Below are 55,388 nucleotides of genomic sequence, written 5' to 3'. Positions count from 1 at the left end.
ACGGCCAGCGCCCAGCCCGCGGCTGACAGCCTCACCCCGGCGGTCAGCGCCGCCGCCAGCGAGACCCCGGCCACGGGCGGCAACGCCACCAGCATGGCCACGGTCCCCTTCGCCAGGAGGTAGCCGACGCCCGACAGCGGGGTCAGCCGGAGCTGGCGCTGCCAGCCGGCGCCGCGCTCGACGGCGGTGCGGGCGCCGGTGTCCAGCGCCGCCTTGAACGCGCCGAACGCGGTCAGCCCGCCCATCAGGTACGCCGCCGGGATCTGCTGGGACCGGTAGACGTACGAGAGGAGGAGGAACAGGCCGACCGGCAGCCCGACCGAGAAGGCCAGGAACCGGGGGTCGCGCAGGACGCGCCTGGCCTCGAAACGCAGGTATCCCGCCTTCATCACACCGCTCCTCTCACGCGCGCCCGCTGCGGCCGCGCCGGTTCCTCGGTCAGCAGGACGAACGCCTCCTCCAGGCCCGGGGCGCGCACCTCGATGTCGCGGGCGGCGGGGAAGCGGGCCAGCAGCGCCCGCAGCGCCGCGTCGGAGTCGGAGCAGCTCAGCGTGGCGCGTTCGCCGTCCAGCTCGGCGGAGGCGACGCCCGGCAGATCGGACAGCAAGCCGGCCAGGTCCTGCCGCCCAGTGGCGGGGACGGTGGCGGGCCCGATAGCAGGGACTGTGGCGCGCAGGATGCGCCCGCCGACGCGTGCCATGACCGCGGTCACCGGCCCGTCGGCCACGATCGCGCCCGCGCGCATGAGCACGACGCGGTCCGCGTGCGCCTCGGCCTCTTCCAGGTAGTGGGTGGCGAACAGCACGGTGCGCCCGGTCCGCGCGTACTCCCGCATGGAGTGCCAGAACCCGCGCCGGGCGGACACGTCCATCGCGGAGGTGGGCTCGTCGAGCACGAGCAGGCCGGGGTCGGGGGCCAGCGCCATGGCGAGCCGCACCCGCTGCCGCTGCCCGCCGGACAGCGCCGCCGCGCGCCGCCCGGCCAGGTCCTCGACCCTGGCGAGCCGCAGCGCCCGCTCCACCGGCATGGGGGCGCGGTGCAGCGAGCAGATCATCGCCACCGTCTCGTGGACGGTGGCGTCGTCCGGCAGCGCCGCCTCCTGGAGCATCACGCCGACGGCGCCGCCGGCGACGGCCTCGCGCGGCGACCGGCCGAACAGGGAGACCTCGCCCGCGTCGGGGGTGGTGAGGCCGAGCATCATGTCGACGGTCGTGGACTTGCCGGCGCCGTTCGGGCCGAGAAGGGCGACCATCTCGCCGGGCGCCACGAGCAGGTCGACCCCGGCGACGGCCGGCCGTCCGGCGTAGGACTTGCGGAGGCCGGACGCGGCCACCGCGTGGGGAATGGATGTCATGCGGCCAGCCTGGCCGGTGACGCGCCGTACTCCCTGTGCCACCTGTCAGGGTTCGCCCGTGACAGGTGTCACCCCTCCCCCGCGCCATCGCGGGATTTCGCGGAATGCAGCGTGCGCAGGCCGGTCAGCATGATGGTCAGGCTGTAGCCGAAGTCCTCGTCCGGGGTGGCGCCGGCCGTGTGGCGCTCGCGCAGGGCCCGGGCCAGCACGGGGAAGGGGAAGCTCTCACTCGTCACCGCCCGCGCCTCGTCCGCGGGCTCCGGCCGCGACTGCTCCTCCAGGGCCCGCCCGACGACGAAGTGGACGAGCGCCCCCGCGGCCCGGGAGGCGTCCGCCAGCCCGAAGCCGGCCTCGTGCAGCACCTCGGTGATCCGCTCGACGAACGTCCCCAGCGCGACGGCGCGCGTGACCACCGCGCCGGCCGCCACGCGCGCGCCGTCGCGGTGGGCGAGCAGCGCCTGGCGCAGCGCTCCCAGGGACTCCTCCAGCCACCGCCACCAGGGCTCGCCGGGGCCCGGACGGCCGAGCCCGGCTGCGGCGGGAGCGAGCATGACGTCCACGATCTGGTCGAGCAGCGCCCGCTTGTCGGCGAAGTGCCAATACAGCGCCGGGGCACGCACGTCGAGCACCGACGCGACCCGCCGCACGGTCAGCTTCTCCAGCCCGTCCTCGTCCAGCAGCCGCAGCGCGGCCCGGGCCGCGGTGTCCTTGTCGATCGGCACGCGCGCCGGCCTCCCTCCCGTCGTCCGGCTTGACACTTTAACAAGTTAAAGGCACGGTGACTCTTTAACAAGTTAAGGAGGTGGCGTCGTGGACGCCCAGGTGATCGTGGTGGGAGCCGGGCCGGTCGGCCTGAGCCTGGCGGCCGAGCTGCGCCTGGCCGGCGTCGAGCCGCTGGTGCTGGAGCGGCTGGCCGAGCCGTCGGGGCAGCGCAAGTCGCGGGGGATCGGGCCGCTGGCCGCGGAGGCCCTGCGGCGGCGCGGGCTGGGCGAGCGGCTGAGCGCGCACCAGCCCGAGCGCGGCGCCCAGAAGGAGCGCGAGCACGGCAGCGAGAAGGACCACTTTGCATGGATCCACAAGATCGACCCGTCGCTCCAGGAGGAGCCCGGCCGGCGCGGCATCCTGATCTGGCAGCCGGACCTGGAGGCCGTCCTCGGTGATCACGCCGCGGGGCTCGGCGTGCCCGTGCGCCGGGGGCACACCGTGACCGGGCTCGACCAGGACGAGGACGGCGTGACCGTCACCGTCGCCACCCCTGACGGCGGGCGGCGGCTCAGGGCGGCCTACGTGGTGGGATGCGACGGCGGGCGCAGCACCGTGCGCAAGCTGGCCGGGTTCGCCTTCCCCGGCACGCCGCCGCTCATGACGGCCCGCCAGGCGCACGCCGAGGTCGCCGACCCCGGCGCGCTGCCGCCCCCGGGCCGCCTGCCGGGCGGCATGCTCCTCCACGGCCCGGGCGGCATCGGCACGTTCGACTTCGGCGACACCCACGAGCGTCACGAGGGGCCGGTGACGGTGGAGGAGCTGCGGGCCAGTGTCCGGCGCGTGGCCGGCGCGGAGGTGACCATCACCCGGATGGACGGCGCCCTGCGCTTCACCGACCAGGCCCGCCAGGCGGAGACGTACCGGCTGGGCCGGGTCCTGCTGGCCGGCGACGCCGCCCACGTCCACAGCCCGAACGGCGGCCAGGGGCTGAACCTCGGCCTCATGGACGCGGTCAACCTCGGCTGGAAGCTGGCCGCCCAGGTGCGCGGGACCGCTCCGGAGGGGCTGCTCGACAGTTACACCTCCGAGCGGCATCCCGCCGGGGCCGCCGTGCTGCACAACACGCGCGCGCAATCGGCGCTGATGCTGCCCGGGCCGCACACGGACGCGTTGCGCGACATCGTCGCGGACCTGATGGACATCCCGGACGTCAACCGCTACTTCGGCCTGCTGCTGTCGGGACTGGCGACGCGGTACGCCTTCCCGTACGCGACGCCGGACGCCCACCCGCTGACCGGCACGCACGTCCCGGACCTCCTGCTCACTTTGGAGACGGACGTCGGACGGGAGGTGTCCCTCAGCGGGCTGACCACCGGCGGGAGGCCACTGCTGGCCGCTCCAGCGGGCGACCCGGCGGTCGGCGTGGCGGCCCGCTGGCGGGACCGGGTGGAGGTGGCCGAGGTCGCCTCCGTCGGTCATCCCTCGCTGGCGGCCGCGCTGGTCCGTCCCGACGGAGCCGTGGCCTGGGCCCGCGTCCCCGGCAGGCCGTCCGACATCGCCCTCCTGGAGGCGGCCCTGCGCACCTGGTTCGGCGGCCCGTCGTGAGACGGCCCGCTGTGAGATCGTCGTCGACATCACCGCCGGTACGGCGTCATACCGGCGGATCGTCCAGCCGCCTGCTGACGCCCGCTCTCAGTGGGAAAGGGCGGTGAGGCGGTTGCTGAAGCGGGCGAGCATCCCGCTCTGGGAGGTCTCGGAGAACATCCGGCCGATGAACGGCGGGATCCGCCAGTTGGCGGGGCTGCGCCTGGCCAGCCTGGACACCAGATTGACGTGCGGGTAGCGGGCCCGCTCGTAGGCGCGCAGCCGTTGCGCCGGGTCGCCGCCCTTGGCGAGCTCGCGCCCGAGCACCCACACGTCCTCAAGGGTCTGGTTGGCGCCCTGCCCGAGGGTGGGCGGCATGAGGTGGGCGGCGTCGCCGACCAGGGTGACGCGGCCCTTGCCCCACTCCCGGCGTACCTTCTGCCAGTGGTGGCCGAAGAAGTCGAGGTCGTCCTCGTTCGCCTGGGCGAGCAACTCGGGGACGGGGGACGCCCAGCGGCCGAAGCGGCGCCTCAGCTCGTCCAGAGGCGCGGCGGGGCGCGGTTCGCCGGAGGACCGGCGCACGTCGAACCACCACTGGAGCTTGCCGTCCCCGGCGGGGATCATTCCGCACGCCCCCTCCTTTCCGGTGATCATGAGGTGGAGGTGCGTACGGGTGAGGTCGATGTCGATCCGGCTCAAGGCCTGCCAGGTGCCGAAGGTGGCCGTCCGGATGGGGACGTCGCCCCACAGCTCGCGCCGGACGACCGAGTGGTGACCGTCGGCTCCGATGAGCAGGTCCCCTGTGATCGTCGAGCCGTCGTCGAAGGTCGCCATGACCCCATCGCCGTCCTGGGTCACTTCTCGGCAGCCCCTGCTGTAGTTGATCAGGTCGCCGGGTAGGCCCTCGGACAGCCGCTCCAGCAGCAGACGGCGGGAGACCGACTTGTTCGGGAAACCGTAGAGCGTGGCCGCATGGGCCATGTCGGAGCGGAGCCGCAAGCGGCCGTCGGCTGTCAACGCGTCGATCCGGTCGAACCGGCCACCGACGCCGTCGAGGCTGACACCGAGGTCGTGCAGCACGGCCGCGCCGTTGCTGAAGATGCTCAGCCCCGCGCCGCCCGTCCGCGGGGCCGGCGCCTGCTCGAAGATCCGCACCCGGTGCCCGGCGGCCAGCAGGCTCCGCGCGACGGCCAGGCCGCCCACCCCGGCGCCGATGACAAGAACGTCCATTTCATCTCCATATCGAAGTAACTTCGATTCGAAGATACATCGATATGAAATACATTGGGTCGAGTGACCGACAAGCACCCAGAGGACGTCTACCGCGAGTTCCTGATCGCGGTCATGCTGCACATCGAGGCGATCGCCGACCGGCTCGGCGTGCACCATGTGGACGTGGCCGCCCTCATCCTGCTGGAGATGCGCGGCCCGCTCCCCGTGGGGGCCATCTCCGAGGAGCTGGGGCTGCCGTCCGCCTCCGCGACCCGGCTCATCGACCGCCTGGAGAAGGCCGGCTATGCGCGGCGGGTACGCGGCGAGCGCGACCGGCGCATGGTCACCGTGGAGCTGATACAAGATGGCATGGCCGACTACCACGCCACCCGCATCACTTCCGAGCGGCACCTGGCGGAGATCCGCGAGCACTACACGCCGGAGCAGGTGCCGTTGATGCTGGGCATCCTCACCGGCGTCGCCCGGGCCTACCGCTCGGCGACCAGGGAACTGCGCGAGCAGTCCGGCTGAAGCGCGCGGATCTTCCGCATGCCTCCACCGGGTGGCTGCTGCCCGCTCGGGGTGGGGGTGGCCGCGACATAGCCGGTAGGGAATGCGGCGGCCGTCGGCGCCGGGCCCACGGCCGCGTCTCCTCACTCCCGTGGGGACCTGCCTTCCTCACATAGGGGGTCAAGACGGCAGTTGGCCGGTGCGGCCACAGTTTCGACGACGCCTCGGGCGAGCAGGCGGCGGGCACGCAGTGCGGCCACGCGCGGATCGTGGATGATGCTGCGCCCGACGATGTCGGTTGACGGAGTTAAGTCACATGGCTTAGATAAAGGGGTCGGCCCGAGCGAGGAGAACCCGTGAGTGACGTCGTCCCGGACTACCCCTTCCGCAACCCCTCCGCGCTGGAGCCGCCGCCCGAGTGGGCGAGCCTGCGCGACGGCTGCCCGGTGGCGCCGATCCGGCTGGCCAGCGGCGACCAGGCGCTGCTGCTGACCCGCTACGACGACGTGCGCCAGGTGCTGTCCGACCCGCGCTTCACCCGGCAGCTCGACGCCGACGACGCCGCCCGCGTGACGGCCAACGAGTCCGGCGGCGTGTTCGGCCGCTCCGACACGGCCTCCTCGGCCGGCGGCGAGGCGCACATGCAGTGGCGGCGCCTCGTGGGCAGGGCGTTCACGGCCAAGCGCGTGCTGGCGATGCGGCCGCGCATGGAGGAGATGGCGGAGCACCTCGTCGACGCCATGGTGGCGCAGGGGTCGCCGGCCGACCTGGTCGCGGCGCTGGGGTTCCCGCTGCCGGTGTGGGTGATCTGCGACCTGCTGGGCGTGCCCGACTCCGACCGCGACCGGTTCTCGTACTGGTCGGACACCATGCTCAGCATGACCCGGTACGGGCAGGAGGAGATCGACGCGGCGCAGGCGGAGTTCGACGCGTACCTGTCGGCGCACGTCGCCGCCAAGCGGGCCGAGCCGGGCGGCGACCTGCTCAGCGAGCTCATCGGGATCGTGGACGCGGCCGACGGGCGGCTGACCGAGCCGCTGCTCGTGGGCACCGCCCGCGGCCTGCTGGTGGCCGGCCACGAGACCACCGCGAACATGATCGGCAAGATGGCCGCGATGCTCCTGTCCGACCGGTCCCGCTGGGAGGCGCTGCTGGCCGAGCCGTCGCTCGTCCACCCGGCGGTGGAGGAGGTACTGCGCTTCGACGCCAACCCCGGCTTCGGGATGCCGCGCTACCTGACCGAGGAGGTGGAGGTGGCCGACCGCAAGCTGCCCGCGGGCACGACGGTGATCTGCAGCATGGCCTCGGCCAACCGCGACGAGCGGGCCTTCGAGCGCGCTGGCGAGATGGACCTGCGCCGCTCCCCCAACACGCATCTCGCCTTCGGCGTCGGCCCCCACTCGTGCCTCGGGCAGGCGCTGGCCCGCACCGAGCTGCAGACCGTTCTCGACGTGCTGCTGCGGCGGCTGCCGGGCCTGGAGCTCGCGGTCCCGGCGGCCGAGCTGGCGCCCCGCGAGGGGCTGCTGGTCGGCGGGTTGCGGGCGGTCCCGGTCCGGTGGTGAGCACGGCGAGCACCGGCGGCCCCGCCCGTACGCGCGGCAGGCCCGAGCGCGGGGCGGGCACCCGCGAGCGGATCCTGGCGGCGGCCGAGCGGCTGTTCGCCGAGCACGGCATCGCGGCGGTCTCCAACCGGCAGATCGGCGAGGCCGCCGGCCAGTCCAACAACTACGCCGTCGGCTACCACTTCGGCACCAAGACCGACCTGGTGCGGGCCGTCCTGCGTCGCCACAACGGCGGCATGGAGGAGCGGCGGGCGCGCATGCTGGAGTCCGTCGGCGACGACTCCGGCGTGCGGGAGTGGGCGTCCTGCCTGGTACGGCCGGCCACCGACCACCTGGCCTCGCTGCCGGCCCCCACCTGGTACGCCCGCTTCCTGGCGCAGGCCGACACGGAGCCGACGATGCGGGCGGTGGTCATCGAGGAGGCGGTCGCCACGCCGTCGGTGGGGCGGATCGTGGAGCACCTGTTCCGGCTGGTGCCGGGGGTGCCGGAAGCCGTCCACCGGCAGCGGACCGACATGTGCCGGGTGCTGGTCGTCCACATGCTGGCCGAGCGGGAGCGCGCCCTGCACGAGGATCCGGCGGCCGACCCGGTGACCGTGTGGCGGGACACGGCGACCGCCCTGGTGGACGCGCTGACCGGCCTGCTGGCCGCCCCGGTCACGCCCTCCGCCGCCTAGCTCCGCCGGGGTCCACGCCGCGGCCGTCAGATCGGCGTCAGGACCAGCTTGCCGCGGACGTGCCCCGTCTGGCTGTCGCGGTGGGCGGCGGCCGCGCCGGCCAGGGGGTAGGTGCGGGCGATGGTGACCGTGATCGTGCCGGCCGCCACGAGTGCTGCGACTTCGTCCAGGATCCCGCGCATGTCGCCGGGCTCGCCGTAGACGAACCGCGCGCCCAGCGACTCCGCCGACGCGTCGGCGAGACTGACCACGCGGTGGGGATTTCCGGTCAGCTCCACCAGTGCCGGGAGGGAGCCGCGCCCCGCCGCGTCCACGGCGGCGTCCACACCGTGTGCGGCGACGGCCCGGACTCGTTCGACCAGGCCGTCGCCGTAGGCCACGGGGATGGCGCCGAGGGAGCGCAGGTAGTCGTGGTTGCGCGGGCCGGCGGTGCCGATCACCGTGAGTCCGCGATGCCGGGCGACCTGGACGGCGACGGTTCCCACCCCACCGGCGGCGCCGTCGATCACGATCGTCTCGCCCCGCGCCAGGCCGAGCAGGGCGAAGGCGTGGTAGGCCGTGGTGGCGGCCACGGGGAGGGCGGCGGCCGCCTCCCAGGACACCGCTTCGGGTTTGGCGGCGATGGCATCGAGGTTCGCCAGCGCCAGCTCGGCGTAACTTCCGGAGACCGCCTTGCCGAACACGTCGTCTCCGACGGCGACATCGGTCACGCCCGGCCCTACGCATTCGACGACGCCGGCCACATCGACACCGGGAACGGCGGGAAGATCCACCGGCATCACGGCGGCCATGGCCCCGCTGCGGATCTTCCAGTCGATCGGGTTGACGCCGGCGGCGCGGACAGCGATCCGGACCTGCCCCGGGCCGGGCTCAGGCACCGCACGCTCGGCCACCCGCAAGACCTCGGCGTCACCGTACTCAGCGAACATGACAGCCCGGCAGATCCGTTCCATGGCTCCCTCTCTCGACGCGGCGTCCGATCGATGACGTCCCGTCAACAGGCCCCGACCGCGCACTCCCCCCACGTCGGGGCTCACCCCGCCACCGGCTCGGCAAGGACGCGGGACGGGACATGAACCGGTCCGCTGGTCCGGTACGATACGGTCCACTGGTCCAGTTATGCAAGGAGGTGCCGCTGTGACCGAACGCGCCGATGCCGCCCGCAACCGCGCCGCCGTGCTGGCCGCGGCGGAAACGCTGTTCCAGCGCGAGGACCTCGACCATGTCAGCCTCGCCCGCATCGCCCAGGCCGCCGGTGTCGGCAAGGCCACGGTCATGCGCCGCTTCGGCGACCTGCTGGGACTGGTCGATGCGCTCATCGCGCCACGCGTCACCGCCCTGCAGAGCCGCGTGCGATCCGGAGAACCCCCGCTCGGACCCGGAGGAGACGCTGCCGCGAGCCTCCACGCCTACCTCGACGCGCTGTTCGACTTCGTCCTCGACAACTACACGCTCATCCGCGCGCTGGAGCACTACGGGCCGCACGCCTACTACGCCAATCCCGCCAGCCAGTTCTGGATCGACGAGCTCGCCGACCGGATCCACGCCGCGCGGCCCACCGTCGACGCCGGATACCTCGCCCACGCCGTGTTCACCGCGCTCCGCGCGGACGTCATCGACTACCTGCGCCGACATCGACACATGGACACCGAGCGCATCCGTGCGGGCGTGCACACCCTTGCCGACCCACTCGACCTCGGGCCCGGCTCCCGCCGATGAGAAGGGGCACGAGCACACGCGGACGCCGGCGGCTTCGCCCGCAACCGGCACCGGCTCCGTGCCTGGCTCCGCGCCTGGCTCTACGCCTGGACGAGCCGTTCGCGCAGGGCCTCCAGGTCGGGGACGAACCAGACGTGCCTGCCGCGGTTGCTCTCCACCACGAAGTCGCGCAGCGCGGTGCTGGCCTCGACGTGCCGGGTGATGTCGCCGACGACGGCCACGCCCAGCCGGTAGTTCGCGAACTTCTGCAGGATCTCCCCGGCGACGCGGGTGCGCAGCCGGAAGAAGCCCTCCCCGAGCCGCTCGGCCGGGATCGCCACCCAGGCGGCCTGGCAGGAGAACGCCTCCCCGAGGAGGTCCACCGCCTCGCGCTCGCCGCGCAGGGGCTCGCCGTCGGCGGCGCACACGAGAACGGGCGTGCCGGCGACATGCTGGAGGGTGTCAGGCAACGGGATCAGGGCTCCTCGTCCACGAGCAGATCGATGATTTTGAGGAGTTCGGCGGTCCCGCCGAGGTCGCCCAGGACGATGACCTTGAGGCTGGCCCGTTCCTCGTCGTAGACGGTCTCGACGCGCAGCGTGCCGCCGTCGCGGGGACGGCTTCCGGCCGCCGCCATGACGGTGTTGGCCAGCCGGATGACCGCCTCGCGGCCGATGCCGTCGATCCGCACGATGGCGGACGTCTCGGCGTGGGGTCCGCCGCGTGCGGGCGTCGTGGCCGGGCGCCCGGTGAACGCCTCCAGGTCCTCCGCGGCGATCCGGTACTGCCGGCCGATCCGGGTGGCCCTGAGCCGTCCGTCGCGGACGTAGCCGCGCACGGTCTTGACGTGCAGGCCGAGCACCTCGGCCACCTGCTCCACCGAGTAGTACCGCTCAGCCATCGCTCTGATCCCCCAAACTCCCTTACACTCCCCAACGTAGCACCTTTGAGGGAGCTTTACAGCCAACGGCCGTCTGCGCATGGCCACCGTCGAGGCACTCCCCCGCGTCGGGCACCATGGACGGTTGACATCCTCCCTCGCCTGAAGGCGGGGGATTCCAACGGCCGCTACCCCACGAGGAGGAGGTCGCGTTGAGGTTCGCGGTGCACCGGCCCGGCAACCCGTGGCCCTTCCCGCGCAGACACGGCATGCCCTGCCGCCAGCTTGATGTTCCTGGCCGCGTTCACATCAGCGTTGCAGGCGTAGCCGCAGGACCGGCAACGGAAGTCGGCTTGGCTCTCGCGCGACTTCGCATCCACGATCCCGCACGCCGAGCACCGCTGGCTCGTGAACGCGGGGTTGACCTTGGCGACCCGCTCAGGTGCCTTGTCTTCCAGTCGTTGGACGAGTTGGCCCCATGCGGCGGCCATGATCAACCGATTGAGGCCCGCTTTCTGGCGGACGTTCCGGCCGCGCGCTTCGATGGTGCCTTTGGCCGACGTGGTCATGTTGCGGATCTTCAGGTCTTCGACAGCGATCACGTCGAACCGGCGTGCCAGATCGGTGGAGGTCTTCTCCACCCAGTCCTTGCGTCGGTCGGTCTCCCGCGCCTTCAGCTTGGCGATGGCCCGCTTGACCTTGCCGCGCCGGTTCGACCCCCGCTTGGCCCGCGCCAGCTTGCGCAGGAGCCGCAGCAGGCGCACCTTCTCGGGATCGCGCAGGCCGGGAGCGTTCAGCATCTCCCCGGTGGACAGGGCGGCCGACACGGCCACACCCCTGTCCACGCCCACAGCCTCGCCCGTGCCGGGTACGGGGATCGGGTCCGGGATCACGGCGAACGCCACATGCCAGCGTCCCGCCCGGTCGCGGGTGATGCGGTACGACTTAACGCCGTCGGGGACAGCACGCGACCAGCGAAACCGGACCCAGCCGACCTTGGGAACCTTCACCGCGCCGACATTGCCGGACAGGCGGCGTACGTCGCCCGCCTTGACCGCGACGATCCGGAACCCCTCGCCCTGGCCGCGCTTACGCCACGTCGGGCGGCGGTGCGTCCCGCCGAAGAAGTTCGCCAGCGCTTGGGCGAAGTCCTTGAGTGCCTGCTGCTGCACGATTATCGACCCCGCCCGCAGCCACTCGGATTCCACTCGAGCCTCGGTCAGCTGGCGGCACTGCTCGGCGAACCTGGGCGCGCTCTTGCGTCCCGGCCGCCAGTGCGCGTGCTGCTCACACGCCAGATTCCACACGTACCGGGCGTGCCCGCAATGCTCGGCCAGCGCCTGCTCCTGGGCAGGCGTCGGCGTCAGGCGGTAGCGGGACATGCCGATCAACCTACCGACCCTCACCGACAAAACCCGGAGATCAGAGTGTCCGACCGTTCCGACTTTCCTGCCCGCTCTGAAGGACGGGGCCTCCAGTCTGTAGGGTATTCGGTGACTGTGAGCGCAGAGGACCGCGAGACGACGCCGCTCGCCGCCCTGGCCGAACTCGTCGCCGGGGGCGGCCTGGTGGTGCTGAGCGGGGCGGGGCTTTCGACCGAGTCGGGCATCCCCGACTACCGTGGGCCGACCGGACGGGCTCAGCGGGCCGACCCCATGACGTACCAGCGGTTCGTGGGCAGCGCCGAGGCGCGGCGCCGCTACTGGGCGCGCAGCCACGTCGGCTGGCGGCGGATCGGTGAGGCCGCCCCCAACTCCGGCCACCGGGCCGTGGCCGACCTCGAACGGCGCGGCCTGGTCGACGCCGTCATCACCCAGAACGTCGACGGCCTGCACCAGGCGGCCGGCGCACGGCGGGTCGTCGAGCTGCACGGCGGCCTCGACCGGGTGGTGTGCCTGTCGTGCCGGCAGCGCACGCCCCGCATGGAGCTCGACCGCCGCCTGCGCCGCGCCAACCCCGGCTGGGCGGCCGCCGCGACGGCGATCAAGCCCGACGGCGACGCCGACCTCACCGACGAGCAGGTCGCGGGTTTCCAGGTGGTGGACTGCACGGCCTGCGGCGGGCTCCTCAAGCCGGACGTGGTGTTCTTCGGCGAGAACGTGCCGAAGCCGCGGGTGGACGAGTGCTTCGCGCTGGTGGCGGGGGCGCGGGCGCTGCTGGTGCTGGGGTCGTCGCTGGCGGTGCGGTCGGGGCTGCGGTTCGTCGGCCGGGCCGCCGAGCTGGGCATCCCGATCGCCATCGTCAACCAGGGGCCGACGCGCGGCGACGCCGAGGCCGCGCTGCGGCTGGACGCGCCGCTCGGCGCCACGCTCACGGAGCTGACGAAGGACCTCCAGCGGGGTGAGCCTTCGGGGCGCGCGGTCGTCGGCATGGCCGCCTCAGGAGGCCATGAGGCTCCATCCGCTCCGACCGTCCCTGCCGCCCCGGCACAATAGGGGTCATGTCCCGTCGCGAACCCGCCGGCTGCCCGTGCGGCCTGCCGGCCCCCTACCGTGACTGCTGCGGCCGCTTCCACCGGGGGGAGGGCTCGGCGCCCACGGCCGAGCTGCTCATGCGGTCGCGGTTCGCCGCGTTCGCCGTGGGCGACGAGGCGTACCTGCTGCGCACCTGGCACCCGGCCACCCGGCCGGCACGCCTCGACCTGGACCGCGGGGTTCGGTGGGTGCGGCTGGAGATCCTGGAGGCCGTCCGGGGCACGGTCCTGCACACCGAGGGGGCCGTCCGCTTCCGCGCCCACTACGTGCAGCGCGGGCGCGAGGGCTCCATGGAGGAGCGCAGCCTGTTCGTCCGGCTCGACGGGCAGTGGGTGTACGAGGGACCGCGCGACGACGGTCCGCCGGCGCGGCGACTATAGTAAGTCAGGTGACCAACTCAGTTAAGGGCGCCCGGGGCGGCAAGCGGGAGCGCCTGGCGACCGCGGCGGCCAAGGTGCTGCACGAGCAGGGTGTCGAGAAGACGACGCTGGCCGACATCGCGCGCGAGGCGGACGTGCCCGTCGGCAACGTCTACTACTACTTCAAGACCAAGGACCAGCTCGTCGAGGCCGCCATCGACGCGCACGCCGGGGCGCTGCGCGGCCTGCTCGACCGGCTCGACGGGATGCCCGGCGCGGCGGAGCGGCTCAAGGCGCTCGTGCGCGGCTGGGTGGACCAGCGCGAGGTCGCCGCCCGCTACGGCTGCCCCACCGGGACGCTGGCCTCCGAGCTGGACAAGCGGGCCGACGGGCTGGACCAGGCGGTGGCCGCGCTGATGCGGGAGCTGCTGGACTGGATGGAGCGCCAGTTCGCCGCGCTGGGCCGCGCCGACGCGCGCGAGCTGGCCGTCGCCCTGCTCTCCTCCTACCAGGGGATCTCGCTGCTCACCAACACCCTGCGCGACCCGGCGCTGATGAAGGCCGAGGGCGACCGGCTGGAGCGCTGGATCGACGGTCTCGCCTGACGGCGCCGCACCCCGCCGGAGGCCCCCTGGGCGCGTCAGGCGTCTCGTACGCGCAGCAGCACGCCGCCGCCCGCGAGCGCCGCGACGGCCCACGCGGCGAGCACGCCGAGGCCCGCCCACGGGCTGAGCGGCAGACTCGCCAGGTTCGTGGTGGCCTGTATGGACATGCCCGCGTTGGACGGCGACAGCCGCCACAGCGCCAGCTGCCAGTCCGGGTCGGCGACCATGAGCGGCAGGATCGCCGACACGTACAACAGCCCGAGCACCACCCCGATGGCCGCCGCCGAGTCCCGCACGGCGAGCGCGATCCCCAGGCTCAGCAGCGCGACCAGCGCCAGGTACAGGACCGACCCGGCGGCGGCCCGCAGCGTCGGCCCGTCGGCGAGCGACAGCGGCGGGTGGCCGTTGGCGGCGGTGAAGCCGCGCCCGGGCAGGATGAGCCGCCCGGCCAGCAGCGAGGCCAGCACGGCGAGGGCTCCGGCCGGCACAGTCACCCCGATCAGCACGGCCGCCTTGGCGGCCAGCACGGCGCCCCGGCGCGGCATCGCGGTGAGGGTGGTGCGGATCATGCCGGTGCCGTACTCGCCCCCGACGACGAGGACGGCCAGCACGGCGACGACCGCCTGCCCCACCTGCACCCCGGCGAGCGCCAGCTTGACCGTGTCGTGGCCGCAGCCCGCGGCGCCGCAGGTCACGCTCGCGCTCACCCCGGCGGCCGCCGCCGCCGTCAGCGCGACCAGCGCCGGCAGCAGCCGGCCGACGCCCGTCTCGGTGCGCAGCTTCGTCCACTCGGCCCGCAGTTCGCGCCTCATCCACCCTCCTCGGCCCGCCGGCCCGCGGCTCATGCGTCCCTCCTGTTCAGGCGGTGGGCGGCCAGGGCGAGCGCGAGCACGGCGTAACCGCACAGCACCGCCAGGCCGGCCCACGGCGCGAGCGGGTAGTAGCCCGCCGACGGCACGTAGTTGGCCAGGACCTGCGGGTACGCCGGGATGCTCTGCTGGATCGCGAACCCGGCCGCCGGAGTCAGCCGCAGCAGCCACCGCGCGGCCTCGTCCGGCAGGATCGACGCGGTCGCCAGCAGATGCGGCACCACCACGACCACGACGGCCGCCGTGATCGCCGCCGTGCCGCGCCGGAACAGCGCGCCCAGCGCGAGCGCCAGGACCGCGGCGGCGGCCATCAGCAGCGCCACACCCGCCACCACCCGGACCTGCGTCAGCCAGGACACCGGCAGGACGATGTTGCCGTTGTCGCGCAGGATGCCCGTGCCCAGCGGCACCGTGACGGCGGTGGCCGCCAGACCGGCGGCGAAGGTCACCCCGGCGATCACGACGGCCTTGGCCGCCAGCGCCCGTCCACGCCGCGGGACCGCCAGCAGCGTGGTCCGGATGAGCCCGCGCCGGTACTCCGACGTGACGGACATGACCGCCACGACGATCACCACGATGAGGGCGGTCACCACACCGGTCAGGGTGTTCTCGACGCTCTGCCCGTCGGTGGCCGGCGCGATGTCACCGACGCCGACCACGGTGTACGTGCCGCCGGACTGCCGGAAGCCGCCCGGATGGTGGATCGCCCCGCCGGGCTCCCTGACGGCGCCGATGTCGTCGCCGCGCCACGCCTCGCCCGCGACGCGGCCCGACAGGCCGACCCGGTCGAAGACGGCGGTGGTCTCGGAGAAGCGGACCTGCTCGATGCTGCCGCCGAAGTCGGCGGGCTGCACGGTCAGGTCGCCGGGCGAGGCGGCGAACATCCCGATCTCGGCCGTGGCCGGCAGCCCGGCGAGCCGTGCCGTCCCCACCTTGGTCCACCGCTCGCCGTCGGCGGACTCGTACCCGGTGATGTCCTCGCCCGAGCGGACCAGCCGCAGCCAGCGCGGCGACGACGCCGACACTCCGCCCGGCCGGCCGGCCGTGTCGTGGGTGAAGTCGTCCTGCATCCGCACGCCGTGACCGCCCGTCGCCATGACGGCCGCGTACGTCGAGCCCTGCCGGACGCCGTCCTTGATGATGAGCCCGGCCTTGGCCCACGGCACGACCCGGTTCTCGACCCGCCGGACGCCCTGGACGAGGTCCGGCAACCGTACCTGGCCCGTCATGGACGTGAGGCGGGCGGTGACGGAGCCGTCGCCGGTCAGCGTCCGATGGGCGAAGAAGAAGTGGTCGGTCACCGCCTCGCCGCCCGGTCCGACCGGCGGGGCGGGGCAGGCGTCGTCGGGACCGCCGCACGACGTGTGGCTGCCGGTCGCCGTCATCAGCCCGAGCAGCACGGTGACCAGGGCGGCGGCGGCCATGCCGGCCACCCAGCCGCGGACCGTGCGGAACTTCGTCCACTCGGCCAGCACCGCCCGCCCGAACCCGCCACCCCGAGCGGAGTCTCTGCCCGCCCTCATCGCGCCGCTCCCGCGACCTGCCGGAGAGCCTGTCGCGGCGCTCACCGCGTCGCTTCCGCGACCTGCCGGGGAGTGTGTGCCCGCGCTCATCGCGCCGCTCCGCCGGCCGACGCACGGAACTCGACCGCGTCGCGGGTCAGCTCCATGTACGCCTCCTCCAGCGTCGCCCGGTGCGCCGACACCTCCGAGAACGGCACCCCGCCGGCGTTGAGCAGTCCCACGACCCGCTCGGCCGGCATCCCCGAGACCGTCACCGTGTCCTGGCCGGACACGGCCACGACGGCGCCCGCCCCGGCCAGCACCGTCATCGCCGCGGTCCGGTCGGAGGTGCGCAGCGTGACCCGGCCGCGGGAGGCGGCGCCGACCAGATCGGCCACGGCGGCGTCCGCCACCACCCGGCCACGGCCCACCACCACCACGTGCCCGGCGGTGTCCTCCAGCTCGCTCATCAGATGGCTCGACACCAGCACGGCCCGGCCCTCGCCGGCCAGCGAGCGCAGCAGCCCCCTGATCCAGACCATGCCCTCGGGGTCCAGCCCGTTGAACGGCTCGTCCAGCATCAGCGTCGGCGGGTCGCCCAGCAGCGCCGCCGCGATGCCCAGCCGCTGGCGCATCCCGAGCGAGTACCCGCCGGCCCTGCGCCGCGCCGCCGGACCCAGCCCGACCAGGTCGATCACCTCGTCCACCCGCCGGGCGCCCAGCCCCTGCGAGTGGGCCAGCCACAGCAGGTGGTGGCGGCCGGTGCGGCTCGGCTGCAACGCGCCCGCGTCCAGCAGCGCGCCGACGTGCCGCAGCGGCTCACGCAGGCTCCGGTACGGCCGGCCGCCGACCAGCGCGCTGCCCTCGTCGGCGGCGTCCAGACCGAGCACCACCCGCATGGTGGTGGACTTGCCCGCGCCGTTGGGGCCGACGAACCCGGTGACCCGTCCCGGTGACACGGTGAACGTCATGCCGTCCAGGGCCAGGGTCGGGCCGTACCGCTTGCGCAGGCCGGCGACCTCGATGGTGGTTTCCATGGCACCGCAGGCTAGGCGGCGGCGCAGGGCGGGCGCGTCACGCGGGGGAGCCATCATCACCGGTGTGGCATCCCTCGATCGAGGGATGCCACGAACCTGGACGACCAGGACAATGACCAGGGTGGACGGAACGCATGACCAGCCGAAGCGACTCCCCCGGCCGGGAGCCGCGGCCCCGCCGGGCGCCGCCGCCTCGCCGGACGCCGCGGCCTCGCCGGACGCCGCGGCCTCGCCGGACGCCGCGGCCTCACCCGCCGTGAACGGACCGGACGCGGACCGACCGGACGGTGGCCGCGTGGTCGAGGACCGGTCCGGGGCACGGGGGTCGTGGGCAGGGTGGTCGTGGGTAGCGCGGTCGTGGGCAGGGCGGTCGTGGGGGGAGCGTCTCAGCGGGCCGTACGGGCCGGTCGTGGTGGGGGCGTTCCTGATGGCCGGGGCGCTGGTGGAGTCGACGGCACACGCGGTGAGCCCGGTGCTCGCGCTGACCACCGACCGGCCGCTGTTCCTCATCGTGTACGGGCTGCTGGCCCTGGCCACGACGCTGCCGGTGGTGGCGCTGCGGGGGCAGCCGGTGGCGGCCGGGCTGGCCGTCTCGGCGGCGGGCGTGCTGTCCCTGACGGCGTTCCAGACCATGACCGTCGCGGGCGCGGTCGCCCAGCTCCTCACCGGCTACCGCCTCGGCCGGGCGGCGCCGCGGCTCGTGGCGGTCGCGCCGGCGGTGCCGTTCCCGCTGCTGGCGCTGATGGGCCAGGCCCAGGGCGAGGCGCGGCTGCTCACGCTGGTGCTGGCCTCTCTGGCACCGGCCGCGGCGCTGGCCGGCATCGCGCGGCGGGCACGCGGCGAGGCGCGTGAGAGCGCGGCGGCCCGCCAGGTCGCCACCGAAGGGCTGCTGGAGCACGTGGCGCGGGGCGAGCGGGCCCGCATCGCCCGCGACCTGCACGACGTGGTGGCCCACCACATCTCGATGGTGGCCGTGCAGGCCGAGACGGCCCGGCTGGCCACGCCCGGCATGCCTCCCGCGGGCGCGGAGCGGCTGACGGCCATCGGCGACACCGCCCGCGCCGCGCTGACCGAGATGAGGCGGCTGCTCGGCGTGCTGCGGGAGGACGCGGGCGCCGCCCCGGGGGCTCGCAGTCCGCAGCCCGGCCTGGGGCTGGGCGAGCTGAACGAGCTGCTCGACGCGGCCCGCGACGCCTCCGGAACGGGGACGCGCCTGATCCTGCGGGGCCGTCCCGTCCGGCTGGATCCGGGTGTGGAGCTGACGGCGTACCGGATCGTCCAGGAGGCGCTCACCAACGCCCGCCGGCACGCGCCGGGGGCCGCCGTGGACGTCGAGCTGCACTACACGGGCGAGGTGCTGCGGGTCCGGGTCCGCGACAACGGGCCCGGACCGTCACACCATCCCCCGCAGCCGAATGTCCGGCACGGCGCGCCGGCCGGCCAGGGACCGAGCGGGCCCGGACCCGGCGGGCATGGGCCGCCTCGTCACGGGCCGGCCGGGCATGGACTCGTCGGGCATGGGCTCGCCGGGATGCGGGAGCGGGCGGCGGCCGTGGGCGGGCGGCTCACGACCGGGCCCGCGCCCGGCGGCGGCTTCCTCATCGAAGCCACTCTCCCCGGCGCGGCCCCGGACCCGGACCCGGACGAGCCTCGAGGAGACGTGGGCAGGCGGGCGGGGACAGGTGCCGGCGTGGTGGTCGGGAACGGGGGTGGGGGCGGATGACGGGAACCGGCCTCTCCCCCGCCGTGCGCGTCGTCGTCGCCGACGACCATCTCGTCGTCCGCACCGGGTTCGCCGAACTGCTCGCCACCCAGCCGGACTTCGAGGTGGTCGGGACGGCCGCCGACGGTGCGCAGGCCGTGCGGGTGTGCCGTGATTTGCGCCCCGACGTGGTTCTCATGGACGTCCGGATGCCCGGCATGGACGGCATCGAGGCCACCCGCCGCCTGGCCGCGGCCCCCGGTGAAGGGCCGAGGGTGCTGATCCTGACGACGTTCGACCTGGACGAGTACGTCTACGACGCGCTGCGCGCCGGGGCCAGCGGGTTCCTGCTGAAGGACGTCACCGCCGAGCGGCTGTTCGACGCGGTCCGGGTGATCGCCGCGGGCGAGGCGCTGCTGGCCCCGGCGGTGACCCGGCGGCTGATCGGCGAGTTCGCCCGGCTCCAGCAGGGGCCCGACGCCGGTTCGGCGGCGGCGCTGGCCACGCTCACGCCGCGCGAGACGCAGGTGCTGCGGCTCATCGCCGAGGGCCTGTCGAACCCGGAGATCGCCGCCCGGCTGACCGTCACGGAGGAGACGGTGAAGACGCACGTGAGCCGGGTCCTCGGCAAGCTCGGGCTGCGCGACCGGACGCAGGCGGTGGTCGCCGCGTACGAGACGGGCCTGGTGGTCCCGGGGGCGCGGTCACGTACCCAGGGAAGTGGTTGATCGGCGCCTCAGCCCGGGGAAGAGCACGGCGGCGACGGCCAGGTGCAGAAGGACCAGCGTCAGTGTCGCGGCCGCGCCCACGGCGCCGCCGAGCGGCCCGAGAAGGGAGACGATCAGCACGACCAGGGCCGTGATCGTCCAGAGGCGGCCGGGCCGGGCCGAGAACCGCTCCAGGGCGGCCAGCAGCGCCCAGCCCGCCAGACCGGCCAGCAGGCTCACCAGGGCGATGGTCACCGGGCCGACCGTCTGGGTGACGCCGCCCTGCCGCACCGTCAGCACGACGCCGGCCAGAGGTACCGCCAGGCACCACACGGCCAGGGCGGCGGCGGGTGCGCCGACCACGGTGACAAGGAGTCTCTTGGTGGAGGTGTTCACGCCGTTCAGCCTGGCCGGGGGTGCCGTGCCGCCGCATCGGGCCCGCGGTCGCGCCATGTCCTTCTCCGGAGGGGAGCGCCTCCTCCTTTGGTAGGTGCCGGCGGTGCCGTACCGGGGGCTAGCCTGACCCGATGACCGAGCGCCGGCTCCACAGAATTGTCACTGCGGCGATCGTGGTCGCCGGGATCGGCGGACTCGCGGCCTTGACGCTCCGGGGGCAGGCCGGCACGTCCTCGGCCATGCACGTTCTGGACATCGCGGTCGCGGCCGTGAGCGTGGCCGCGGCGGTCGCCCAGCTGTGGTGGCCGATGGCCGGCGCGCTGGTCGCCACCCTCCTCGCGGTCGCCTCGCCGGTGGCCACCCCGGCGGCGACCCTGGGGGCGTTGCAGGTGGCCCAATGCCGGCGCCTGCCCGTCGCGGGCGCGGTGGCGGCGGCCGGCGTCGCGATGCACCTGGCGCAGGGGCTGTGGCGGCCGAACACCGGCATCTCCCTCGGCTGGTGGCTGCTGCTGATCTCCGCCGCGTACGGCGCGATGCTCGGCTGGGGCGCCCTGGCCCGTTCCCGCCGCGCGTTGCTGATCTCGCTGCGCCAGCGAGCCCGCCGTGCCGAGGCCGAGCAGGGCAGGCGGGTGGCCGAGGCGCGGATGGCCGAGCGCCGCAAGCTCGCCGGGGAGATGCACGACGTGCTGGCCCATCGACTGTCTCTGGTGGCCACCCACGCCGGCGCGCTGGAGTACCGCCCGGACTCCTCGCCGGAGCAGCTCGCCCGTGCCGCCGGGGTGGTTCGGGCGGGAGTCCACCAGGCGCTGGAGGAGCTGCGCCAGGTGATCAACCTGCTGCGCGAGGACGGCGAGGGGGAGGACGGCGGCCCCGAGCCTCAGCCCACGCTGGCCGACCTGCCGCGCCTGGTCACCGAGGCACGCGAGGCCGGAGAACAGGTCCGGCTGCGCGACGAGGTCGCCGATGCCCTCGCCCTCCCGGCCGCCACCGGCCGGACCGCCTACCGCGTCGTGCAGGAAGCGCTGACCAACGCCCGCAAGCACGCCGCCGGACAGCCGGTCGAGGTGCTGCTGCGGGGCGGTCCCGGGGCGCGGTTGCTGATCGACGTTCACAACCCGATGCCCGAGGCCGGTGCGGCGCCGACCTCCCCGGGCAGCGGCACGGGTCTGGTCGGGCTGACCGAACGCGTACGGCTGGCCGGGGGGCGGCTGGACCACCAGGTCGTCGACGGGCGGTTCCGGCTGCGGGCCTCGTTACCATGGCCTGCGTGATCCGCGTTCTCCTGGTGGACGACGACGCCCTGGTCCGCGCCGGGCTGTCCATGATGCTGGACGGCGCCGCCGGCATCACCGTCGTCGGCGAGGCCGCCGACGGCCGGGAGGCCGTCGCGGCGACCGACGCCCACGCCCCCGACGTCGTCCTGATGGACCTGCGGATGCCGCACGTGAACGGCATCACCGCCACCCGCCGTTTACGCGAGCGCCCCCGCCCGCCGGAGGTGATCGTGCTGACCACCTTCGACACCGACGAGAACATCCTGCACGCGCTGCGCGCCGGCGCCAGCGGCTTCCTTCTCAAGGACACGCCGCCCGCGCAGATCGTGGAGGCGGTCACGCGGGTCGCCGGGGGCGATCCGATCCTGTCCCCGCGGATCACCCGCAGGCTGATGGACCGCACCATCACGCAGGCCGGAGCCTACGAGCAGGCCCACGCCGCGCTGGCCGCGCTCACTCCTCGCGAGTTGGAGGTGGCCCTCGCGATCGCACACGGCCGGACGAACGCGGAGATCGCCGCCGAGCTGTTCATGGGCATCACCACGGTGAAGGCCCACGTCTCCAGCATGCTCACCAAGCTCGGCCTGGACAACCGCACGCAGATCGCCCTGCTCGCGCACGACGCCGGCCTGGCCTGACGCGCTCACCCCGCGCCGGCCATGCTGACGCGCTGGGCGAAGGGACCGCCCCGACTCAGGTCGCCGCCGCGCCGAAGCCGCCGTCCGGCACCCTCAGCCGGAGGGGCACGCACTCAGCCGAGCGCGATCGACCGGAGCGCGTCCTCGAAGACGTCGACGGTGGCGGCGACGTCGGCCTCGGTGTGCGCGGTGGACAGGAACCACAGCCCCCGCGGCACCATGTTGACCCCGCGGTCGAGCAGCGCGGCGTGCAGGCGGCCCATCATGGCGCGGTCGGTCCTGGCGAAGTCGCGATAGTCGCGCACCGCGGGCCGGTCCGTGAAGTACGTCTGGAAGACCGGGCCCGGCCCGTCCACCAGCATCGGGACCCCCACCTTGGCGGCGGCCTCGCGCAGGCCCGTCATGAGCTGCCGGCCCCGGGCGTGCAGGGTGCCGTAGACCTCCTCGCGCTGCTCGTCCAGGATGCGCAGGGTTGCCTCGGCGGCGGCGATGCCGACGGGCTGCGAGTTGAACGTCCCCGCGTGCGCGACCTTGCCCGAGGAGATGGCGTCCATCACGAACGCCCGCCCGGCCAGCGCGGAGACCTGCATGCCGCCCGCCATCGCCTTGCCGAAGACCGACAGGTCGGGGCTGACGCCGAGGTACTCCTGGGCGCCCCCGGGGGCGAGCCGGAAGCCGGTGATGATCTCGTCGAAGATCAGCAGGCTGCCGTGACGGTCGCACAGCTCGCGCACCGCCTGGAGGTAGCCGGGGTCCGGCTCGATGGCGCCGGTGTTGCAGAGCACCGGCTCGGTGACGACGGCGGCGATCTGCCCCGCGTGCAGGTCCATGAGCCGGGTCAGCGACTCGAGGTCGTTCCAGGGACAGATCACCAGGTCGGCGGCGGGTGGCTGGCCCGCGGTCCCGGGCACGGCGCGGGGCCGGTCGTGCGGCCCGGCGTCGTCCAGGGGCGGGTGCACGCTGTAGAGGACCGGGTCGAGCCAGCCGTGGTAGTGGCCCTCGAACTTGAGGATCTTGGGGCGTCCCGTGAAGCCCCGCGCCAGCCGCCAGGCGGCGTGTACGGCCTCGGAGCCGACGGTGTTGAAGCGGACGCGCTCGGCCGAGGGCACCATCGCGCACAGCCGCTCGGCGACGCGGGCCTCGGCCGCGTGCTGGGCGGAGTACACGATGCCGCGGGCCACCTGCGCGGTGACGGCGTCGACCACCGCGGGCGGGCAGTGGCCGAGCAGCGCGGGGCCCTGGCCGAGCACGTAGTCGAGGTAGACGTTGCCGTCGACGTCCCAGAGCCTGGCTCCCGACGCCCTGTCCACGTAGAGCGGCACGCCCGCGGTGCGGCGGGCGTCGCTGGAGACGCCGCCGGCGATGTAGTGCTGGGCAGTGGTGTAGAGGTCGCGGCTGACGTCCAGAATCCGGGTCATGCCGACCATCAAACGGTGACAGATCGCCCGGCGACAAGAAAGACAGCAAGAAGCGGGTCGTAAGCGCAAATTTCGATGCTTGTGGAGGTCGTGGGCCCTTGATGGGCTTACGGACATGTTTCTTGGACGCATTCGGCGTACCCCCTCCAGCCCGGTCGAGCTGGTGGCCCGGCGCGCGCCCGGCGAGCTGGTGAGCCTGGCCGGCCTCGCGCCGGAGCTCGGCCCGGCGCCCGGCCCGGCGCCCGGCCGGGAGCTCGGCCGGGAGCTCGGAGCGGACCCGGTGGCCGCCCTGGACTTGTTCGGGCTCGACCGCCTGAGCGAGCTGGCGGCCGGCCGCGGCGGCCCTCTCCTGGACGAGAGCGCGGTGCTCTTCGAGCCGCCCGTGGCCACCTGCACGAAGATCTGCTGCCTGGCGCTGAACTACCAGGAGCACGCGGACGAGAGCGGCCTGGAGGTTCCGCCGGAGCCGGTGCTGTTCTTCAAGCCGCCGTCCGCGCTCGTGGGCCACAACCGCCCGGTGCTCCCCCCGGCCCGCACCCGCCATCTGGAGCACGAGGTGGAGCTGGCCGTGGTCATCGGCAAGGTGACCAGGGACCTGCCGGCCGAGCGGTGGCACGAGGCCGTCGCCGGATACACGGTGATCAACGACATGACGGCGCGCGACCTGCAACTGGCCAACATCGCCCGCAACGTGCCCTGGGACCAGTCCAAGGGCTTCGACACCTTCGCGCCCGTGGGCCCGTACCTGGCGACGGTGGACGAGGTGCCCGACCCGCAGGCGCTGGAGCTCACCCTGGAGGTGGACGGCCAGGTCAGGCAGCGGGCCAACACCAGGCAGATGGTCTTCGGCCTGCCCCGGCTCATCGCCGACCTGTCCGACGGGATGACCCTGATGCCGGGCGACCTCATCGCGACCGGCACCATCGCCGGGATCGCCCCGCTCAAGGACGGCGACACCATGCGCGCCACCGTGGAGGGAATCGGCACATTGGTAAATACGGTCAAATTCCGGTCAGCCTAAAATGGGGGCATGACATACGCTATGGCCGCCCTGGTGGACATCGACGACTTCATGGTCTCGGAGCAGGTCCGGGGGCGGCCATGGGCACAGCGCCAGCTCCGGCACGCCGACCAGGCGGTGCGCGCCGCCGCCCGGGGCCGTCCGGGGGCGACCTGCCACCCGCGGCCGCCCGAGGAGTGGCTCGTCATGCTGACCGGGGCCGATCCCGCCACGCTGATGTCCGACGCGGCCGCGCTGGCGGAGGACGTCCGCGCCGCGATCGTCCGGGAGACCGAGTGGACCGCCACCGTCAGCCTGGGCTTCCCCAGCGTGGGCTCGGTCGCGGCCGAGCGGGACGCCCTGCGGGTCAACGGCTACAAGCTCGTGCTCGGCGGCGACCGGGTGATCGAGCCGCCGTCCGCCGGCCGGGTGGCCGCCGCACCTCCCGTGCGGATAGAGCGGGAGCTGACCAGGCGTGTGCGCGCGGGCGACCACAACGGCGCGGCGGGGCTGCTGGCGAGCTGGGTCGACAGGTGCGCCCGCGACGCCGACCCCGAGACGCTGCGCAACTGGCTGATCGGCCAGTTGCTGTTCGTCGTGGACGTGGCCAACCGCGCCACGCTGGCCGACGGCTCGACCGACTGGGTCATGACGTGCGCCCGGCTGCCCATCGAGGACATCGTCACGGTCGGCGACATCCACGAGCGTTCCTACCTGCACATGTGGCTGCGTGACACGCTCGGGCGGCTGGTGCCCGAGCCGCCGCGCAGGGACGTGCTCGCGCTGGCGGAGGCGTACATGGACGAGCACTACACCGATCCGGAGCTGCGCCTGGCGACGGTGGCGGAGGCGGTCAGCGCGAGCCCGTTCTACATCTCGCACCTGTTCGCGGAGAAGCGCAGGACGACGTTCCTGCGCCACCTGACGGGGCTGCGCCTGCGGCACGCGCGCCGGCTGCTGTCCACCTCCGGCCTGCCGGTGGACGTGATCGCCACGCGCACCGGCTACCCGACCGCGAAAGCACTGCGTGGCGCGTTCCGGCGGCACGTCGGCTGCTCCCCCACGGAATACCGCAGGGCCGGGTTCCGGCCCGACCGTGACCAGGCCCGATCGTGACCGGGCCTGATCGTGACCAGGCCCGATCGTGACCAGGATGGTGCTGATGGACTTGGCGATAGACGGCGGACAGACGGGCCTGCGGCTCGGCCTGGCCGAGCGGGGCAGGATCAAGGAGATTCGCGAGCTGCCCGGCCTGTCGTACGCGGAGGGCCCCCCGGTCAAGGCCGTGCTGGAGCGCATCGGGACGGGATGGGGCGAACTCGGCACCGTCTGCCTCGGGCTGACCACGATCCTCGACGACGCCGACGCGCTGGCCGGCCACCTGCTCCGCATCGCCCGCCGCGTGCTGATCACCACCGATGTGGTCACCTCGCACGCGGGCGCGTTCGCGGGCGGCAAGGGCGTGGTGCTGGCCGCGGGCACCGGAGCCATCGCCCTGGGCGTGGGGGACGACATCCGGCAGGTGGACGGCTGGGGCTACCTCTACGGCGACGCGGGCAGCGGCTTCTGGATCGGCCGGCGTGGCCTCGACGCCGCCTGCCGGGGCTTCGACGGTCGCGCGGAGCCCGGCCCGCTCACCCAGCGCGCGCAGGACGTGTTCGGCGACCTGGCCGGACTGCCCGAGCGCCTCTACCTCGCCCCGGACGCGGTGGCGCGCATCGCGCGCTTCGCCGTCCACGTCCTGGAGCTCGCGGAAGACAGTACGGCCCGCGCCATCGCCGAGGAGGCGGCCCGCGAGCTGGCGGGGACGGTGGCGGCGGCGGCCCGCTGCTTCCCGGAGGGCACGGTGGTGCCCGTCGCGTGGACCGGCCGCCTGCTGCGTGACGCGGGGCTGCGCGCCGGTTTCGAGGCGGAGCTGCCCCGGCTGCTTCCCCGCGCCGCGCTCCGGCCTCCCGTGGGGGACAGCCTCGCGGGCGCCGCCCTGCTGGCCGCCTCAGCCGTACCCGGCCACTACCAGACGATGATCAGAACGGCGGAACGATGAGAGTGGGTCACGGCACCACCGATCTGCCCGTGCCGGACGGCACGCCGATGGGCGGTTACCTCGACCGGCCAGGGCCGTCAGCGGGCCTGGCCGATCCGCTGACCGTGAGCGCGGTGACCTGGTCGGACGGCGATCGGCGGTTCGCGCTGGCCACCGCCGACGTCATCTGCGTCAACGAGGACCTGGCCAGGCGGGCCAGGCGGGCGGCCGGATGTGAGGTGTGGCTGGCGGCGAGCCACACCCACTCCGGGCCCGAGACCGGCTGCGTGCCGGGCGGCGGGCCGACGCCCGAGCCGTGGCTCGACCGGATCACCGAGGCGGTCCGCACGGCCGTACGGCGGGCGATCGACGGGGAGAGGCCGTGCGAGGGCACGGTGCACCGCGGCGAGCTGCACGGCGTCGGCGCCGACCGGAGCAGGCCACGGGCGCCGGCCGTGGTGCCGCTCGATCTGGTCGCCGTGCGCGACGGCGGGCTCGCCGGGGTGCTGGTGGTGCTTCCCGTGCACCCCACCGTGCTGCCCGCGACGAGCCGCCTGGTCAGCGCCGACCTGGTCGGAGCCGTACGCAGGAGTCTGCGGGAGCGGCTCGGCGGGAACGTCTGGGTGACGGTCGCCACCGGCGCGGCCGGCGACATCAGCACCCGCCACACCAGGCGTGGCCAGGACACGGCGGAGCTGGAGCGCCTGGGCGCGCTCGTCGCGGACCGGTGCGCCGAGCTGCTGGCCGGTCCGGGGACCCCGCTCTGGGGAGCCGGACCGGCCGGCGGGCGGATCTCCTGGGCCACGCGGCGCCTGACGCTCGAACCCGCCGCCACGACGGCCGACGAGGGCGCGCTGACCGCCGGGTACGAGCGGGCTGTGGCGTCGGGCGATCCGGTCGCCACGCGCCTGGCCCGCAGCCGGCTCGAAGGGGTGCGCGCCCGCACCTCGCCACCCGCCCGCACGGGCGTGGACGTGAACGTCGCCCGCCTGGGCGGGCTCGCCCTCGCCGGGCTGCCCGGCGAGCCGTTCCTCGCCGTCGCCGAGCGCATCGCCGGGCGCGACGCTGGGCGCGACGCCGACAGTCCAGGTGAGCCCGCCGTGGTCCTGGGCTACGTCAACGGCTATCCCGGATACCTGCCGACCGCCGGCGCCTACCGGCGCGCCGAGTACGAGGTGCTGGCCAGCCACGTGGCCGCGGGCAGCGCCGAGCTCATCGCCGACACCGCACGACACCTGCTGGAGGACGTGTGATCGACCAGGGCGCGTACGCGCTGATCGCCCGATCGGCCGTGGACCGGCTGCTCACCGAGGAGCGCGACGCGATCGAACGGGCCGGCGCGCTCGTCCACGCCGCGTTGCGGGCGGGCGGGGTGCTCCAGGCGTTCGGCACCGGCCATTCGAGGTCCGTCGCCCTCGAACTCACCGGCCGGGCGGGCGGCCTGGTGCCGGCCAACCAGCTCGGCATCCGCGACCTCGCCTACTACGGCGACGCCTCACCGCGGGACATCCTCGACCCGAGGATCGAGCGCGAGCCCGGCCTGGCCGCGCGCGTCTGGGCGCTGGCCGACATCCGGCCCGAGGACATCTTCGTGATCATCTCGAACTCCGGCGGCAACGCGGCGATCGTCGAGATGGCCCGCCTCGCCGTACGGCACGGGCACCAGGTGATCGCCATCACCTCCCGCGCGCACACCGCCGAGGTGGCCGTCGAGGAGCGGCTGGCGGACCTGGCCCAGGTGGTCATCGACAACGGCGCGCCGTACGGCGACGCCGCGATGCCGCTGCCGGGCGGCGGCACGGCCTGCGGCGTCTCGACCCTCACCGGCGTGCTGGCCGCGCAGCTCCTGGTCGCCGACGTCGCCGGCCGCTTCGTCGCCGCCGGGGAGCCGCCGCCCGTCTTCCGGTCGGCCAACACCCCGGGCGGGGACGCGCACAACGACCGGCTGCTGGAGAGGTACGGCTCCCGCGTGCGCCTCGGCGACGCCTAACCCCGCACGAGCCGGTACGGCTGGCGGGGCCGGCCGGCCTGGGTGCCCTTGACCGGGGGCAGCGGCCAGGCCAGCCCCTCCTCCGCGAGGCTCTGCAGGACCCTGCGGGCGCTGCGCGGGGACAGCGACAGCACGTCGGCCACGATCTCGGCGTCGACCACCATCGTGTCGCCGTCGTCGAGGCTCTCCACCAGGCGGTCGAGCAGTTTGGCCGCCTTGGTGGCGACGACGGGCCCGCTCTCCTGCGGCCTGCGCCGGCGTACCGGCAGCGACAGCACGGTGCCGTCCGCCCCGACCAGGTACGCGGCGGCGGCCCCCGCCTGGCGCGCCTTCTCGACGGCCGCCAGCGCGTTGGCGTCGGCGTCGCGGGCCGTGCTGCCGAGCCCGATGCCCACCTCGACGGCCACCCCGGCGTCGGAGTGGATCCGGTCCATGAACGGCGCCACCCTGAACCCGTCGGTGGCCTGGCCGAGGGCGCCGACGGTCGCGGTGACCACGTAGCCGTTCTCGTCCCGGGGCACGACGGTGGCGCCCATCAGCCGCGCGTCGGCGAGCAGCGAGCGGTGCAGGGACAGCTTCAGCTCCTGCTGCCAGTAGTTGCCCGGCCCGGAGTAGGCGGGCTTGGCGGAGGCGGCCAGCTCGACGACCACGATGGCGATCTGCGCGTCCTCCAGCCTGCTGCCGGTGCCGAGCAGGGCGGCGGTGTTGAGCGCGAGGCGCAACGTGTGGGAGGTCGGCAGCAGGCGCAGCACGGGCACCCCGGCGGCGGTCAGCCGGTTGGAGACGCTCCTTATCGTGGTGAGCGCCGCAGTGGTCTCCCCCTGGCGGTAGAGCTGCTCGTGGAAGGCGCTGAAGCCGCGCGCCGACTCCGGCCGGTCGTACTCGGACAGGTGCACGCCGCCGGTGCTCACCCCGATCTCGGCGTACGCCTCGTCCACGTCCGCGGCGGGCAGCGAGTCGATGCTCACCCGGGCAGGGTCGATGCCGTGGGTGAGCACCCCGCGCAGCAGGCTGGCGTACAGGCTGGCGCCGCTCATCGGCACGAACGTGGCGGGGATGGGCAGCTCGCCCGCCTTCCTGGCCAGGTCGTGCTGGAGCGGCCCGGTGAACAGCACCACGTCGATGCTGTCGGCGATCTTGGAGAACTTCTCGAAGGTCTCCTGCTCCTCGGCGTGCGGGGCGCCGACCAGCCGCCAGTCGGTCGCGGCCGGGAGCTCGGCGCCGATCATCATGATCTGCTCGACGAGATCGTGCGGTCCCACGACCCCGATCGCCACCCGTGACCGCGTTTCGGAACGCAGCCGATCCATGATCTTGATCACCCCAGTCCGGATCTCCACTGCAGCAAGCGGGTCATCGTCGTACCGAGCACCGCGGCCTGGTCCCCCTCCGCAAGACCACTGAAGATTACCCTCCCCAGCGATATCCGAAGATCGATGAAGGGGAAGTCGGACCCGTAGACCACCCGGCCGGTCCCGACCTCCCGCACCATCCTGGCGATGTCGGGACCGGTGTTGTAGGACCCGCACACCTCCAGGATCACCCCTGGGCGCCGCTGCGCCACCTCGATGGCCCGCTCGAAACCGAGCGGGGTGGCGCCCGCGTGCCCCGCGATGATCACCGCGTCGGGGTGCTCCGCCGCGACGGCGTCCACCTGGTCCAGGTCGTTGTACGGGGAGCCGTCGTAGGTGTGGGTGAGCACCGGGCAGCCGGTGCGCTGCGCGAACTCCCACACGCCGGCGTAGCGTCTGCCGGTGAGCGGGTAGTCGTGCAGGTCGGGGTGGAGCTTGATGCCGCCGAAGCGCGGGTCGTCGCCCCACCTGGCCAGCTCGCCCGCGGGATCCTGCCAGGGGTTGACCGTCAGGTAGCCGGTGAAACGGCCGGGCGCGCGGTCCACCGCATCGGCGGTCGCGGCGTTCCCCGCCGCCGCGTCGAGCTGGATCGCCAGGTGGCTGGAGAGGACCGCGTGGGCCACTCCGCACCAGTCCATCACCCTGACCATCGCCTCGGGGGTCGGCTCGGGGATGAAGAACAGGCTGTAGGGGCCGGTGTGCGCGTGCGCGTCGACGATCCGGACGCCGCTCTGCGGGCGCCGCCGCCACAGCGCGGTGGTGATCGCGTTCACGCCGCCCCCACGGGCAGCAGCCCCAGCAGGGTCCCGGCGGCGATCGCCGCCACGGCCCCGTCGTCGAGCTCCGCCCACAGCAGGCGGGTGACCGCCTCGGCGGGGTCCCTGAGCGGCGCCCCGGTGCCGAAGACGAGGCGGCACTCGCCGTACCTCTCGACGAGCCATTCGAGGCCGCAGTGCGAGGACAGGTTGGCCAGCCCCAGGTACACGTTGCCGGTGCGCGACAGCACCCCCGCCACCTGCCTGAGCTGGCGGTAGCCGAGCGCGCCGACCACGATCCGCAGCTCCGGGTGCGCGGCGGCGACGGACTCCACGGCGGGCCACGCGGTCTGGGCCGCGTCCACGAGCAGCGGCAGCCCGGCCTCGGCGATCGCGCCGAGCATGGTCGCGCAGTCGGCGCCCGCGAGGTCGTAGCCGTGGTCGGCGGGGTAGGCGCGGACGGCGCACACCCCGCCCTCCAGCGCGGCGCTCACGAACTCGGCCGGGGTGCCGGTCTCCCCGCAGGTGGCGGGCAGCATCACCCAGCAGGGACGCAGCCGGGGCTGCCCGGCGACCAGGCCGAGCAGCTCCCTGTTGCCCGTCGCCGGGTCGTGCAGCCACGACAGGGTGTGGCTGACCACGGCCTCGGCGATGCCGAAGCGGTCCATCCTGTCCAGCGCCTCCGTGATCGAGCCCGTGCCCGTGTCCCTGCGGGGGTGGCGGCCGAGCATCGCGTCAGCGTCGATCAGCATGAACCGTCCAATCGTCGGGGACAGAGGGTGGCTCGTCCCGGTAGGGGAAGATGCCGACGGTGAACCTGCCGTCGGCGCGCCTCAGGCCGAGCGAGTGGATCTCGCCGTACTCGGCGGTCCTGGTGGCGGGGTCGGGGATCCTGGCCGGGCCCGTCCCGTACAGCACCTCGTCGGGCGGCTCCAGGGGGACCACGAGGATTCCCGGGCCACGGGTGCCCGCGAACCCGCCGTCCCGCTCCGTCCACGGCGACAGGCCGTGGATCTGCCAGACCGCACCGGCGCCGAACCCGTCGGCGTCGATCCGGTCGGTGACGACCCAGTACGGGGCGTCGCCCTTGACGAAGACGATCTCGCGATCGTGCCGCGCGCCGTAGCCGTGGTGGTGCCCGGCGAAGACGTCGGCCCGCGCGGAGACGGAGAACCGGTCGCAGGCGGCGCGGCGGTCCTCGGTGTAGTCCTCGCCCGGCACGAGCAACGTGTTGTGCGCCCTGGTCGCCTGGTACCAGTCGTAGTAGCCGGGGTCGTCGTAGGACGGCGGGCCGCCGCCTTCCCAGGCCAGCGGCACGCCCCAGCCCGTCAGCACGAAGTCGAGCGCCGCGTGGTGGCTGTGCGGTTCGAGCTCGTGGCCGACGTACGGGCCGTAGTTGACGACGGTGTGGAAGTCGCCGTGACGGAAGGTCGCGTAGCCGCTGGCCTCCAGGTTGTGGGAGCCCTCGACCGGCTCGACACCCTCGGGCCAGATCAGGCCGCTGTCCTGCAGGTGCGGCACCCAGCCGCCGGAGGTCGTCAGGACGCTCAGCCAGTGGTACATGGCCCGGCGGCGCGGGTGGGCGGCCAGCGAGGGCTCGACGGCCACGGCCCGTTCCAGGTTGTCCAGGCACATGAGGTGGTAGCTGGGCGAGCGCTCGTGGTGGCCGCCGTCGGCGCGCACGTCCCGGTCGAGGTGCTCCAGGATGCGGGCCATGGCGACCTCGGCCCACCACCCCGCCTCGGGGAGGTCGGCGAAGACCCTGGCGGTGTGCAGCAGCTCGCACGCGGCGACGAACTGCCAGTTGCCGTGGCGGAACGCGTCGTGCTCCTCCGCGGTCCACCTGGCGCCGCCGACGACCGTCTTCATCATCCGCAGCCAGCACCCGTCGCTCAGCGCCGGCTCGCCCGCGAAGACGGCCAGCGCCTCGGTGACGTACATGGCGCGGGCGCGGACGCCGAGGGAGTACCAGATCACGTCGAGCCCCGGCCAGTCGCCCTTGACCCGGTCGCGGTCGTCGTACCACTGGCGGAACAGCCGGTCCCACTCGGCGGCGTAGCGGGGGTCCCCGGTCTCGGCGTAGGCCGTGATCAGCGGGGACATCCAGCGCAGGTAGTGGAAGCCGTACAGCAGCGAGCGGCCGTGGCCCCTGTCCAGGAAGTCGACCTCGACGCCGAGCAGGGCGTCCGCCCCCTCCGCGCCGAGGGCCGCCGGGACCGGCCGCCGCCACCGCCAGGCCCTGGCCTCGGCGACGCCGCCCGTCCCGAGCGTGTCGAGGAGCGCCTCGTCGGTGATGTGCCGCATGCGCGTGGGATGCACGTGCGGCGCCTTCTCCACCGACATCACAGCCGCACCGGCCGTCCGGTACGGGCTGATTCGTGCGCCGCGGCGAGCACGGCCGTCACGTCCCGTGAGCTCTCCACGCTCACCAGCGGCTCGGCGCCGGTGCGGGCGCAGTCCACGAAGTGGTGGATGGCGTCGCGGTAGGCCCCCGCGGGGATGCCGTGCACGACCCGCTGGAGCATGTTGCGCGGGTAGGAGTAGGACTTCTCGGTGGCGAGCTGGATGTTCTCCTTCTGCCGGTCGAGCTGGATGACGCCGGACTCGCCGGCCACGGTGACGTAGCTGTCGACCATGGTCGGGAAGGTGTTCGGGTAGATCCAGGCCGACTCGAAGGTGGCGACGGCGCCCCGGCTGAAGCGGGCCTGGATCTGCATCGCGTCGGGGGTGTCGATGCCCATGCCGCGCAGCCTGCCGTGGCGGGCGGTGGCGAACACCTCCGCCACGCGGTCGTCGTAGAGCCAGGTGACCAGGTCGATGTCGTGGCTCGACAGGAACCAGGCGCAGGTCGTCCGGTCGGCCCAGCCGATCATCTCGGTGGGCACGTGGATGGTGTCGTTCTTGCGGGCGTAGCCCACGACCGGCTCGCCGATCAGCTCCATCTGCTGCTTGGCCTGCGCGTACGCGGGCACCCAGCGGTGGTTGAACAGGCACATCGCGGTGACGCCGGCCTGCCGGATCGCGGCCACGGAGCGGTCCGCGTCCTCGACCGTGGTCGTGAAGGGCTTCTCGACCAGGATGTGCACGCCGGCCTCCGCCGCCGCCACCATCACGTCCGCGTGCAGGTGGTCGGGGGTGGTGATCGACACGGCGTCGACCGTGCCGGAGGCGAGCAACTCCCGGTAGCCGGGGTAGACGGCCGCCTGGGGAGCGGCGTCGAGGGCGCGGCGGGCGACGGCGGTGATCTCGGCGTCCGGGTGGGCGGACAGGACCTCGGCGTGGCCGCGCCCCATGATCCCGGCGCCGACGATCCCGACTCTGAGCTTAGGCAAGTGCGTCATCCCATTGCTTCTCTGCTGCGTCGAGCGCCTCCTTGGCGCTCTTGGATCCCTGGAGGAAGGCCCTGACCGCCTCGGCCAGCGACTCCGCCAGCTCGCCGTCCTTGGAGGTGCCCAGCGGGACGTACTCCAGCTTCGGCAGGCCCGCGACGATCACCCGCCGGGCCACGGCCATCGGGTCGTCGCCGCCGGTGCCGGCGAAGAAGGCGTCCTTGGTGGAGGAGACCGTCGAGGGGTAGATCGGCACCAGCTTGCAGAAGGCGAGCTGGTTGGCGCCGTTGGTGAAGAACTTGACGAACTCGGCCGCCGCCCGCTGGTGCTTCGACGCCTTGGGGATGGCCACGGTCTGCTGGGCGAGCAGCAGGTATCCGCCGGTCTTCGTCTGGACGGGCTCGGTGACGACCAGGTCCTCGTAGACGTCGGGGGCGTTCTTCTGGATGTTGACCAGCGTCGCCGCCGTCGCGCTCGCCCCCATCGCGAGCTGGCCGTTCTCCAGGGTCTGCGGGTAGTTCCTGACGTCCTTGGAGACCGTGCCCGGCGCGAGGCCGTGCTTGTCGTAGCTCTTCTTGAACGTCTCCAGCAGCTCGGCGACCTCGGGGGTGTTGAACGCCGCCTTCTTCTTGTCGGCGCTCAGCAGCTCGACGCCGTAGTAGCGCAGCACGGCGGCCGCGTTGGGGCCGGGGACGTCGTTGCTGCCGTAGACCTGGGTCTCGGCGTAGACCTTGTCGGCCAGCTCCAGGGCCTCGGCGTAGGACTTCGGCGGGGCCTGCTCGTCGAAGCCGGCCTTGCTGACGACGGACCTGCGGTAGATGCCCACGGGCGTGCCGCCGTTGTACCAGGGCACGGCGTACAGCTTGCCCGACACGCGGAGCGGCTCGATCAGGTTCGGCTGGAAGTCGGCCAGGTCGGCGGGCTTGAACAGCCCGTCGAGCGGGGCCAGCGACGGGGCGAACCTGCCGAGGTCGGACGAGGCGAGGTTGACCGCGTCGGGGACGTCGCCGCTGGCGACCGCCCCGAGCAGCTTGGTGGCGATGTCCTGGCCGGGCACGTCGACCCACTTGACGGTGACCTTGGGGTGGTCCTTCTGGTACTGGGCGATCAGCCCGTCGACGTAGGCGCCGAAGTTCTTCTTCAGGTTGATCGTCCAGAACTCGACCTCGCCCTCGAACGGCTGGTCGTCCACCGCGGTGGACGTGCCGCCCGACGTTCCGGCGACGCAACCGGACGACATGAGAGCCAGCGCCAGCGCGCCCGCCCCTAAGGTTCTTCTCCTCGACACCGGGACCCTCCTGACAACTTATGGCCGTCCCTAATCATTCTTTTCGGCACCTTGTCACCCGAGGGCTGGGACGTCAAGAGGGGCATTTGTGCGCTCTTGACGGTCCAGAGGGGCCTATATAGGCTGCGGTCCAAATTCCGGCCAACTCTTATCGAGACTCTGGACGTCACTATTAAACGGCGAAGGATGTGAGGCCGGTGGCCACCAGCCGGATCCCGGGGCAGCGCTGGTACACGCCGTACCTCTTCCCGTTGCCGGCCCTGATCCTGTTCGGGGTCTTCTTCGCCTGGCCGGCCGTCACCGCCCTCCAGCTCTCCTTCACCGACTACGACGGGGTCAGCCCGCCGGTCCTGACCGGACTGGACAACTTCGGCAGGATCCTCGGCGACGCCCGGTTCTGGACCGCCCTGCGCAACTCGCTGGTGTTCCTCGCCGGGCTCTTCCCGCTGCTCGTGGTGCTCCCGCTGCCGCTGGCCGTGCTGGTCAACCAGAAGCTGCCCGGCATCAGGACGTTCAGGATGCTCTACTACCTGCCGGTCGTGACCTCGATGGTCGCGGTCGCGGTGGCCTGGAACTACGTCTTCCACCAGCAGGGCGTCGTCAACTGGCTGCTCACCGGCTTCGGCGTCCTGGACGAGCCGATCCAGTACCTCCTCGACCCCGTCTGGGCGCTGCCCGCGCTGATCCTGGTCGAGGGCTGGAAGAACATGGGCGTCTACATGATGGTCTACCTGGCGGGCCTCCAGACGATCCCGTCGGACCTCTACGAGGCCGCCAAGATCGACGGCGCCAACGGCTGGCACCGGATGCGGCGCATCACCGTCCCGCTCATGGTCCCCTACATCGCGGTCACCATCACGATGGCCATGCTCGACGCGATGCAGGCGTTCACCACCGTCTTCGTGATGACCAAGGGCGGCCCGCAGGACGCCACCCTGATGCTCGGCTACTACATCTGGTCCGAGGCGTTCGAGAAGTACGACATGGGCTACGCCAGCGCCGTCGGCCTCGTCCTGTGGGTGCTGCTGATCGTGATGGCCCTCCTCAACTACCGGCTCACCAGCGGAAAGAAGGACGAGCGTTGACCCGGAGGCTCGGCTGGTGGACGCGGCGCGTCGGCATGTACGTGCTGCTCACGGCGATCGCGCTGGTGTTCGTCGGCCCGTTCCTCATCCTGCTGTCGGCGGCGTTGAAGCCGTCGGGCCAGGCCGTCTTCTCCTTCCCGCCGGACATCATCCCCCGGCCCCCCGTGCCCACCTGGGCCAAGGAGGCGTGGACGGCCATCCCGTTCCCGCGCTACCTCCTCAACTCGATCCTCCTCGTGGCCGTGATGGTGCCGGTCTACATCCTCGTGTCGGCCCTGTGCGCGTACCCGCTGGCGCAGATGGTCTTCCGCGGCCGGAGCCTGATCTTCTTCGCGATCCTCGCCACCATGTTCATGCCCGGCGAGGTCATGCTGCTGCCGAGATTCCTGGTGGTCTCCCAGATCGGGATGGCCGACAGCTACCTGGGAGTGATCCTGCCGGGGCTGCTGTCGGCGTTCGGGATCTTCCTGCTCCGGCAGACCTTCGCCGGGGTGCCGCGCGAGGTCGTGGACGCCGCCAGGACCGACGGCTGCCACGAGCTGCGCATCTTCTGGCACGTCATGCTGCCCGCCGCCCGCCCCACCCTGGCCATCCTCGGCGTCTTCGGCTTCATCTCGGTCTGGAACAGCTTCATCTGGCCGATGGTGGTGCTGAAGGACTCCTCCCTCTATCCCATCTCGCTGGGCATCGCCTACCTGGCCGGGATCACCGGCACGGACGTCCGCAGCCTGGCGGCGGGCACGATCATCTCGATCCTGCCCGTGGTCGTCTTCTTCATGATCATGCAACGCCACGTCCTGGAAGGCATGCGCGGCGCGGTCAAGAGCTGACGCCGCCTGCCGCTCGTGAAAGGGTCACACATGCTCACTCGCCGGCAATTCGGCCTCGGCGCGCTCTCCCTCGGGGCGCTGACCGCACTGCCCGGCACGGCCCGCGCCGCGGCCGGCCACGACTACACCTCGCGCGAGACGTTCGACCTGTTCGACAAGCTGTTCCACGAGAGCGGCGCCGTCGGTCAGCCCACCGACACCAACGAGGCCGGCGGCCTCGGCTGGGGCGCGTCCTACGTGCTGGCCGCCTACGTCAGGATGTACGAGGCCTACCGCGACACCGCCTACCTGGACCGGCTCATCCACAACGCCGACCTGGTGCTGGCGGGCCGCGACTCCGAGCGGGGCGTCACCGACTACCGCGGCCTGTCGCTGCCCGCCTGGCGCAGCATCGTCTACAGCGCCGGCGGTGTGAGCCTGCTCGACGCCGCCGGGCAGCCGCTCCTGGAGGTGCGCAGCGCGCTGGCCAACGTCAACGACGCCGTGGCCACCGTACGAGCGGGCTCCTCGGAGGGGCGTTTCACGCTGGAGGTGCGCAATCCGGTCAAGGCGAAGGTGTCCACCTTCACCGACCTGACGATGGACCCCGGCAGCCCCGACTACGCCGTGAAGCGTATCCTCGACGCCTACCCGTCGCCGGCCATGGTGACGGCCAAGGACCTGCGGCCCTCGCCCGCGGGGGCCGCGACGCCGGCGCAGGGGGCGTTCAAGCTGGCCGCCGCGCCGGTGATCTTCGCGGTGCACACCGGCATGATCACCTACCCGCTCGCGTCGTTCGTCCGGATCGTCCGCCGCGACCCGCGCCTGCTCGCCGACGCCCGCTACCGCGCCAAGGCCGCCGAGTACCTGGAGGCGTGCCAGGCCGCCGCGGCCGCGCACGACCCCGAGTGGATGGCGGGCGGCTACTACATCTGGCCCAAGGGCATGCCCGTTCCCTACGACGGCGTCGAGCAGCCCATCAACCAGAGCGTCGCCCTCGGCCAGACCTACGCGGAGCTGGCGGCGGCGACCGGGGACTCGCACTTCCGCGACCGCACGCGCCGTCTGGCCGCGACGTTCGCCCGCGACCTCAAGGTCAACGACAAGGACGCCTACACCTGGCCGTACTGGCCCGGCTTCGGCAAGCTCTACAGCGGCTACACCAAGGCCGACGGCGTCTCCGAGTGGACCCCGTCCTACGGCTCGCCGCCCAAGGGCGCGCAGCAGGGCGAGGACCTCAGCCACGGCGGGATCGACATCGAGTTCGCCGCCGCCGCGCACCGGTGGGGCCTCGGCTTCACCGGCAAGGACATGGTCCGCTTCGCCCGCTCCTACACCAGGAACATGGCCACCACCGACAACGGCGTCGCCACGACCTTCCTGAGGGTGGACGGCAGCGGCGGCCTGGCCCCCGCCGGCCAATATCTCCAGGCGCCGCGCTTCATGCCGGTCGCCCGGTGGGACGAAGCGCTGTTCCCGCACGCGCTGGCGGTCTACGCCGACCACGCCGTCGAGTCGCAGTACGGCTCCACCCTGCTGTCGGTCGCCTACCTCAACTGGCAAGGCCGCAGGTAGCCGGGCACGGAAGGGGCTCGCCGTGTGATCGACGGCGAGCCCGCCGGCCGTTCGCCGGTCAACCCATGCCGAGGCTCCGGGCGAAGGTCCGCACGTCGGAGATCACCCAGTACTCGGCGACCCTGCCGCCCTCGACGCGCAGGATGTCGTGCCCGCTGAACGCGACCCGCGTGCCCGCGGGCGCCGTGGCCCCGTCCAGGCCGCCCCGATAGGACCCGGCGAACGTCCAGCGGGCGGCCACCGTGTCGCCGTCCACGATCGGCCCGACGTCGAGGGTGACCGTGACGTCCGTGAACGGGGCGTGCCCCTGGGCGAGGACGTCGGCCAGCTCGGCCGCTCCCCGGACGTCGTGCCCGGGCCAGTGGCCGACGAAGCCGGGAGTGACGAGGTCGTGGGCCAGCGCGAAGTCCCCGGCCCACATGTCCAGCAGCCAGCGTTCGTACAGCTTCCTGATGCCGTCGTTCATGGATGACTCCCGGGATCGTCCTGGATGGCCGGTCCCCTCCTACCCCTCCGGGGCCGGGGCGTGCGCCCGCGTGCCCGCCGTGTCGCGGAGAATCCTGATTGCGGGGGGAACGCCCGTCCCGGCATCATCCCGGCATGGATCTCCTCGCCTCCCTGCCCGCCTTCGCCGTCGCCGTCGTGCTCATCTCGGCCTCGCCGGGCCCCGCGATGGCCCTCATCCTGCGCCGAGCCGCGGTGCGGGGGCTCTCCGGCGCGGTCCCCACGGTGCTCGGCCTCGAAGCAGGGCTCTACGTGTGGGCGCTGTGCGCCGCCGCCGGCCTGGCCGCCCTCGTCGCCGCCTCCGAGGTGGCCTTCGTCGTCCTGCGCGTGGTGGGCGCCGCTTTCCTGCTGTACCTCGGGGTGAAGTCCTGGCGGTCGGCCTGGCGCGGCCGCGCCGCCACGGAGGAGGCGGAGGTGGAGGAGGAGCCCGTGGCGGCGTCCGGCCGCGGCGCCTGGTGGAAGGCGTTCGGGGAGGGCGCCGTCGTGATGCTGGCCAACCCGAAGGCCGCAGCCTTCATGATCGCCTTCTATCCCCAGTTCGTCCCGGCCGACCGGCCGCTCCTCACCACCACCGCCCTGCTGGCCCTGCTCCAGGTGGCCATGGAGACGGTCCTCTACCTCTCGCTGGCGGCGGTCGTGGGCCGCGCGGGCGCGTGGTTCCGCCGCCCGGTCGTCCGCCGCCGCCTGGACGCGGTGAGCGGGACCGTACTCGTGGCCCTCGGCCTGCGCGTCGCCGTCGAGGGCCGCTGACCGATCTTCCATAACTACAGCTTCTGGTAGCCATCCCGAACATCTCTTGGACTTCTGACTCCCCGCCGGGCACCCTGGACACAGATCCACCGGAATCTCGCCAGGGAGCACCCATCATGGCCACCTTCGTCCTCGTCCCCGGCATGTGCCACGGCGGCTGGAGCTTCGAGCCGCTCACCGAGCGGCTGCGCGCCCTCGGCCACCGTGTCCACGCCGTCACGCTCAGCGGTGTCAGCGAGCGCCGCCACCTGATGGCCGGCGGGGTCAACCTCGACACCCACATCCAGGACGTGACCGCCCTCCTGGAGGCCGAGCAGGTCGAGGACGCCGTGCTCGTCGCGCACAGCTACGGCGGCATGGTCATCACCGGGGCCGCCGACCGCGCCCCCGGCCGGGCCGGCTCGCTCGTCTACATCGACGCGGTCGTCCCCTCCGACGGCGACTCCTGCTGGTCCCTCGTCCGCGACGAGGAGCGCCGGTGGTACACCGACGTGGACGAGACCGGGTTCGGGGTGCGCCCGCAGCCCTTCTTCGACCCGCGGGCCACGCCGCACCCGCTCGCCTCGGTCCTGCAGCCGCTCCGCCTCACGGGCGACCTCGCGCACGTGCGCCGCAGGGACTACGTGTACGCGGCGGGATGGGACGGCGAGTCGCCGTTCACCGTCTTCCACGAGCGGCTGCGGCAGGACCCGGCCTGGACGGCCCACGCGGTGGACGGCCGCCACAACCTCATGCGCGACGCCCCGGACGAGCTGCTCAAGATCCTGCTCGGCGCGGCCTGATCTGCGCGGCGCGCAGCAGCGTCGCGGGGGACGAGCGCGGCCAGGGCGGTCCGCCACGGCCCCGCGTCGCGGGTCCGTGCCGGGGACGTCAGCACGGCCGACCGGACCGCCGGCGCGCCCGAGCCGGACGCCCGTCAGGGACGGTCGCCGGTGGCGATCTTGAGGCCGAGGCCCAGGAGAACGGACCCGACCAGGCGGTCCAGGATCTTCTCGAAGCGGCGATGGCCGACCAGCCGGGCGGTGTGGTGCGCGGTGATCGCGAAGGCGAACTGGCCGGTCAGGTTGGCCGTGGCGGCGATGAGGGTCAGGCCGATGATCACGGGGATCGCCGTGCCGTCGTGGGCGGTGACGAACTGCGGCAGCAGCGCGGTGAAGAAGGCCGCGGCCTTGGGATTGAGCAGGTTGGTGGTCAGCCCCTGGCGGAACAGCGCCGGGGACGAAGCGGGCGCCGGCACCGGCGCCGCATCCGCGGCCGGCTCCTTCGACTCCTTCGAGCGCCACGACCGCCAGAGCATGCGGGCGCCCAGGTAACCGAGGTAGGCGGCTCCGGCCAGCTTGAGCACGGTGAACGCGATGGCGGAGGCGGCGAGGACCGCGGAGATGCCGGCGCCGGCCGCCAACCCCCAGAGCAGCAGGCCCGCCGCGCTGCCCAGGCCGGTCCGGACTCCGGCGCCCCACCCCTGGCGCATCGCGTTCCGCACCACCAGGGCGGTGTCGGGCCCAGGCGTGATCGTGATCATCCCGACGATGGCCAGATAGGCGGACAGCGCCTCACGCGTCATGATCCCAGCCTAGCGTCCGGGTGATCGGCGAGAGGCGGGAATGTCCGAGGGGGGTGGGGTGTTGAGCCCGGCATCAGTTGAACTTTCAACGAACCGGAGGGAATCATGCCCGCCATCACCGCCGACACGCTGACGCTGCCGCGCATCGCCGTACCCGACCCGGCCGCCGTCGCACGGCGGCCCGTGCGGTCGGTGACGACCGCGCCGAGCGGGTTCGAGGGCGAGGGCTTCCCGGTTCGGCGCGCGTTCGCCGGGGTGCCGCAGTCGCTGCTGGACCCGTTCATCCACATGGACCAGATGGGCGAGGTCGAGTACGCGCCCGGCGAGCCCAAGGGCACCGCCTGGCATCCGCACCGCGGCTTCGAGACCGTCACCTACATCATGGACGGCATCTTCGAGCACCAGGACTCCAACGGCGGCGGTGGCACGATCACCGACGGCGACACCCAGTGGATGACCGCGGGGGCGGGGCTGCTGCACATCGAGAAGCCCCCGGAGCACCTGGTGGTCTCGGGCGGGCTGTTCCACGGCGTCCAGCTGTGGGTCAACCTGCCTCGCGCCCACAAGTTCCACCTGCCCCGCTACCAGGACATCCGCGGCCGGCAGGCGGCGCTGCTGGCCTCGGCCGACGGCGGCGCGCTGCTGCGGGTGATCGCCGGTGAGCTGGACGGGCACGCCGGTCCCGGCATCACGTTCACCCCGATCACGATGGTGCACGCGACCGTGAGCCCCGGCGCGCGGCTGGAGCTGCCGTGGAACCCCGGCTTCAACGCCCTCGCGTACGTGCTGGCCGGGAACGGCTTCGCCGGTGAGGAGCGCACGCCGGTGCGCAAGGGGCAACTGGCCGTCTTCGGCCCGGGCGGCGCGCTCACCGTCACCGCCGGCCCGGCCCAGCCCCAGGCCGAGCCGAACCTGGAGGTGCTGCTGCTCGGCGGGCAGCCGATCCGCGAGCCGGTCGTGCACTACGGCCCCTTCGTGATGAACAACCGCGCCGAGATCATCCAGGCGATGGAGGACTACCAGGCGGGCCGCCTGGGCGTCGCCCCCGCCGAGCACCTTCCGCACACCGACGGGCCCGTCCCGGGACAGGAGTGACCATGCAGATCGAGACGACGGCCGAGGAGTACGAGCGGGCCCGCCTGTTCTTCGACTCGCAGGACTACATCGGGGCCGCGCGCATCCTGGCCGGGGTGGTCGCGGCCGCCCCGGAGAACGTGGCGGCCCGGCTGCTGCTGGCCCGCGCCTACTACCACTCCGCCCAGCTCGGCCGGGCGGAGGCCGAGCTCCGGCTGGTCCTGGAGCGCGACCCCGCCGAGGGGTACGCGTACCTGCTGCTCGGCCGTACGCTGCAACGCCGCAACAGGCCGCAGGACGCCGAGCCGTACCTGCGTCTCCATGCGGCGATGACCGGCGAGTGACGCCCCCGGCCTGAGGAGCCACCCCTCCTCAGGCCACAGGGTCACCTTTCTGGCCGGACCGCCGGGCGAGGCGAACGCCTTTACAACGTAGATCAGATAATTGGGAGCTTCTGCCGCCTTGCCAGGGCATGATCCGGAGTTTAGGTTAGGCTTACCTAAGACTTCGGAGGCAGAAGCTTCATGTCCGTGCAGTTCCCGCCCTCCGCCGCGCCGCGCTCCGCCTACCCCGCGGATGTGCTCCCCGCCCGGCTCCGCCGTCTCCTCCTCCACCTCGCCGGCTCCGGCACCCCCGTCTCGGCCTACGTCTACGACGGGGAGGTGGCCGCCGAACGGGCCCGCGAGGTGCGGGCCTCCTTACCGGAGTGGGCGGCCGTCCACTACGCCGTCAAGGCCAACTCCTTCCCCGGCGTGGTCGCCGCCCTCGCCCCGCACGTGGACGGATTCGAGGTGGCGTCGCCGGCCGAGCTGGACCTCGCCCTCGGCGCGCGTCCCGCGACGGGCGCGCCCGCTCCCGTCGTGGCCGCCGGACCCGCCAAGTCACCACCGTTCCTGGCCGCGCTCATCCGGGCCCAGGTCGAGGCGATCAACGCCGAGAGCCTGCTGGAGCTGCACCGGATCAGCCGCATCGCCGTCGCCGAGGGCCTGCGCGCCCGGGTCACCCTGCGGGTGAACCCCGCGACCATCCCGGTGACCGGCTCGCTGCGGATGGGCGGCGTGGCGTCCCAGTTCGGGGTGGCCGAGCCCGACGTGCCGGACGTGCTGCGCGAGGCGCTGCGGCTGCCCGGCCTGGACGTGGCCGGCTTCCACGTGCACGCCGCCTCCGGAAACCTCGACGCCGACGCCCACGCCGCCTACCTGCGCTGGTGCGTCGAATGGAGCACGCGCACCGCCCTGGCCTGCGGCGTCGACCTGCGGCTCGTGGACATCGGCGGCGGCATCGGCGTCGCGTTCGAGGGCGAGAAGCCGTTCGACGTGGCCCGCTTCGGCGAGCTGGCAGCCCAGGTGGAGCCGCCGCCCGGCGTGAAGGTGCTGCTGGAGCCCGGCCGCTACCTGGTCGCCGACTGCGGCTGGTACGCCGCCGAGGCGATCGACGTGAAGACCTCGTACGGGACGACGTTCGTGCTGATCCGCGGCGGCATCAACCACTTCCAGCTCCCCACGTCGTGGGACATCGTGCACAACATGGCGGTGCTGCCCGTCGAGAGCTGGCCCGAGGACTGCCCGCGTCCGGCCGCCGCCGGGACCGAGGTGACCGTCACCGGCGAGCTGTGCACCCCCGAGGACACGCTGCTGCGCGACGTGCGGGTGGACCGCGTGCGCGCCGGCGACCTCGTCGTCTTCCCGTACGCGGGCTCCTACGGCTGGGAGTTCGCCATGCACCGCTTCCTCGGCCACCCCGTCGCCGAACGCCACCTGCTCTGAACCTTCCTCGAAACCCTGCCCCATGCCTGTCCCACGTGTCCTGTCCCCCCATGTCCTGGAGACCCATGACCGCGCATCCGGCCGACCTGGCCCCGGACTCCGCCCTCGACCCCTCTCCCCTCTCCGGTGCGGTCCTGCGCCGGCAGCGTGACCGCGAGTCGTCCGCCCGCACCTACGCCCGGTCCTTCCCGATCGTCCCGGTACGGGCGGAGGGAATGGTGATCGAGGGCGCCGACGGCCGCCGCTACCTCGACTGCCTGTCGGGCGCTGGCACCCTCGCCCTCGGCCACAACCACCCGGTGGTCCTGGAGGCCATCCGGCGCACGCTCGACAGCGGAGCCCCGCTGCACGTCCTCGACCTGGCGACACCGGAGAAGGACGCGTTCGTGGAGGAGCTGTTCGCCACGCTGCCCCGCGGGTTCGCCGACCGGGCGCGCATCCACTTCTGCGGGCCCGCCGGCACCGACGCCGTCGAGGCGGCCCTGAAGCTCATGCAGACCGCGACCGGCCGGCGCGGGCTGCTCGCCTTCACCGGCGGATACCACGGCATGACGCTCGGCGCGCTGGCCGCCACCGCGAACGTCGCGGTCAAGGAGCCGGTGGCGGGCATCGCGGCCGACGTGACGCGGCTGCCGTACCCGTATCCGTACCGCTGCCCGTTCGGCGTGGGCGGGCAGGCGGGCGCGGAGCTGTCGGCGGCGTACACGGAGCGGCTGCTGGACGACCCGGCGGGCGGCGTCGTGCCGCCCGCGGCGATGATCGTGGAGGCGGTGCAGGGCGAGGGCGGCGCGGTGCCGGCCCCGGACTCCTGGCTGCGCGAGATGCGCCGCGTCACCGCCGAGCGCGAGATCCCGCTGATCGTGGACGAGGTGCAGACCGGCGTCGGACGTACCGGGGCGTTCTGGGCGGTGGAGCACAGCGGGATCGTGCCGGACGCCATGGTGCTGTCCAAGGCGATCGGCGGCAGCCTGCCGCTGGCGGTGATCGTCTATCACGAGGACTACGACGGCTGGCTGCCGGGCGCGCACACCGGCACGTTCCGCGGCAACACCCTGGCCATGGCCGCCGGCACGGCGACGCTGCGGCACGTCGCCCGCGAGGGGCTCGCCGGGCGGGCCGCCGCGGTCGGCGCCCGGATGCTGGAGCGGCTCGGCGCGCTGCGGGAGGAGCTGCCGGTGGTCGGCGACGTGCGCGGGCGCGGCCTGATGATCGGCGTCGAGCTGGTCGACCCGGCGGGGACGCCCGACGCGTGCGGCGCCTTCCCCGCGGCGCCGCGGACGGCGGCCGCGGTCCGCGCGGCGTGCCTGGAACGCGGGATCATCGTGGAGCTCGGCGGGCGGTACGACTCCACGGTGCGGCTGCTGCCGCCGCTGGTCATCTCGGACGAGCAGGCCGAGACGGTCGTGGACCGGCTGGCCGACGCGATCGCCACGGTGACGGCTCCCCGCCTGGCCGGGCGGCCCGCATGACGGACACCCTTCGGCAGGACGGCGCCGCCACTCCCCCACGAACCGGCACCGCCACGCCCGCACAGACCGGCACCGCCACGCCCGCACGAACCGACGCCACCACGCCCGCACAGACCGGCGCCGCCACGCCCGCACGACTGCTGTCGCGGGCGGGCGGCGAGGAGCTGGAGCGGGCGGTGCGGGTCGTGCTGGACGGACTGGCCGCCGGGACGGCGCGGCGCGGCGGGCCCGGACCCGCCGGGCCGCCGCGGGAGCTGGCCGCGCACGTCGCCGGCGCCTTCGCCGGGACGCGCGGCGAGGAGGCCCTGGGCCGCCTGACCGAGCTGCTGGCGTACGGCGGGGCCGATCCCGCCGACCCGGCCTGCGCCGCGCACCTGCACTGCCCGCCGCTGGCCGTCGCCGTGGCCGCCGACCTGGCCGTGTCCGCGCTGAACCCGTCCCTCGACTCCTGGGACCAGGCTCCAGCGGCGACCGAGCTGGAGACGCTGCTGGTGAGGGAGCTGGCCGGGCTCGTCGGCTACCCGGGCACCGCCGCGGGCGTGCTGACCTCCGGCGGCACCGAGTCCAACGTCATGGGGCTGATGCTGGCCAGGGACCGCGTCCTGGGCCGCGCCACCGGCGGCCGGATCGAGCTGGCCGGGGTGCCCGGGAGCGGGCCGCGCCCGAGGATCTTCGCCTCGGCCGCCGCGCACTTCTCCGTCCGGCGGGCCGCCGCGCTGCTCGGGCTCGGCGAGGACGCGGTCGTCGCCGTCCCCGTGGACCGGGCGCTGCGGATGGACCCCCAGGCGCTGGCGAGCGCCCTGCGGGACCGGGCCGGGCGCGGCGAGCTGCCGGTGGCGGTGGTGGCCACGGCCGGCACCACCGACACCGGGGCGATCGACCCGCTGCCCGAGTGCGCCGCCCTGGCCGCCGAGCACGGCGCGTGGCTGCACGTGGACGCCGCCTACGGAGGCGGGGCGCTGCTGTCGGACCGGCTCGCGCCGCTGCTGGCGGGCGTCGAGCTGGCCGACTCGGTGTCCCTGGACTGGCACAAGCTGGGCTGGCAGCCCGCCGCCGCGGGCGTCTTCCTGGTACGGCGGGAGGAGACGTACGCCTCGCTGGCCCGGCGCGCCGCCTACCTCAACCCGGCCGACGACGAGGACGCGGGGTACGCCAGCCTGCTGGGACGGTCGCTGCGCACCACGCGCCGGGCCGACGCGTTCAAGATCGCAGTGACGTTGCGGACCCTGGGGCGGGACGGCCTGGGCCGGCTGGTCGACGCCTGCCACGACCTGGCCCTGGCCGGGGCGGCGGCGGTGCGCGCCCATCCGCGTCTGGAGCTGCACGCCGAGCCGGTGCTGACCGCCTTCCTGTTCCGCTACCTGCCCGCGGACCCGGCGCGGGCGGACCAGGTCAACGCCGCCCTGCGCCGCCGGCTCCTGCGCGAGGGGCGCGCGGTGATCGGCCGCACCGAGCTGCCTGCCGATGGGCCGCCCGGCGACGGGCCGGGGCGTGTCCGGCTGAAGCTGACGCTGCTGAACCCGTACACGACGGCCGCCGAGGTGGAGCGGCTGGTACACGTGGTGGCCGCGGCCGGCGAGGCCGAGGAGGGGCTGCTGTGAGCGCCGCCGACCCGCTCGACCACCCCGACGCGTCGCGGGCCGGGGAGGCGGCCGCGACGGAGACGCTGCTGCGGGCGTACGTGCGCGACCTGGCGATCCCGGTGCCCGCCGCCGAGGAGGAGCTGATCCTGGACTTCCCGGCGACCGGGGTACGGCTGCGCGTCCCCGTGCGGCACCGCTCCCCGACCGGCTGGCACCGCTTCGGCGAGCCGCTCCTGGCCGGCGGCACCCCTGAGACCGCGGCCAGTGGGACCGCGGCCCCGGCGACGGCGGCCCGGGCCGGGGCGACCCAGGCAGGGGTGGCGCCGGCCGGGGTGGCGCTGGTGGCGGCCGTCGTGGTGCGGGAGACGGCCGTCCGCGCGGGGCTCCCCGCGCACCGGGTGTCCGACGCCACCGCCCGCGTGCTGGACTCCGCCCGCCGCGCCACCGCCCACCTGGCCGCGCGCCGCGCCGAGGGGCCGGACGCGCCGGAGGCGGCCGGGTTCCTCGACGCCGAGCAGGCGCTGCTGCTGGGCCACCCGTTCCATCCCGCGCCCAAGAGCCGTGAGGAGGCGTCCACCGGCGACCTGGCCGAGTACTCGCCCGAGCTGCGCGGCTCGTTCCCGCTGCACTGGTTCGCCGCCGCGCCCGGCGTCGTGACCGGCGGGAGCGGGGGCGGCGGCATCGACGAGAGCCGGGGCGCCCCGGCCGAGCTGTGCCGGCGGATCGCCCCGGCCGGGCTCGACCTGCCGGAGGGCTGGGTGCCCGTGCCCGCCCACCCGTGGCAGGCGCGCGAGGTGCTGCGCCGCCCGCGGATCGCGGCCCTGGTCGAGGCGGGGCTGCTGCGGCCGCTCGGGCCCGCCGGCCCGGCCTGGCATCCGACCTCCTCGGTCCGGACCGTGTACCGGGCGGACGCGGAGGCGATGCTGAAGCTGTCGCTCGGCATGCGGATCACCAACTCCCGCCGCGAGAACCTGCGCGGCGAGCTGCGTCTCGGCGTCCGGGCCGCCCGCCTGCTGGCGGCCGGGCCGGCGGAGTGGCTGCGCGCCGAGCACCCCGCGTTCGGCGTCCTGCGCGACTTCGCCTGGGTGTCGGTGGGGACGGACGACTCCGACGCGGAGAGCGGGCTGGAGACGGCGATCCGCGACAACCCCTTCCGGACCGGCGCGGATCGGGCGCTGTGCGTGGCCGGGCTGATCGCCGAGCGCGCCGGGCCGGGCGACGGCTCGCCACCGCGCCACCGCGCGCTGCTGTCCGCCGCCGTCGGCCGAGCCGCCCGCGCGCTCGGCCTGTCCACCGCCGAGGCGTCCGCGCTCTGGCTGGCCCGCTACCTCGACGTGCTGGCCGTCCCGATCATCCGGCTCCAGGCCAGGTACGGCATTGCCCTGGAGCCGCACCACCAGAACACCCTGGTGGCGCTCGACGCCGACGGCCTGCCCCGGGCCGGCTGGTACCGCGACAGCCAGGGCTACTACGTGGCCGCCTCCCGCGCCGGCGAGCTGGAGCGGCTGGTGCCGGGCCTGGCCGACGGCGTGGACCTGGTCTTCGACGACGCGTTCGTGGACGAGCGGGTCGCCTACTACCTGGGCATCGGCAACCTGCTGGGCCTGGTCGGCGCGTTCGGCGCGCTGGGCCTGGCCGCCGAGGAGGACCTGCTGCGGGTGGCGCGCGCGGCGCTGGAGCGGCTGCGCGCGGCCGAGCCCGGCGCCAAGGGCCTGCTCGGGCTGCTGCTCGACGCGCCGTCGCTGCGCTGCAAGGCCAACCACCTCACCTGCGTGGACGGCCGGGACGAGCTCACCGGCGACGTCCACTCCCAGTCCGTCTACATCGACCTTCCCAACCCCCTCTCGGAGGTGCAGCGGTGACCGCCCCCTACGACCTGGCCGGTGTCGGCATAGGCCCGTTCAACCTGTCACTGGCCGCCCTGTGCGACGGCGTGCCCGGCATGCGGACCCTCTTCCTCGACGCCAAGCCGGCCTTCTCGTGGCACCCCGGCCTGCTGGTGGAGGGCACGGTCCTGCAGGTGCCCTTCCTGGCGGACCTGGTCACCATGGCCGACCCGACGAGCCCCTGGTCGTTCCTGAACTATCTGCGCCGGCACGACCGGATGTTCCCGTTCTTCTTCTCCGAGCGCTTCCACATCCCACGCCGCGAGTACGACCACTACTGCCGGTGGGTGGCCGAGCGGCTGCCGTCGTGCCGGTTCGATGCCGAGGTCACCGCCGTGGAGTGGGACGGGACGGCCGGGGCGTTCGCGCTGACGTACCGGTCGGCCGCGGGAGTGGTCTCCCGCGTCCTGGCCCGGCAGGTGGTGCTGGGCGTGGGCACCTCCCCGGTCGTGCCGGAGCCGCTGCGCCCGCTGCTGGACGAGGCCCACGCCGGGCGGGTGCTGCACAGCGCCGACTACCGGGCCCACCGGTCCCGGCTGGCCGCCGCGCCCGACGTCACCGTGGTCGGCGCCGGGCAGTCGGGCGCCGAGGTCATGCTCGACCTGCTGCGCCGCCAGGACGGCCGGGGACGCGGCGGGCCGTACGTGCGCTGGCTGGCCCGTACCCCGGCGTTCGCCCCCATGGAGTACTCGAAGCTGGGTCTGGAGCACTTCACCCCCGACTACGTGCGGTACTTCCGCCACCTGCCCGAGGCGGAGCGCGAGCGGCTCGTCCGCGAGCAGTGGCAGCTCTACAAGGGCGTCAGCGCGGAGACGCTCGGCGACATCCACGACGAGCTGTACGAGCGGACCATCGGCGGCGCCGAGCCCCGCGCGGCGCTCCACCCGGGGGTCGAGGTGGTCGAGGCGTCCGAACGTGACGGCGGCTACGTGCTCGGCTGCCGGCACGCGGAGCAGGGCACGTCGTTCGAGGTGCGGACGTCGGCCGTGGTGCTGGCCACCGGCTACGCGGCGGCCCGGCCCGCGTTCCTGGAGCCGATGGCCGAGCTGGTCGACTGGGACGAGCGGGGCCGCTACCAGGTGGACGGCGATTACCGGGTGGCGCTCGACCCGAGGGTGCCGGGGGCGCTGTACGTCCAGAACGCGGAGCTGCACACGCACGGGGTCGGCGCGCCGGACCTGACCCTGGGAGCGTGGCGGGCGGCGACGATCCTCAACGCGGCGGCCGGGCGGACCGTGGTGCCGCTGCCCTCCCGGACCGCCTGGACCACCTTCGGCGCGCCGGAGCCCGCACCCCTGGCGGATCCCGGGTCGCCGGTGCTCGCCCGGTCCGAGGAGGGCGGCCGATGAGCGGGGACGCGCACGGCGCCTGGCGGCGGGCGTGGGCGCAGGCCGGACGCCGGCTGCTGGTCAAGGCGGTCGAGGAGTTCGCGTACGAGGAGCTGCTGGTGCCGCTGGCCGGGCCCGAGCCGGACGAGTACCGGCTGGAGCTGGGAGGCGGCGTCCGGTGGACGTTCCGGGCGGCGCGCGGGTCGTTCGGCTCCTGGCGGGTCGAGCCCGGGACGCTTCGCCGCCACCCCGCCGGTGACGGCGCGGCCGGGCCGGAGCTGCTGCTGCTCGACGCCCGCGCCGTCCTCGGCTGGGACGGGCCCACCACCGCCGAGGCACTGCGCGAGCTGACCGCCACCCGCCGGGCCGAGGCGGAGATCCTGTCCCGCGCGCTGCCCGCCGCCGAGCTGGCCGACCTGGACCACCTCGACCTGGAGGCACACCAGCACGGGCATCCCTGCATGCTGCTCAACAAGGGCCGGCTCGGGTTCGCCGCCTCCGACGTCGCCGCCTACGCCCCCGAGGCCGCCGGGGCGGTGCGGCTGAGGTGGGCGGCCGTGCACTCCTCGCTCGCCGCGTACTCCGGCGTGCCGGGGCTGGACGCGGCGACGCTGCTGGCGCAGGAGCTGGACGAGGCGGTCCGCAAGGAGTTCGCCGTGACGCTGGAGGAGGCGGCGGCGCGCAGCGGGCTGGACCCGGCCGCGTTCACCTGGCTGCCCGTCCACCCGTTCCACTGGGACGAGGCGGTCGAGCCGCTGTTCGCCCCGTACCTGGCCGACGGGCGGATCGTGCCGCTGGGCGAGGGCCCGGACCGCTACCGGCCGCTGCAGTCCATCCGGACGCTCGCCAACCTGGACCGCCCCGGGCGGCGCAACGTCAAGGTGCCGCTGCTCATCCGCAACACGCTGGTCTGGCGCGGCCTGTCCACGGAGCCGACACGGGCCGCGCCCGACGTCAGCGCCTGGCTGCTGACGCTGCGCGAAGCCGACCCGTACCTGCGTGACGAGCTGCGCTTCCATCCGCTGGGCGAGGTCGCGTCCGTGGCCGTGCGCCACCCGCTGTACGCGGCCGTGCCCGACGCCCCGTACCGCTACCATGAGCTGCTCGGCGCGGTGTGGCGCGAGCCGGTGACCGGGCTGCTGCGCGACGGCGAGCGGGCGCGGACCATGGCGGCGCTGCTCACGGTCGGCTCGGACGGCCGCGCGCTGGCCGCCGAGCTGGCCGGGCGCTCCGGCCTCGCGCCGCGCGACTGGCTGGCCCGGCTCTTCTCGGCGCTGCTGCCCGGTCTGCTCCATCACCTCTACCGGTACGGCGTGGCGTTCTGCCCGCACGGCGAGAACACGGTGATCCTCTACGACGCCGCCGACGTGCCCGTGGGGGTGGCGGTGAAGGACTTCGCCGAGGACGTGAACCTGCTGCCCGACGACCTGCCCGCCTACGCCGGTCTGTCCGCGCGGGCCCGGGAGGTGCTGCTGCGCTGGCCCGCGGGCGAGCTGGCGCACTCGCTGCTCAGCGCCGTGTTCGCCGGCCACTTCCGGTTCTTCGCGCCGCTGGCCGAGGAGCACCTGGGCGTTCCGGAGCGGGAGTTCTGGCGGATGGCGCGGGAGGAGATCGAGCGCCACCACGCGCGCTTCCCCGAGGACGCCGGCCGGGCGGAGGCGTTCGGGCTGCTGGCGCCCTCCTTCGACCGGGTGGCGCTCAACCGCGAACAGCTCCTCGGCGGCGGCTTCCACGACCGGGCCGAGCGCGACGAGGGCTTCGACGTCGTCCACGGCACGGTCCCCAACCCCCTCGCCGCTCCTGCCTCCAGGGAGGACCGATGACCACGCTCACGTACGAACGGCTGCGCCAGGAGGCCGAGGCCGGGCAGGTGGAGGAGGTGATCGTCGCCGTCCCCGACCTCCAGGGGCGGCTGCAGGGCAGCCGCCTGTCGGTGCCGTACTTCCTGGAGGAGGTGGCGCGGCACGGTTTCGGCGCGTGCGTCTACCTGCTCGCCGCCGACGTGGAGATGAACACCGGGCCCGGGTACGCGATCGACGCCTGGGACTCGGGCTTCGGCGACCTCGTGCTGCGGCCCGATCCGGGGACGCTGCGGCTCCTGCCGTGGGACCCCGGCACGGCGCTGGTCGTCGCCGACGCCGTCTGGCCGGGCGGGGAGCCGGTCGAGGTGGCGCCCCGCCGGGTGCTCCGGGCACAGCTCGACCGGCTCGCCGAGCGCGGCCTGGTCGCGCTGGCCGGCACCGAGCTGGAGTTCCTCGTGTTCCGCGGCTCGTACCGCGACGCCTGGGAGCGCCGCTACCACGGCCTGGAGACCGGCACCCGCTACAACGTCGACTACGCGCTGCACGGGCTGTCCGACGTCGAGCCGGTGGTGCGCCGGATCCGCCGCGAGATGGTCCGCGCCGGGCTGCCGATGGAGACGGCCCGCGGCGAGTGCCACGCCGGGCAGTACGAGATCGTGTTCCGCTACGACGAGGCGATGGCCACCTGCGACAAGCACGTCCTGTTCAAGAACGGCGCCAGGCGGATCGCGGAGCAGGAGGGGGTGGCGCTCACGTTCATGCCCAAGTTCGACGAGGGCGAGGGCAACTCCTGCCACGTGCACCTGTCGCTGCGCGGGACGGACGGCTCGCCGGTGTTCGCGGACGAGAGCGCCGGCGACGGCGGCATGTCGGCGCTGTTGCGGCACTTCGTCGCCGGGCAGCTCGCCTGCCTGCCGGAGCTGACGCTGCTCATGGCGCCGAACGTCAACTCCTACAAGCGGCTGCGGCCCGGCGCGTTCGCTCCCACCGGGATCGCGTGGGGCAGGGACAACCGTACGTGCCCGATCCGGGTCGTCGGCTCCGGCCACTCCCTGCGCCTGGAGCACCGGGTGCCCGGCGGCGACGCCAACCCGTACCTCGCCGTGGCCGCGATGATCGCGGCCGGCCTGTACGGGATCGAGAACCGGCTGCCGCTCCCCGCCCCGCACGCCGGCAACGCGCTGGCCGACCCGTCGGTGCCGCGCCTGCCCGCGACGCTGGGCGACGCGCTGCGCCGCTGGGAGGAGGGCGGCCTGGCGGCCAAGCTGTTCGGCGACGCGGTGGCCGGCCACTACGCCGCGGCGGCGCGGGCCGAGCTGGCCGCGTTCGAGTCGGCGGTCACCGACTGGGAGCGGGTGCGCGGCTTCGAACGCCTGTGATCAGCCGGTGCTCCGGAGGGGGCGCCGGCCGCGTGGACGGGGTCCCTAGGATCACGCGTATGGAAGAGACGATCACGTACCTGGAGATGACCGCTCCCGAGCAGCTCGTGCCCGGCCGCGAGGTGGACGGTCTCACCCTGGAACGGGTGGACAGCACCTGCCGCGACCTCGCGCCCGTACAGACGCGGATCGGCGCTCCGTACGGCTGGCGGTCGGCGCGGCGCACGCCGGAGGAGTGGCGGCACAAGCTGGAGAGCGACCCGTTCGACTACTACCTGATCCGTCACAAGGGCGAGATCGCCGGCATGCTCGTGGTGAACCCGCAGGACGGGGGCGACATCGAGATCGAGACGTTCGGACTGGTCCCGGAGTTCGTCGGCCAGGGGCTCGGCGGGCACGCGCTGACGCTGTGCGCGCGGCAGGCGTGGGCGACCGCACCGCGCGACGGCGGCCCGGCCCGGCGCGTGTGGCTGCACACCTCCAGCGCCGACAACCCGGCCGCCCTGCCGAACTACCGGGCCCGCGGCTTCCGCCCGTACCGCACGGAGACCCAGCACCCCTGACCCGCAGCTCGGCCCCCAGAAGCTTCGCGTCAGCCCCGTCCGAGGACGCAGAACTCGTTGCCCTCCGGGTCGGCCAGGACCTTCCACGGAACGTCGCCCTGGCCGACGTCGGCGGCGGTGGCGCCCAGAGCCAGCAGCCGAGCCACCTCCGCCTCCTGGACCTCCACGGGGTCCGGCAGCAGGTCGAGATGGATGCGGTTCCGCCCGCTGCTCACGCCGGGCGTGCGAAGGAGCTCCAGATACGGGCCGACGCCCTTGGCGGAGCGCAGCACCGCGTGATCGTCGGTGACCTCGTGCAGGGTCCAGTCCACCGCCTCTTCCCAGAACCGGGCCATGGCCCGCGGATCGGCGCAGTCGACCACCACCGCGGCGATCGGCCCGGTGTCCCGGTAGACCGGTCGAGGCTCCAGCACGCAGAACACGTTGCCCTCCGGGTCGGCCAGGACTGTCCACGGGACGTCGCCCTGGCCCACGTCGGCGGGCGTCGCGCCGAGCTCCTTCAGGCGCGCGACCAGCTCCGCCTGATGGGCGGCGGAGGTGGTGGCGAGGTCGAGGTGGACGCGGTACTTCACCGTTTCGGGGTCCGGGACGGTGACGAGGTCGACGTAGAAGGCGTCGGGGTCCGGCCAGTCGAAGCCCTCGGGTTGGAGGTTGGTCACGCCGGGTCCCTCGCTGGAGACACTCCAGCCGAGCGCCTCCGCCCAGAACCGGCCGAGCGCTGAGTCGTCCCGAGCCTTGAAATTCACCTGAACAAGTCGCAGCGCCATGCCGGCGATCATATGCCCGGGCGGCCGTTCCCGGATGTGGGGAACGGCCGCGGGCGGGCTTGGTCAGGGAGTCACGACGGCGAGCTGGGAGACGTAGTCCTCGGTGGCCCACAGGTTGTCGTCAGGCCCGTCGGTGATGTCGAACGGCCCTGAGACGCTGGTCGGCAACGCGTACTCATTGATCGTCCCCGAGGTGGTGGTGCTGGCGACGTTGCCGGCGGTCTGCTCGGTGAACCACAGGTTGTCGTCCGCTCCGACGGTGATGCCCCACGGGAGGCTGTTGGGGTCGGAGAGCGTGTACTCGGTGAAGGTGCCGGTGGTGGTGACGTTGCCGACCTTGCCGTTGGCGTCCGTGTACCAGAGATTGCCGTCCGGGCCGGTGGTGATCCCGATGGGGATCGCGCTGGACGGGGCGGCGAACTCGGTGATCGTTCCGCCGGTGGTGATCTGCCCGATGCTGCTGGAGAACGACTCGGTGAACCACAGGTTGTCGTCCGGGCCGGCGGTGATGCGCATCGGGTAGACGCCGCTGGTGGGCAGCGGGTATTCGGTGATCGTCCCGCTGGTGGTGATGCGGCCGATCT

At 73.7% G+C, this 55,388-nt stretch carries 54 protein-coding genes and 1 pseudogene (1 of these 55 running past the window's edge); 32 read left to right on the top strand and 23 right to left on the bottom strand.

What is annotated here, in order from left to right; translation table 11 throughout:
• The 3 genes from ACIBG4_RS19960 to ACIBG4_RS19950 all read right to left on the bottom strand — a co-directional run.
• Positions 1-389 carry the 5' portion of an ABC transporter permease gene (locus tag ACIBG4_RS19960; protein WP_397203020.1) on the bottom strand. It extends 334 nt beyond the left edge of the window, so 389 of the gene's 723 nt are visible here — the first part of the coding sequence; the start codon lies at positions 387-389; the stop codon falls past the left edge of the window.
• Complete coding sequence (locus ACIBG4_RS19955; RefSeq protein WP_397203019.1) at positions 389-1,354, bottom strand: ABC transporter ATP-binding protein; 966 nt, start codon at positions 1,352-1,354, stop codon at positions 389-391. Before ACIBG4_RS19955 ends, ACIBG4_RS19960 begins: the two co-directional genes overlap by 1 nt.
• Before the next feature lie 68 nt (positions 1,355-1,422).
• Positions 1,423-2,076: a TetR/AcrR family transcriptional regulator C-terminal domain-containing protein gene (locus tag ACIBG4_RS19950; protein ID WP_397203018.1), complete on the bottom strand. Its 654-nt coding sequence runs from the start codon at positions 2,074-2,076 to the stop codon at positions 1,423-1,425.
• 88 nt (positions 2,077-2,164) lie between these two features.
• On the opposite strand from ACIBG4_RS19950, the gene ACIBG4_RS19945 reads away from it, so the two are divergent.
• Positions 2,165-3,664 carry an FAD-dependent monooxygenase gene (locus tag ACIBG4_RS19945; RefSeq protein ID WP_397203017.1) on the top strand — a complete coding sequence of 500 codons (1,500 nt, stop codon included), beginning with the start codon at positions 2,165-2,167 and terminating at the stop codon, positions 3,662-3,664.
• Positions 3,665-3,751: 87 nt separating this feature from the next.
• On the opposite strand, the gene ACIBG4_RS19940 is transcribed toward ACIBG4_RS19945, so the two are convergent.
• A complete protein-coding gene (locus tag ACIBG4_RS19940) occupies positions 3,752-4,873 on the bottom strand; it encodes an FAD-dependent oxidoreductase (RefSeq protein WP_397203015.1) in 1,122 nt (373 codons plus the stop codon).
• A 63-nt stretch (positions 4,874-4,936) separates the two neighbouring features.
• On the opposite strand from ACIBG4_RS19940, the gene ACIBG4_RS19935 reads away from it, so the two are divergent.
• From ACIBG4_RS19935 to ACIBG4_RS19925, 3 genes are all read left to right on the top strand, one after another.
• Positions 4,937-5,386 carry a MarR family winged helix-turn-helix transcriptional regulator gene (locus ACIBG4_RS19935; RefSeq protein ID WP_397203014.1) on the top strand — a complete coding sequence of 150 codons (450 nt, stop codon included), beginning with the start codon at positions 4,937-4,939 and terminating at the stop codon, positions 5,384-5,386.
• Positions 5,387-5,721: 335 nt separating this feature from the next.
• On the top strand, positions 5,722-6,927 hold the full coding sequence (locus ACIBG4_RS19930) for a cytochrome P450 (RefSeq protein ID WP_397203013.1): 1,206 nt from the start codon (positions 5,722-5,724) through the stop codon (positions 6,925-6,927).
• On the top strand, positions 6,924-7,604 hold the full coding sequence (locus tag ACIBG4_RS19925; RefSeq protein ID WP_397203012.1) for a TetR family transcriptional regulator: 681 nt from the start codon (positions 6,924-6,926) through the stop codon (positions 7,602-7,604). Before ACIBG4_RS19930 ends, ACIBG4_RS19925 begins: the two co-directional genes overlap by 4 nt.
• A 26-nt stretch (positions 7,605-7,630) precedes the next feature.
• On the opposite strand, the gene ACIBG4_RS19920 is transcribed toward ACIBG4_RS19925, so the two are convergent.
• Positions 7,631-8,533: an NADP-dependent oxidoreductase gene (locus ACIBG4_RS19920; protein WP_397203011.1), complete on the bottom strand. Its 903-nt coding sequence runs from the start codon at positions 8,531-8,533 to the stop codon at positions 7,631-7,633.
• Between the two features lie 208 nt (positions 8,534-8,741).
• Here ACIBG4_RS19920 and ACIBG4_RS19915 point away from each other — a divergent pair, with 208 nt between their 5' ends.
• Positions 8,742-9,323, top strand: a complete 582-nt coding sequence (locus tag ACIBG4_RS19915; protein ID WP_397203010.1) for a TetR/AcrR family transcriptional regulator — start codon at positions 8,742-8,744, stop codon at positions 9,321-9,323.
• An 80-nt stretch (positions 9,324-9,403) separates the two neighbouring features.
• Here ACIBG4_RS19915 and ACIBG4_RS19910 read toward each other — a convergent pair whose 3' ends face one another.
• From ACIBG4_RS19910 to ACIBG4_RS19900, 3 genes are all read right to left on the bottom strand, one after another.
• The gene (locus tag ACIBG4_RS19910; protein ID WP_397203009.1) at positions 9,404-9,772 is read right to left on the bottom strand and encodes a DUF4180 domain-containing protein; all 369 of its coding nucleotides are present in this window, start codon (positions 9,770-9,772) and stop codon (positions 9,404-9,406) included.
• 5 nt (positions 9,773-9,777) lie between these two features.
• The gene (locus ACIBG4_RS19905) at positions 9,778-10,203 is read right to left on the bottom strand and encodes a helix-turn-helix domain-containing protein (RefSeq protein ID WP_397203008.1); all 426 of its coding nucleotides are present in this window, start codon (positions 10,201-10,203) and stop codon (positions 9,778-9,780) included.
• A 167-nt stretch (positions 10,204-10,370) separates the two neighbouring features.
• On the bottom strand, positions 10,371-11,564 hold the full coding sequence (locus ACIBG4_RS19900; RefSeq protein WP_397203007.1) for an RNA-guided endonuclease InsQ/TnpB family protein: 1,194 nt from the start codon (positions 11,562-11,564) through the stop codon (positions 10,371-10,373).
• 117 nt (positions 11,565-11,681) lie between these two features.
• Between ACIBG4_RS19900 and ACIBG4_RS19895 the strand changes: the two genes are divergently transcribed.
• Genes ACIBG4_RS19895 through ACIBG4_RS19885 form a run of 3 tightly spaced genes read left to right on the top strand, consistent with a single transcriptional unit; the run spans position 11,682 to position 13,620 of the window.
• Positions 11,682-12,617: an NAD-dependent protein deacetylase gene (locus ACIBG4_RS19895; protein WP_397203006.1), complete on the top strand. Its 936-nt coding sequence runs from the start codon at positions 11,682-11,684 to the stop codon at positions 12,615-12,617.
• Positions 12,618-12,622: 5 nt separating this feature from the next.
• Positions 12,623-13,036: a YchJ family protein gene (locus ACIBG4_RS19890; protein WP_397203005.1), complete on the top strand. Its 414-nt coding sequence runs from the start codon at positions 12,623-12,625 to the stop codon at positions 13,034-13,036.
• An 8-nt stretch (positions 13,037-13,044) separates the two neighbouring features.
• The gene (locus ACIBG4_RS19885; RefSeq protein ID WP_397203004.1) at positions 13,045-13,620 is read left to right on the top strand and encodes a TetR/AcrR family transcriptional regulator; all 576 of its coding nucleotides are present in this window, start codon (positions 13,045-13,047) and stop codon (positions 13,618-13,620) included.
• A gap of 35 nt (positions 13,621-13,655) precedes the next feature.
• On the opposite strand, the gene ACIBG4_RS19880 is transcribed toward ACIBG4_RS19885, so the two are convergent.
• The 3 genes from ACIBG4_RS19880 to ACIBG4_RS19870 all read right to left on the bottom strand — a co-directional run bounded on the left by ACIBG4_RS19880 (position 13,656) and on the right by ACIBG4_RS19870 (position 17,028).
• Complete coding sequence (locus tag ACIBG4_RS19880; protein ID WP_310715346.1) at positions 13,656-14,432, bottom strand: ABC transporter permease; 777 nt, start codon at positions 14,430-14,432, stop codon at positions 13,656-13,658.
• 29 nt (positions 14,433-14,461) lie between these two features.
• Positions 14,462-16,012 (bottom strand): hypothetical protein, encoded by a 1,551-nt coding sequence (locus ACIBG4_RS19875; RefSeq protein ID WP_397203003.1) that lies wholly within the window; start codon positions 16,010-16,012, stop codon positions 14,462-14,464.
• Positions 16,013-16,098: 86 nt separating this feature from the next.
• Complete coding sequence (locus ACIBG4_RS19870; RefSeq protein WP_397203002.1) at positions 16,099-17,028, bottom strand: ATP-binding cassette domain-containing protein; 930 nt, start codon at positions 17,026-17,028, stop codon at positions 16,099-16,101.
• Positions 17,029-17,149: 121 nt separating this feature from the next.
• On the opposite strand from ACIBG4_RS19870, the gene ACIBG4_RS19865 reads away from it, so the two are divergent.
• Both ACIBG4_RS19865 and ACIBG4_RS19860 read left to right on the top strand, forming a co-directional pair.
• Positions 17,150-18,751 (top strand): sensor histidine kinase, encoded by a 1,602-nt coding sequence (locus ACIBG4_RS19865; RefSeq protein ID WP_397203001.1) that lies wholly within the window; start codon positions 17,150-17,152, stop codon positions 18,749-18,751.
• Positions 18,748-19,458 (top strand): response regulator, encoded by a 711-nt coding sequence (locus tag ACIBG4_RS19860; protein WP_397203000.1) that lies wholly within the window; start codon positions 18,748-18,750, stop codon positions 19,456-19,458. The genes ACIBG4_RS19865 and ACIBG4_RS19860 overlap by 4 nt, the downstream gene beginning before the upstream one ends.
• Here the strand turns inward: ACIBG4_RS19860 and ACIBG4_RS19855 are convergent.
• Entirely contained in the window at positions 19,435-19,833 is a 399-nt protein-coding gene (locus ACIBG4_RS19855; protein WP_397202999.1) for a DUF6069 family protein, read from the bottom strand. The two genes, ACIBG4_RS19860 and ACIBG4_RS19855, sit on opposite strands and share 24 nt — an antisense overlap.
• Positions 19,834-19,964: 131 nt before the next feature.
• On the opposite strand from ACIBG4_RS19855, the gene ACIBG4_RS19850 reads away from it, so the two are divergent.
• Entirely contained in the window at positions 19,965-21,104 is a 1,140-nt protein-coding gene (locus tag ACIBG4_RS19850) for a sensor histidine kinase (protein ID WP_397202998.1), read from the top strand.
• The gene (locus ACIBG4_RS19845; protein WP_397202997.1) at positions 21,092-21,745 is read left to right on the top strand and encodes a response regulator; all 654 of its coding nucleotides are present in this window, start codon (positions 21,092-21,094) and stop codon (positions 21,743-21,745) included. Before ACIBG4_RS19850 ends, ACIBG4_RS19845 begins: the two co-directional genes overlap by 13 nt.
• A gap of 113 nt (positions 21,746-21,858) precedes the next feature.
• Here ACIBG4_RS19845 and ACIBG4_RS19840 read toward each other — a convergent pair whose 3' ends face one another.
• Positions 21,859-23,163, bottom strand: a complete 1,305-nt coding sequence (locus ACIBG4_RS19840; RefSeq protein ID WP_310715330.1) for an aminotransferase class III-fold pyridoxal phosphate-dependent enzyme — start codon at positions 23,161-23,163, stop codon at positions 21,859-21,861.
• A gap of 115 nt (positions 23,164-23,278) precedes the next feature.
• Here ACIBG4_RS19840 and ACIBG4_RS19835 point away from each other — a divergent pair, with 115 nt between their 5' ends.
• From ACIBG4_RS19835 to ACIBG4_RS19815, 5 genes are read left to right on the top strand one after another with little or no spacing between them, the layout of a single operon-like run.
• Positions 23,279-24,184 carry a fumarylacetoacetate hydrolase family protein gene (locus tag ACIBG4_RS19835; RefSeq protein ID WP_397202996.1) on the top strand — a complete coding sequence of 302 codons (906 nt, stop codon included), beginning with the start codon at positions 23,279-23,281 and terminating at the stop codon, positions 24,182-24,184.
• Between the two features lie 9 nt (positions 24,185-24,193).
• Positions 24,194-25,279 (top strand): helix-turn-helix domain-containing protein, encoded by a 1,086-nt coding sequence (locus tag ACIBG4_RS19830; RefSeq protein ID WP_397202995.1) that lies wholly within the window; start codon positions 24,194-24,196, stop codon positions 25,277-25,279.
• Between the two features lie 46 nt (positions 25,280-25,325).
• The gene (locus ACIBG4_RS19825; protein ID WP_397202994.1) at positions 25,326-26,207 is read left to right on the top strand and encodes a BadF/BadG/BcrA/BcrD ATPase family protein; all 882 of its coding nucleotides are present in this window, start codon (positions 25,326-25,328) and stop codon (positions 26,205-26,207) included.
• Positions 26,204-27,439, top strand: coding sequence for a hypothetical protein (locus tag ACIBG4_RS19820; RefSeq protein ID WP_397202993.1), 1,236 nt, complete (start codon positions 26,204-26,206; stop codon positions 27,437-27,439). Before ACIBG4_RS19825 ends, ACIBG4_RS19820 begins: the two co-directional genes overlap by 4 nt.
• Positions 27,436-28,176 (top strand): sugar isomerase domain-containing protein, encoded by a 741-nt coding sequence (locus tag ACIBG4_RS19815; RefSeq protein ID WP_397202992.1) that lies wholly within the window; start codon positions 27,436-27,438, stop codon positions 28,174-28,176. Before ACIBG4_RS19820 ends, ACIBG4_RS19815 begins: the two co-directional genes overlap by 4 nt.
• On the opposite strand, the gene ACIBG4_RS19810 is transcribed toward ACIBG4_RS19815, so the two are convergent.
• Genes ACIBG4_RS19810 through ACIBG4_RS19785 form a run of 6 tightly spaced genes read right to left on the bottom strand, consistent with a single transcriptional unit; the run spans position 28,173 to position 34,900 of the window.
• On the bottom strand, positions 28,173-29,486 hold the full coding sequence (locus tag ACIBG4_RS19810; protein WP_397202991.1) for a transcriptional regulator: 1,314 nt from the start codon (positions 29,484-29,486) through the stop codon (positions 28,173-28,175). The genes ACIBG4_RS19815 and ACIBG4_RS19810 overlap by 4 nt on opposite strands.
• An 8-nt stretch (positions 29,487-29,494) precedes the next feature.
• A complete protein-coding gene (locus ACIBG4_RS19805) occupies positions 29,495-30,301 on the bottom strand; it encodes an amidohydrolase family protein (RefSeq protein ID WP_397202990.1) in 807 nt (268 codons plus the stop codon).
• A complete protein-coding gene (locus tag ACIBG4_RS19800) occupies positions 30,298-31,035 on the bottom strand; it encodes an amidohydrolase family protein (RefSeq protein ID WP_397202989.1) in 738 nt (245 codons plus the stop codon). Before ACIBG4_RS19800 ends, ACIBG4_RS19805 begins: the two co-directional genes overlap by 4 nt.
• Positions 31,019-32,602 carry a heparinase II/III family protein gene (locus ACIBG4_RS19795; protein ID WP_397202988.1) on the bottom strand — a complete coding sequence of 528 codons (1,584 nt, stop codon included), beginning with the start codon at positions 32,600-32,602 and terminating at the stop codon, positions 31,019-31,021. The genes ACIBG4_RS19800 and ACIBG4_RS19795 overlap by 17 nt, the downstream gene beginning before the upstream one ends.
• Positions 32,603-32,625: 23 nt before the next feature.
• The gene (locus tag ACIBG4_RS19790) at positions 32,626-33,624 is read right to left on the bottom strand and encodes a Gfo/Idh/MocA family protein (protein ID WP_397202987.1); all 999 of its coding nucleotides are present in this window, start codon (positions 33,622-33,624) and stop codon (positions 32,626-32,628) included.
• A complete protein-coding gene (locus ACIBG4_RS19785) occupies positions 33,608-34,900 on the bottom strand; it encodes an ABC transporter substrate-binding protein (RefSeq protein ID WP_397202986.1) in 1,293 nt (430 codons plus the stop codon). The genes ACIBG4_RS19790 and ACIBG4_RS19785 overlap by 17 nt, the downstream gene beginning before the upstream one ends.
• Before the next feature lie 197 nt (positions 34,901-35,097).
• Between ACIBG4_RS19785 and ACIBG4_RS19780 the strand changes: the two genes are divergently transcribed.
• The 3 genes from ACIBG4_RS19780 to ACIBG4_RS19770 are packed head-to-tail and all read left to right on the top strand — an operon-like array spanning position 35,098 to position 38,369.
• Positions 35,098-35,985 (top strand): sugar ABC transporter permease, encoded by an 888-nt coding sequence (locus ACIBG4_RS19780; RefSeq protein WP_310715312.1) that lies wholly within the window; start codon positions 35,098-35,100, stop codon positions 35,983-35,985.
• Positions 35,982-36,815: a carbohydrate ABC transporter permease gene (locus ACIBG4_RS19775; protein WP_397202985.1), complete on the top strand. Its 834-nt coding sequence runs from the start codon at positions 35,982-35,984 to the stop codon at positions 36,813-36,815. The genes ACIBG4_RS19780 and ACIBG4_RS19775 overlap by 4 nt, the downstream gene beginning before the upstream one ends.
• Positions 36,816-36,845: 30 nt before the next feature.
• Positions 36,846-38,369 (top strand): hypothetical protein, encoded by a 1,524-nt coding sequence (locus tag ACIBG4_RS19770; RefSeq protein WP_397202984.1) that lies wholly within the window; start codon positions 36,846-36,848, stop codon positions 38,367-38,369.
• A 58-nt stretch (positions 38,370-38,427) separates the two neighbouring features.
• Here the strand turns inward: ACIBG4_RS19770 and ACIBG4_RS19765 are convergent, their stop codons facing one another.
• Positions 38,428-38,835 carry an ester cyclase gene (locus tag ACIBG4_RS19765; protein ID WP_397202983.1) on the bottom strand — a complete coding sequence of 136 codons (408 nt, stop codon included), beginning with the start codon at positions 38,833-38,835 and terminating at the stop codon, positions 38,428-38,430.
• 134 nt (positions 38,836-38,969) lie between these two features.
• On the opposite strand from ACIBG4_RS19765, the gene ACIBG4_RS19760 reads away from it, so the two are divergent.
• On the top strand, positions 38,970-39,623 hold the full coding sequence (locus ACIBG4_RS19760; RefSeq protein ID WP_397202982.1) for a LysE family translocator: 654 nt from the start codon (positions 38,970-38,972) through the stop codon (positions 39,621-39,623).
• 116 nt (positions 39,624-39,739) lie between these two features.
• On the top strand, positions 39,740-40,405 hold the full coding sequence (locus tag ACIBG4_RS19755) for an alpha/beta fold hydrolase (protein WP_397202981.1): 666 nt from the start codon (positions 39,740-39,742) through the stop codon (positions 40,403-40,405).
• Positions 40,406-40,539: 134 nt separating this feature from the next.
• Here ACIBG4_RS19755 and ACIBG4_RS19750 read toward each other — a convergent pair whose 3' ends face one another.
• The gene (locus ACIBG4_RS19750; RefSeq protein WP_397202980.1) at positions 40,540-41,187 is read right to left on the bottom strand and encodes a LysE family translocator; all 648 of its coding nucleotides are present in this window, start codon (positions 41,185-41,187) and stop codon (positions 40,540-40,542) included.
• 105 nt (positions 41,188-41,292) lie between these two features.
• On the opposite strand from ACIBG4_RS19750, the gene ACIBG4_RS19745 reads away from it, so the two are divergent.
• From ACIBG4_RS19745 to ACIBG4_RS19700, 10 genes are all read left to right on the top strand, one after another.
• A complete protein-coding gene (locus ACIBG4_RS19745; protein ID WP_397202979.1) occupies positions 41,293-42,282 on the top strand; it encodes a pirin family protein in 990 nt (329 codons plus the stop codon).
• A gap of 2 nt (positions 42,283-42,284) precedes the next feature.
• Positions 42,285-42,605 (top strand): tetratricopeptide repeat protein, encoded by a 321-nt coding sequence (locus ACIBG4_RS19740; RefSeq protein ID WP_310715300.1) that lies wholly within the window; start codon positions 42,285-42,287, stop codon positions 42,603-42,605.
• 180 nt (positions 42,606-42,785) lie between these two features.
• Positions 42,786-44,027, top strand: coding sequence for a hypothetical protein (locus ACIBG4_RS19735; RefSeq protein WP_397202978.1), 1,242 nt, complete (start codon positions 42,786-42,788; stop codon positions 44,025-44,027).
• A 65-nt stretch (positions 44,028-44,092) separates the two neighbouring features.
• Complete coding sequence (locus ACIBG4_RS19730; RefSeq protein ID WP_397202977.1) at positions 44,093-45,496, top strand: diaminobutyrate--2-oxoglutarate transaminase; 1,404 nt, start codon at positions 44,093-44,095, stop codon at positions 45,494-45,496.
• Positions 45,493-47,097, top strand: a complete 1,605-nt coding sequence (locus ACIBG4_RS19725; RefSeq protein ID WP_397202976.1) for a pyridoxal phosphate-dependent decarboxylase family protein — start codon at positions 45,493-45,495, stop codon at positions 47,095-47,097. The genes ACIBG4_RS19730 and ACIBG4_RS19725 overlap by 4 nt, the downstream gene beginning before the upstream one ends.
• On the top strand, positions 47,094-48,941 hold the full coding sequence (locus ACIBG4_RS19720) for an IucA/IucC family protein (RefSeq protein WP_397202975.1): 1,848 nt from the start codon (positions 47,094-47,096) through the stop codon (positions 48,939-48,941). The genes ACIBG4_RS19725 and ACIBG4_RS19720 overlap by 4 nt, the downstream gene beginning before the upstream one ends.
• A complete protein-coding gene (locus ACIBG4_RS19715; RefSeq protein ID WP_397202974.1) occupies positions 48,938-50,314 on the top strand; it encodes a lysine N(6)-hydroxylase/L-ornithine N(5)-oxygenase family protein in 1,377 nt (458 codons plus the stop codon). Before ACIBG4_RS19720 ends, ACIBG4_RS19715 begins: the two co-directional genes overlap by 4 nt.
• Complete coding sequence (locus tag ACIBG4_RS19710; protein ID WP_397202973.1) at positions 50,311-52,116, top strand: IucA/IucC family protein; 1,806 nt, start codon at positions 50,311-50,313, stop codon at positions 52,114-52,116. Before ACIBG4_RS19715 ends, ACIBG4_RS19710 begins: the two co-directional genes overlap by 4 nt.
• The gene (locus ACIBG4_RS19705; RefSeq protein WP_397202972.1) at positions 52,113-53,474 is read left to right on the top strand and encodes a glutamine synthetase family protein; all 1,362 of its coding nucleotides are present in this window, start codon (positions 52,113-52,115) and stop codon (positions 53,472-53,474) included. Before ACIBG4_RS19710 ends, ACIBG4_RS19705 begins: the two co-directional genes overlap by 4 nt.
• Positions 53,475-53,533: 59 nt before the next feature.
• Entirely contained in the window at positions 53,534-54,037 is a 504-nt protein-coding gene (locus tag ACIBG4_RS19700; RefSeq protein ID WP_397202971.1) for a GNAT family N-acetyltransferase, read from the top strand.
• A 29-nt stretch (positions 54,038-54,066) separates the two neighbouring features.
• On the opposite strand, the gene ACIBG4_RS19695 is transcribed toward ACIBG4_RS19700, so the two are convergent.
• Positions 54,067-54,804, bottom strand: a complete 738-nt coding sequence (locus ACIBG4_RS19695) for a VOC family protein (protein WP_397202970.1) — start codon at positions 54,802-54,804, stop codon at positions 54,067-54,069.
• Between the two features lie 63 nt (positions 54,805-54,867).
• Positions 54,868-55,388 (bottom strand): annotated as a pseudogene (locus tag ACIBG4_RS19690) (virginiamycin B lyase); the annotation flags it as partial.

Source organism: Nonomuraea sp. NPDC050383 (genome assembly GCF_044459125.1).
Classification (GTDB): domain Bacteria; phylum Actinomycetota; class Actinomycetes; order Streptosporangiales; family Streptosporangiaceae; genus Nonomuraea.
This window is presented reverse-complemented; position numbering and strand designations above follow the sequence as displayed.

What these genes read in the sequence shown, in the direction of transcription:
- ACIBG4_RS19955 (WP_397203019.1), bottom strand. Translation starts at nt 1,354, where the DNA reads ATGACATCCATTCCCCACGCGGTGGCCGCGTCCGGCCTCCGCAAGTCC.
- ACIBG4_RS19940 (WP_397203015.1), bottom strand. Translation starts at nt 4,873, where the DNA reads ATGGACGTTCTTGTCATCGGCGCCGGGGTGGGCGGCCTGGCCGTCGCG.
- ACIBG4_RS19920 (WP_397203011.1), bottom strand. Translation starts at nt 8,533, where the DNA reads ATGTTCGCTGAGTACGGTGACGCCGAGGTCTTGCGGGTGGCCGAGCGT.
- ACIBG4_RS19905 (WP_397203008.1), bottom strand. Translation starts at nt 10,203, where the DNA reads ATGGCTGAGCGGTACTACTCGGTGGAGCAGGTGGCCGAGGTGCTCGGC.
- ACIBG4_RS19900 (WP_397203007.1), bottom strand. Translation starts at nt 11,564, where the DNA reads ATGTCCCGCTACCGCCTGACGCCGACGCCTGCCCAGGAGCAGGCGCTG.
- ACIBG4_RS19890 (WP_397203005.1), top strand. Translation starts at nt 12,623, where the DNA reads ATGTCCCGTCGCGAACCCGCCGGCTGCCCGTGCGGCCTGCCGGCCCCC.
- ACIBG4_RS19880 (WP_310715346.1), bottom strand. Translation starts at nt 14,432, where the DNA reads ATGAGGCGCGAACTGCGGGCCGAGTGGACGAAGCTGCGCACCGAGACG.
- ACIBG4_RS19875 (WP_397203003.1), bottom strand. Translation starts at nt 16,012, where the DNA reads ATGAGGGCGGGCAGAGACTCCGCTCGGGGTGGCGGGTTCGGGCGGGCG.
- ACIBG4_RS19870 (WP_397203002.1), bottom strand. Translation starts at nt 17,028, where the DNA reads ATGGAAACCACCATCGAGGTCGCCGGCCTGCGCAAGCGGTACGGCCCG.
- ACIBG4_RS19860 (WP_397203000.1), top strand. Translation starts at nt 18,748, where the DNA reads ATGACGGGAACCGGCCTCTCCCCCGCCGTGCGCGTCGTCGTCGCCGAC.
- ACIBG4_RS19850 (WP_397202998.1), top strand. Translation starts at nt 19,965, where the DNA reads ATGACCGAGCGCCGGCTCCACAGAATTGTCACTGCGGCGATCGTGGTC.
- ACIBG4_RS19845 (WP_397202997.1), top strand. Translation starts at nt 21,092, where the DNA reads ATGGCCTGCGTGATCCGCGTTCTCCTGGTGGACGACGACGCCCTGGTC.
- ACIBG4_RS19840 (WP_310715330.1), bottom strand. Translation starts at nt 23,163, where the DNA reads ATGACCCGGATTCTGGACGTCAGCCGCGACCTCTACACCACTGCCCAG.
- ACIBG4_RS19835 (WP_397202996.1), top strand. Translation starts at nt 23,279, where the DNA reads ATGTTTCTTGGACGCATTCGGCGTACCCCCTCCAGCCCGGTCGAGCTG.
- ACIBG4_RS19830 (WP_397202995.1), top strand. Translation starts at nt 24,194, where the DNA reads ATGACATACGCTATGGCCGCCCTGGTGGACATCGACGACTTCATGGTC.
- ACIBG4_RS19825 (WP_397202994.1), top strand. Translation starts at nt 25,326, where the DNA reads ATGGACTTGGCGATAGACGGCGGACAGACGGGCCTGCGGCTCGGCCTG.
- ACIBG4_RS19820 (WP_397202993.1), top strand. Translation starts at nt 26,204, where the DNA reads ATGAGAGTGGGTCACGGCACCACCGATCTGCCCGTGCCGGACGGCACG.
- ACIBG4_RS19810 (WP_397202991.1), bottom strand. Translation starts at nt 29,486, where the DNA reads ATGGATCGGCTGCGTTCCGAAACGCGGTCACGGGTGGCGATCGGGGTC.
- ACIBG4_RS19800 (WP_397202989.1), bottom strand. Translation starts at nt 31,035, where the DNA reads ATGCTGATCGACGCTGACGCGATGCTCGGCCGCCACCCCCGCAGGGAC.
- ACIBG4_RS19790 (WP_397202987.1), bottom strand. Translation starts at nt 33,624, where the DNA reads ATGACGCACTTGCCTAAGCTCAGAGTCGGGATCGTCGGCGCCGGGATC.
- ACIBG4_RS19770 (WP_397202984.1), top strand. Translation starts at nt 36,846, where the DNA reads ATGCTCACTCGCCGGCAATTCGGCCTCGGCGCGCTCTCCCTCGGGGCG.
- ACIBG4_RS19765 (WP_397202983.1), bottom strand. Translation starts at nt 38,835, where the DNA reads ATGAACGACGGCATCAGGAAGCTGTACGAACGCTGGCTGCTGGACATG.
- ACIBG4_RS19760 (WP_397202982.1), top strand. Translation starts at nt 38,970, where the DNA reads ATGGATCTCCTCGCCTCCCTGCCCGCCTTCGCCGTCGCCGTCGTGCTC.
- ACIBG4_RS19755 (WP_397202981.1), top strand. Translation starts at nt 39,740, where the DNA reads ATGGCCACCTTCGTCCTCGTCCCCGGCATGTGCCACGGCGGCTGGAGC.
- ACIBG4_RS19750 (WP_397202980.1), bottom strand. Translation starts at nt 41,187, where the DNA reads ATGACGCGTGAGGCGCTGTCCGCCTATCTGGCCATCGTCGGGATGATC.
- ACIBG4_RS19745 (WP_397202979.1), top strand. Translation starts at nt 41,293, where the DNA reads ATGCCCGCCATCACCGCCGACACGCTGACGCTGCCGCGCATCGCCGTA.
- ACIBG4_RS19740 (WP_310715300.1), top strand. Translation starts at nt 42,285, where the DNA reads ATGCAGATCGAGACGACGGCCGAGGAGTACGAGCGGGCCCGCCTGTTC.
- ACIBG4_RS19735 (WP_397202978.1), top strand. Translation starts at nt 42,786, where the DNA reads ATGTCCGTGCAGTTCCCGCCCTCCGCCGCGCCGCGCTCCGCCTACCCC.
- ACIBG4_RS19730 (WP_397202977.1), top strand. Translation starts at nt 44,093, where the DNA reads ATGACCGCGCATCCGGCCGACCTGGCCCCGGACTCCGCCCTCGACCCC.
- ACIBG4_RS19725 (WP_397202976.1), top strand. Translation starts at nt 45,493, where the DNA reads ATGACGGACACCCTTCGGCAGGACGGCGCCGCCACTCCCCCACGAACC.
- ACIBG4_RS19710 (WP_397202973.1), top strand. Translation starts at nt 50,311, where the DNA reads ATGAGCGGGGACGCGCACGGCGCCTGGCGGCGGGCGTGGGCGCAGGCC.
- ACIBG4_RS19705 (WP_397202972.1), top strand. Translation starts at nt 52,113, where the DNA reads ATGACCACGCTCACGTACGAACGGCTGCGCCAGGAGGCCGAGGCCGGG.
- ACIBG4_RS19700 (WP_397202971.1), top strand. Translation starts at nt 53,534, where the DNA reads ATGGAAGAGACGATCACGTACCTGGAGATGACCGCTCCCGAGCAGCTC.
- ACIBG4_RS19695 (WP_397202970.1), bottom strand. Translation starts at nt 54,804, where the DNA reads ATGGCGCTGCGACTTGTTCAGGTGAATTTCAAGGCTCGGGACGACTCA.